Annotated in this window: 65 protein-coding genes and 1 tRNA gene (2 of these 66 only partly in view); 22 read left to right on the top strand and 44 right to left on the bottom strand. The window is 68.6% G+C overall.

Annotated features, from left to right (window positions below; translation table 11 throughout):
- The 4 genes from gyrA to K2F47_RS28495 form a co-directional block, all read left to right on the top strand.
- Nucleotides 1–1,202: the end of a DNA gyrase subunit A gene (gene gyrA / locus K2F47_RS28480; protein ID WP_308198472.1), read on the top strand. The gene continues 1,309 nt to the left of window position 1, outside the view; the window shows 1,202 of its 2,511 coding nt (coding positions 1,310–2,511); the start codon falls outside the window, past its left edge; the stop codon is at nt 1,200–1,202.
- A 42-nt stretch (nt 1,203–1,244) separates the two neighbouring features.
- Complete coding sequence (locus tag K2F47_RS41540; RefSeq protein WP_242908656.1) at nt 1,245–2,234, top strand: DUF3566 domain-containing protein; 990 nt, start codon at nt 1,245–1,247, stop codon at nt 2,232–2,234.
- A 200-nt stretch (nt 2,235–2,434) separates the two neighbouring features.
- Nucleotides 2,435–2,511 (top strand) — tRNA-Ile (locus K2F47_RS28490).
- A 714-nt stretch (nt 2,512–3,225) separates the two neighbouring features.
- A complete protein-coding gene (locus tag K2F47_RS28495; RefSeq protein WP_242908657.1) occupies nt 3,226–4,053 on the top strand; it encodes a Ca2+-dependent phosphoinositide-specific phospholipase C in 828 nt (275 codons plus the stop codon).
- A 254-nt stretch (nt 4,054–4,307) separates the two neighbouring features.
- On the opposite strand, the gene K2F47_RS28500 is transcribed toward K2F47_RS28495, so the two are convergent.
- On the bottom strand, nt 4,308–5,618 hold the full coding sequence (locus tag K2F47_RS28500) for an XRE family transcriptional regulator (protein WP_242908658.1): 1,311 nt from the start codon (nt 5,616–5,618) through the stop codon (nt 4,308–4,310).
- A 246-nt stretch (nt 5,619–5,864) separates the two neighbouring features.
- On the opposite strand from K2F47_RS28500, the gene K2F47_RS28505 reads away from it, so the two are divergent.
- The 4 genes from K2F47_RS28505 to K2F47_RS28520 all read left to right on the top strand — a co-directional run bounded on the left by K2F47_RS28505 (nt 5,865) and on the right by K2F47_RS28520 (nt 8,002).
- On the top strand, nt 5,865–6,140 hold the full coding sequence (locus K2F47_RS28505; RefSeq protein ID WP_242908659.1) for a hypothetical protein: 276 nt from the start codon (nt 5,865–5,867) through the stop codon (nt 6,138–6,140).
- On the top strand, nt 6,137–6,388 hold the full coding sequence (locus tag K2F47_RS28510; RefSeq protein ID WP_242908660.1) for a hypothetical protein: 252 nt from the start codon (nt 6,137–6,139) through the stop codon (nt 6,386–6,388). Before K2F47_RS28505 ends, K2F47_RS28510 begins: the two co-directional genes overlap by 4 nt.
- Before the next feature lie 914 nt (nt 6,389–7,302).
- Entirely contained in the window at nt 7,303–7,737 is a 435-nt protein-coding gene (locus tag K2F47_RS28515; protein WP_242908661.1) for a hypothetical protein, read from the top strand.
- Between the two features lie 61 nt (nt 7,738–7,798).
- Nucleotides 7,799–8,002: a hypothetical protein gene (locus tag K2F47_RS28520; RefSeq protein WP_242908662.1), complete on the top strand. Its 204-nt coding sequence runs from the start codon at nt 7,799–7,801 to the stop codon at nt 8,000–8,002.
- 371 nt (nt 8,003–8,373) lie between these two features.
- Here K2F47_RS28520 and K2F47_RS28525 read toward each other — a convergent pair whose 3' ends face one another.
- The 16 genes from K2F47_RS28525 to K2F47_RS28595 form a co-directional block, all read right to left on the bottom strand.
- Nucleotides 8,374–8,574 (bottom strand): hypothetical protein, encoded by a 201-nt coding sequence (locus tag K2F47_RS28525; RefSeq protein ID WP_242908663.1) that lies wholly within the window; start codon nt 8,572–8,574, stop codon nt 8,374–8,376.
- 21 nt (nt 8,575–8,595) lie between these two features.
- Nucleotides 8,596–9,282 carry a peptidoglycan-binding protein gene (locus K2F47_RS28530; RefSeq protein WP_242908664.1) on the bottom strand — a complete coding sequence of 229 codons (687 nt, stop codon included), beginning with the start codon at nt 9,280–9,282 and terminating at the stop codon, nt 8,596–8,598.
- A gap of 47 nt (nt 9,283–9,329) precedes the next feature.
- On the bottom strand, nt 9,330–9,455 hold the full coding sequence (locus K2F47_RS40965) for a hypothetical protein (RefSeq protein WP_272497528.1): 126 nt from the start codon (nt 9,453–9,455) through the stop codon (nt 9,330–9,332).
- A gap of 8 nt (nt 9,456–9,463) precedes the next feature.
- Entirely contained in the window at nt 9,464–9,808 is a 345-nt protein-coding gene (locus K2F47_RS28535; protein WP_242908665.1) for a hypothetical protein, read from the bottom strand.
- Nucleotides 9,808–10,257 carry a hypothetical protein gene (locus K2F47_RS28540; RefSeq protein WP_242908666.1) on the bottom strand — a complete coding sequence of 150 codons (450 nt, stop codon included), beginning with the start codon at nt 10,255–10,257 and terminating at the stop codon, nt 9,808–9,810. Before K2F47_RS28540 ends, K2F47_RS28535 begins: the two co-directional genes overlap by 1 nt.
- Nucleotides 10,258–10,268: 11 nt before the next feature.
- Nucleotides 10,269–11,543 (bottom strand): hypothetical protein, encoded by a 1,275-nt coding sequence (locus K2F47_RS28545; RefSeq protein WP_242908667.1) that lies wholly within the window; start codon nt 11,541–11,543, stop codon nt 10,269–10,271.
- Nucleotides 11,544–13,477: 1,934 nt separating this feature from the next.
- A complete protein-coding gene (locus K2F47_RS28550; RefSeq protein ID WP_242908668.1) occupies nt 13,478–16,054 on the bottom strand; it encodes a phage tail tape measure protein in 2,577 nt (858 codons plus the stop codon).
- A gap of 187 nt (nt 16,055–16,241) precedes the next feature.
- A complete protein-coding gene (locus K2F47_RS28555) occupies nt 16,242–16,766 on the bottom strand; it encodes a DUF7426 family protein (RefSeq protein ID WP_242908669.1) in 525 nt (174 codons plus the stop codon).
- Complete coding sequence (locus K2F47_RS28560; protein ID WP_242908670.1) at nt 16,766–17,482, bottom strand: phage tail tube protein; 717 nt, start codon at nt 17,480–17,482, stop codon at nt 16,766–16,768. Before K2F47_RS28560 ends, K2F47_RS28555 begins: the two co-directional genes overlap by 1 nt.
- 15 nt (nt 17,483–17,497) lie before the next feature.
- Nucleotides 17,498–17,950, bottom strand: a complete 453-nt coding sequence (locus tag K2F47_RS28565) for a minor capsid protein (protein WP_242908671.1) — start codon at nt 17,948–17,950, stop codon at nt 17,498–17,500.
- Entirely contained in the window at nt 17,950–18,297 is a 348-nt protein-coding gene (locus K2F47_RS28570; protein WP_242908672.1) for a minor capsid protein, read from the bottom strand. Before K2F47_RS28570 ends, K2F47_RS28565 begins: the two co-directional genes overlap by 1 nt.
- A complete protein-coding gene (locus tag K2F47_RS28575) occupies nt 18,294–18,614 on the bottom strand; it encodes a hypothetical protein (protein WP_242908673.1) in 321 nt (106 codons plus the stop codon). The genes K2F47_RS28570 and K2F47_RS28575 overlap by 4 nt, the downstream gene beginning before the upstream one ends.
- Entirely contained in the window at nt 18,611–19,042 is a 432-nt protein-coding gene (locus tag K2F47_RS28580; protein WP_242908674.1) for a hypothetical protein, read from the bottom strand. The genes K2F47_RS28575 and K2F47_RS28580 overlap by 4 nt, the downstream gene beginning before the upstream one ends.
- Before the next feature lie 2 nt (nt 19,043–19,044).
- A complete protein-coding gene (locus K2F47_RS28585; RefSeq protein ID WP_242908675.1) occupies nt 19,045–19,365 on the bottom strand; it encodes a hypothetical protein in 321 nt (106 codons plus the stop codon).
- On the bottom strand, nt 19,362–20,396 hold the full coding sequence (locus K2F47_RS28590; protein WP_242908676.1) for a major capsid protein: 1,035 nt from the start codon (nt 20,394–20,396) through the stop codon (nt 19,362–19,364). The genes K2F47_RS28585 and K2F47_RS28590 overlap by 4 nt, the downstream gene beginning before the upstream one ends.
- Nucleotides 20,397–20,406: 10 nt before the next feature.
- Complete coding sequence (locus K2F47_RS28595; protein WP_242908677.1) at nt 20,407–21,039, bottom strand: hypothetical protein; 633 nt, start codon at nt 21,037–21,039, stop codon at nt 20,407–20,409.
- A 175-nt stretch (nt 21,040–21,214) separates the two neighbouring features.
- On the opposite strand from K2F47_RS28595, the gene K2F47_RS28600 reads away from it, so the two are divergent.
- Genes K2F47_RS28600 through K2F47_RS28610 form a run of 3 tightly spaced genes read left to right on the top strand, consistent with a single transcriptional unit; the run spans nt 21,215 to nt 21,997 of the window.
- The gene (locus K2F47_RS28600; RefSeq protein WP_242908679.1) at nt 21,215–21,511 is read left to right on the top strand and encodes a hypothetical protein; all 297 of its coding nucleotides are present in this window, start codon (nt 21,215–21,217) and stop codon (nt 21,509–21,511) included.
- A complete protein-coding gene (locus tag K2F47_RS28605) occupies nt 21,511–21,768 on the top strand; it encodes a hypothetical protein (protein WP_242908681.1) in 258 nt (85 codons plus the stop codon). Before K2F47_RS28600 ends, K2F47_RS28605 begins: the two co-directional genes overlap by 1 nt.
- A gap of 1 nt (nt 21,769) precedes the next feature.
- Nucleotides 21,770–21,997, top strand: coding sequence for a hypothetical protein (locus K2F47_RS28610; RefSeq protein ID WP_242908683.1), 228 nt, complete (start codon nt 21,770–21,772; stop codon nt 21,995–21,997).
- 402 nt (nt 21,998–22,399) lie between these two features.
- Here the strand turns inward: K2F47_RS28610 and K2F47_RS28615 are convergent, their stop codons facing one another.
- From K2F47_RS28615 to K2F47_RS41820, 25 genes are all read right to left on the bottom strand, one after another.
- On the bottom strand, nt 22,400–22,600 hold the full coding sequence (locus K2F47_RS28615; RefSeq protein ID WP_242908685.1) for an Rmf/CrpP fold protein: 201 nt from the start codon (nt 22,598–22,600) through the stop codon (nt 22,400–22,402).
- On the bottom strand, nt 22,597–24,549 hold the full coding sequence (locus K2F47_RS28620) for a phage minor capsid protein (RefSeq protein WP_242908686.1): 1,953 nt from the start codon (nt 24,547–24,549) through the stop codon (nt 22,597–22,599). The genes K2F47_RS28615 and K2F47_RS28620 overlap by 4 nt, the downstream gene beginning before the upstream one ends.
- An 8-nt stretch (nt 24,550–24,557) precedes the next feature.
- Nucleotides 24,558–26,129: a hypothetical protein gene (locus K2F47_RS28625; protein WP_242908687.1), complete on the bottom strand. Its 1,572-nt coding sequence runs from the start codon at nt 26,127–26,129 to the stop codon at nt 24,558–24,560.
- Between the two features lie 84 nt (nt 26,130–26,213).
- Nucleotides 26,214–26,498, bottom strand: a complete 285-nt coding sequence (locus K2F47_RS28630; RefSeq protein ID WP_242908688.1) for a hypothetical protein — start codon at nt 26,496–26,498, stop codon at nt 26,214–26,216.
- An 11-nt stretch (nt 26,499–26,509) separates the two neighbouring features.
- The gene (locus tag K2F47_RS28635; RefSeq protein WP_242908689.1) at nt 26,510–27,715 is read right to left on the bottom strand and encodes a PBSX family phage terminase large subunit; all 1,206 of its coding nucleotides are present in this window, start codon (nt 27,713–27,715) and stop codon (nt 26,510–26,512) included.
- Between the two features lie 65 nt (nt 27,716–27,780).
- A complete protein-coding gene (locus K2F47_RS28640; RefSeq protein ID WP_242908690.1) occupies nt 27,781–28,302 on the bottom strand; it encodes a hypothetical protein in 522 nt (173 codons plus the stop codon).
- A gap of 134 nt (nt 28,303–28,436) precedes the next feature.
- The gene (locus K2F47_RS28645; RefSeq protein ID WP_242908691.1) at nt 28,437–28,997 is read right to left on the bottom strand and encodes a hypothetical protein; all 561 of its coding nucleotides are present in this window, start codon (nt 28,995–28,997) and stop codon (nt 28,437–28,439) included.
- Nucleotides 28,994–29,938 (bottom strand): hypothetical protein, encoded by a 945-nt coding sequence (locus K2F47_RS28650; protein WP_242908692.1) that lies wholly within the window; start codon nt 29,936–29,938, stop codon nt 28,994–28,996. Before K2F47_RS28650 ends, K2F47_RS28645 begins: the two co-directional genes overlap by 4 nt.
- Nucleotides 29,916–30,137, bottom strand: coding sequence for a hypothetical protein (locus K2F47_RS28655; RefSeq protein ID WP_242908693.1), 222 nt, complete (start codon nt 30,135–30,137; stop codon nt 29,916–29,918). The genes K2F47_RS28650 and K2F47_RS28655 overlap by 23 nt, the downstream gene beginning before the upstream one ends.
- 152 nt (nt 30,138–30,289) lie before the next feature.
- Nucleotides 30,290–32,707, bottom strand: coding sequence for a bifunctional DNA primase/polymerase (locus K2F47_RS28660; RefSeq protein WP_242908694.1), 2,418 nt, complete (start codon nt 32,705–32,707; stop codon nt 30,290–30,292).
- On the bottom strand, nt 32,704–33,819 hold the full coding sequence (locus K2F47_RS28665) for a DNA cytosine methyltransferase (RefSeq protein WP_242908695.1): 1,116 nt from the start codon (nt 33,817–33,819) through the stop codon (nt 32,704–32,706). Before K2F47_RS28665 ends, K2F47_RS28660 begins: the two co-directional genes overlap by 4 nt.
- 154 nt (nt 33,820–33,973) lie before the next feature.
- On the bottom strand, nt 33,974–34,588 hold the full coding sequence (locus K2F47_RS28670; protein ID WP_242908696.1) for a hypothetical protein: 615 nt from the start codon (nt 34,586–34,588) through the stop codon (nt 33,974–33,976).
- Nucleotides 34,589–34,658: 70 nt separating this feature from the next.
- Nucleotides 34,659–35,501: a PD-(D/E)XK nuclease family protein gene (locus K2F47_RS28675; RefSeq protein ID WP_242908697.1), complete on the bottom strand. Its 843-nt coding sequence runs from the start codon at nt 35,499–35,501 to the stop codon at nt 34,659–34,661.
- Nucleotides 35,498–36,001 carry a hypothetical protein gene (locus K2F47_RS28680; protein ID WP_242908698.1) on the bottom strand — a complete coding sequence of 168 codons (504 nt, stop codon included), beginning with the start codon at nt 35,999–36,001 and terminating at the stop codon, nt 35,498–35,500. Before K2F47_RS28680 ends, K2F47_RS28675 begins: the two co-directional genes overlap by 4 nt.
- Nucleotides 35,998–36,216: a hypothetical protein gene (locus K2F47_RS28685; protein WP_242908699.1), complete on the bottom strand. Its 219-nt coding sequence runs from the start codon at nt 36,214–36,216 to the stop codon at nt 35,998–36,000. The genes K2F47_RS28680 and K2F47_RS28685 overlap by 4 nt, the downstream gene beginning before the upstream one ends.
- Nucleotides 36,213–36,479 (bottom strand): hypothetical protein, encoded by a 267-nt coding sequence (locus tag K2F47_RS28690; RefSeq protein WP_242908700.1) that lies wholly within the window; start codon nt 36,477–36,479, stop codon nt 36,213–36,215. Before K2F47_RS28690 ends, K2F47_RS28685 begins: the two co-directional genes overlap by 4 nt.
- Nucleotides 36,476–37,330, bottom strand: coding sequence for a DUF2303 family protein (locus tag K2F47_RS28695; RefSeq protein ID WP_242908701.1), 855 nt, complete (start codon nt 37,328–37,330; stop codon nt 36,476–36,478). Before K2F47_RS28695 ends, K2F47_RS28690 begins: the two co-directional genes overlap by 4 nt.
- The gene (locus tag K2F47_RS28700; RefSeq protein ID WP_242908702.1) at nt 37,327–37,686 is read right to left on the bottom strand and encodes a YfdP family phage-associated protein; all 360 of its coding nucleotides are present in this window, start codon (nt 37,684–37,686) and stop codon (nt 37,327–37,329) included. The genes K2F47_RS28695 and K2F47_RS28700 overlap by 4 nt, the downstream gene beginning before the upstream one ends.
- 13 nt (nt 37,687–37,699) lie before the next feature.
- Complete coding sequence (locus K2F47_RS28705) at nt 37,700–38,131, bottom strand: Lsr2 family DNA-binding protein (RefSeq protein WP_242908703.1); 432 nt, start codon at nt 38,129–38,131, stop codon at nt 37,700–37,702.
- Entirely contained in the window at nt 38,125–38,598 is a 474-nt protein-coding gene (locus tag K2F47_RS28710; RefSeq protein ID WP_242908704.1) for a hypothetical protein, read from the bottom strand. The genes K2F47_RS28705 and K2F47_RS28710 overlap by 7 nt, the downstream gene beginning before the upstream one ends.
- Nucleotides 38,595–38,798 carry a hypothetical protein gene (locus K2F47_RS28715; protein ID WP_242908705.1) on the bottom strand — a complete coding sequence of 68 codons (204 nt, stop codon included), beginning with the start codon at nt 38,796–38,798 and terminating at the stop codon, nt 38,595–38,597. Before K2F47_RS28715 ends, K2F47_RS28710 begins: the two co-directional genes overlap by 4 nt.
- Nucleotides 38,795–39,367 (bottom strand): hypothetical protein, encoded by a 573-nt coding sequence (locus K2F47_RS28720; RefSeq protein ID WP_242908706.1) that lies wholly within the window; start codon nt 39,365–39,367, stop codon nt 38,795–38,797. The genes K2F47_RS28715 and K2F47_RS28720 overlap by 4 nt, the downstream gene beginning before the upstream one ends.
- Nucleotides 39,367–40,905: a UvrD-helicase domain-containing protein gene (locus tag K2F47_RS28725; RefSeq protein WP_242908707.1), complete on the bottom strand. Its 1,539-nt coding sequence runs from the start codon at nt 40,903–40,905 to the stop codon at nt 39,367–39,369. The genes K2F47_RS28720 and K2F47_RS28725 overlap by 1 nt, the downstream gene beginning before the upstream one ends.
- Before the next feature lie 21 nt (nt 40,906–40,926).
- Nucleotides 40,927–41,136, bottom strand: a complete 210-nt coding sequence (locus K2F47_RS28730; RefSeq protein ID WP_242908708.1) for a hypothetical protein — start codon at nt 41,134–41,136, stop codon at nt 40,927–40,929.
- The gene (locus tag K2F47_RS41820) at nt 41,129–41,596 is read right to left on the bottom strand and encodes a helix-turn-helix domain-containing protein (protein ID WP_372490928.1); all 468 of its coding nucleotides are present in this window, start codon (nt 41,594–41,596) and stop codon (nt 41,129–41,131) included. Before K2F47_RS41820 ends, K2F47_RS28730 begins: the two co-directional genes overlap by 8 nt.
- A 14-nt stretch (nt 41,597–41,610) precedes the next feature.
- On the opposite strand from K2F47_RS41820, the gene K2F47_RS28735 reads away from it, so the two are divergent.
- From K2F47_RS28735 to K2F47_RS28750, 4 genes are all read left to right on the top strand, one after another.
- Nucleotides 41,611–42,036 carry a helix-turn-helix domain-containing protein gene (locus K2F47_RS28735; protein WP_242908709.1) on the top strand — a complete coding sequence of 142 codons (426 nt, stop codon included), beginning with the start codon at nt 41,611–41,613 and terminating at the stop codon, nt 42,034–42,036.
- Nucleotides 42,037–42,205: 169 nt separating this feature from the next.
- On the top strand, nt 42,206–42,475 hold the full coding sequence (locus tag K2F47_RS28740; RefSeq protein WP_242908710.1) for a polysaccharide deacetylase family protein: 270 nt from the start codon (nt 42,206–42,208) through the stop codon (nt 42,473–42,475).
- 123 nt (nt 42,476–42,598) lie between these two features.
- Nucleotides 42,599–44,167 (top strand): recombinase family protein, encoded by a 1,569-nt coding sequence (locus K2F47_RS28745; protein ID WP_272497529.1) that lies wholly within the window; start codon nt 42,599–42,601, stop codon nt 44,165–44,167.
- Between the two features lie 50 nt (nt 44,168–44,217).
- Nucleotides 44,218–44,631: a Ca2+-dependent phosphoinositide-specific phospholipase C gene (locus K2F47_RS28750; protein ID WP_272497658.1), complete on the top strand. Its 414-nt coding sequence runs from the start codon at nt 44,218–44,220 to the stop codon at nt 44,629–44,631.
- A gap of 172 nt (nt 44,632–44,803) precedes the next feature.
- On the opposite strand, the gene K2F47_RS28755 is transcribed toward K2F47_RS28750, so the two are convergent.
- Nucleotides 44,804–45,619 (bottom strand): SAM-dependent methyltransferase, encoded by an 816-nt coding sequence (locus K2F47_RS28755; protein ID WP_242908712.1) that lies wholly within the window; start codon nt 45,617–45,619, stop codon nt 44,804–44,806.
- A gap of 560 nt (nt 45,620–46,179) precedes the next feature.
- On the opposite strand from K2F47_RS28755, the gene K2F47_RS28760 reads away from it, so the two are divergent.
- From K2F47_RS28760 to K2F47_RS28780, 5 genes are all read left to right on the top strand, one after another.
- Nucleotides 46,180–46,893, top strand: coding sequence for a bleomycin resistance protein (locus K2F47_RS28760; RefSeq protein WP_242908713.1), 714 nt, complete (start codon nt 46,180–46,182; stop codon nt 46,891–46,893).
- Between the two features lie 419 nt (nt 46,894–47,312).
- Nucleotides 47,313–47,855 carry a glutathione-regulated potassium-efflux system oxidoreductase KefF gene (gene kefF / locus K2F47_RS28765; protein ID WP_242908714.1) on the top strand — a complete coding sequence of 181 codons (543 nt, stop codon included), beginning with the start codon at nt 47,313–47,315 and terminating at the stop codon, nt 47,853–47,855.
- A gap of 17 nt (nt 47,856–47,872) precedes the next feature.
- Entirely contained in the window at nt 47,873–48,478 is a 606-nt protein-coding gene (locus K2F47_RS28770; protein ID WP_242908715.1) for a short chain dehydrogenase, read from the top strand.
- 1,269 nt (nt 48,479–49,747) lie between these two features.
- Nucleotides 49,748–50,320, top strand: coding sequence for a TetR/AcrR family transcriptional regulator (locus tag K2F47_RS28775; RefSeq protein WP_242908716.1), 573 nt, complete (start codon nt 49,748–49,750; stop codon nt 50,318–50,320).
- Nucleotides 50,321–51,045: 725 nt separating this feature from the next.
- Nucleotides 51,046–51,279 (top strand): hypothetical protein, encoded by a 234-nt coding sequence (locus K2F47_RS28780; protein WP_242908717.1) that lies wholly within the window; start codon nt 51,046–51,048, stop codon nt 51,277–51,279.
- Between the two features lie 308 nt (nt 51,280–51,587).
- Here K2F47_RS28780 and K2F47_RS28785 read toward each other — a convergent pair whose 3' ends face one another.
- Nucleotides 51,588–52,463, bottom strand: coding sequence for a hypothetical protein (locus K2F47_RS28785; protein WP_242908718.1), 876 nt, complete (start codon nt 52,461–52,463; stop codon nt 51,588–51,590).
- Nucleotides 52,464–52,634: 171 nt separating this feature from the next.
- Between K2F47_RS28785 and K2F47_RS28790 the strand changes: the two genes are divergently transcribed.
- Both K2F47_RS28790 and K2F47_RS28795 read left to right on the top strand, forming a co-directional pair.
- Entirely contained in the window at nt 52,635–53,453 is an 819-nt protein-coding gene (locus tag K2F47_RS28790) for a hypothetical protein (protein ID WP_242908719.1), read from the top strand.
- Between the two features lie 524 nt (nt 53,454–53,977).
- Nucleotides 53,978–54,087, top strand: the 5' end (the start) of a protein-coding gene (locus K2F47_RS28795; protein ID WP_242908720.1) for a helix-turn-helix domain-containing protein. Its footprint extends 751 nt past the window's final position; 110 of the gene's 861 nt are visible here — the first part of the coding sequence; the start codon lies at nt 53,978–53,980; the stop codon falls past the right edge of the window.

Here is a 54,087-nt window from a genome sequence, read left to right on the forward strand (position 1 = left end):
TGCAGCTGCGCAAGCTCGCCGCCCTCGAGCGCCAGCAGATCATGGACGAGTACGACAAGCTGATGGCGGAGATCGCCGACTACAACGACATCCTCGCCTCGCCCGAGCGGCAGCGCCGGATCGTCGGCGAGGAGCTCGCCCCGATCGTCGAGAAGTACGGCGATGAGCGGCGCACCGAGATCATCCCCTTCGACGGCGACGTGTCCTACGAGGACCTCATCGCCGAGGAGGACGTCGTCGTCACGATCACCCGCGGCGGCTACGCCAAGCGCACCAAGACCGACCTGTACCGGGCGCAGCGGCGCGGCGGGAAGGGCATCCGCGGCGCGCAGCTCAAGCAGGACGACATCGTCGACCAGTTCTTCGTCACGACGACGCACCACTGGATCCTGTTCTTCACCAACAAGGGCCGCGTCTACCGGGCGAAGGCGTACGAACTGCCCGACGCCGGACGCGACTCGCGCGGCCAGCACGTCGCGAACCTGCTGGCCTTCCAGCCGGACGAGCACATCGCCCAGGTCATGGACCTGCGCGACTACGAGGTCGCGCCCTACCTCGTGCTCGCCACCAAGCGCGGCCGGGTCAAGAAGACCGCGCTGCGCGACTTCGACTCGCCGCGCACCGGCGGGATCATCGCGATCAACCTGGTCGACGACGACGAGGTCATCGCGGCGCGGCTCGTCTCGTCCGAGGACGACCTGCTGATGGTCTCCACCGGCGCGCAGGCGATCCGCTTCCGCGCCGACGACGAGTCGCTCCGTCCGATGGGCCGGGCGACGTCCGGTGTGATCGGCATGCGGTTCGAGGAGGACCAGGAGGTCCTCAACATGCTCGTCGTGCAGGATTCGTCCCAGGATGTCCTGATCGCGACCGAGGGCGGCTACGCCAAGCGGACACCGGCGGACCAGTACCCCCGCCAGGGTCGTGGGGGTAAGGGGGTGCTCACCGCTAAGATCGTGCAAACGCGCGGACGGCTGGTCGGGGCGCTGATGGTCGGTCACGACGACGAGGTGTTCGCGATGACGTCCAACGGGGGCGTGATCCGCACCACCGCGGCGGAGATCAAGCAGTCCGGCAGGCAGACCATGGGCGTTCGCCTGATGAACCTCGCGGACGGGGACAGCGTGGTCGCCATCGCGAGGAACGTAGAGTCCATGGTGGACGCAGAGGACGCCGACGGCGAGGGGGGCGACGGTGAGTGATGCGCCCGGCCTCGTCACCGAGCCGCTAGGCCAGGAGGACACGTGAGCACGGAGCCCGGCAAGAGCAAGGGCGGATCCGGCGCGGACGCGGGTGAGGAAACCCCTGCCAAGCGCCCCGGCGGCAAGTCCGGCAAGACCGTCGCCGCCGCCTCCGCCAAGCCCGGCCGGGACGAGGCGACCGTCGACATCACGTCCGCGGACGAGACCAGGACCGACCTCGCCCATATCGAGGACGAGCCCGACAAGTCGGAAGCTCCCGAGGGCGACACGCCGGAGATCGCCCCGATCAAGGACACGACCGAGCCTCCGTCCGACGACCGTCCGGTGACGCTCTCGGACGAGAAGACGACGCGGCCGCCCTCGTCTTCGTCGTCGGGGTCGTCGGGGTCGTCGACGCCGAGGAGCTCGTCCGGCTGGGCGAAACCGGCCGAGCCCTCGGGTGGGTCGCCCCGCGAGCGCACCGAGAAGTCGAGGAAGCCGTTCGGACGTCGCGACACGCCGTCGTCCGGGTCCAATTCCTCGGGGCCCGGCGGGTCGTCCACCTCGTCGAAGCCGTCGGGCGGCGGTTTCGCCGGAACCGTCCTGAAGGACCGTCCCGCGCCTGCGGCTCCGGCGGTGAGCCCCTCCTCCAGCAAGCCCGCGGTGAACGCCAAGCCGGCGCGCAAGGCGCAGCTGCAACTGGCCCGGCTCGAGCCGTGGTCGGTGATGAAGTTCAGCTTCGTGATGTCGGTGGTCTGCTTCGTCGTCCTGCTGGTCGCCGTCACCGTCCTGTACGTGATCCTCGCCGGGCTCGGCGTGTTCGACGCGATCAGCGACACGATCAACAGCCTCACCAAGCAGCAGGGCGAGACCACCGGCGGCGTCGACGCCGGAAGCTGGTTCTCCTTCTTCCGCGTCTTCGGCTACACGGTCCTCGTCGGGGCGCTGAACGTCCTGCTCATCACCGCCCTCTCGACGGTCGGCTCCGTCATCTACAACCTCGCGGCCGATCTCGTGGGCGGCGTGGAGGTCACCCTCAAGGAGGCCGAGTAGGGGGCTCAACGAGCGCTGAGTAGCGCGCTCGGGGAAGATCGAGAGCGCGCCCGCACACCCCCTGCCCGCCGCCCCGCGAACGCCTGAGGACGCCCATGCTGACCAGTGGATCCGCGCGCCGCCGCGATCGCCTAATCGATTTCCGGTTGCCGCGCCGGATGGGGTAACCTCTCGTTGCGCCGCAAGGGCGGCGGCAGTACGGGCCTATAGCTCAGTCGGTTAGAGCGCATCCCTGATAAGGATGAGGCCGGTGGTTCAAGTCCACCTAGGCCCACCAGCTCAGAGCCCCCACCGGATCCCGGTGGGGGCTTTTGACTGTGCTGGTGACGTTCAGCTTTCCGGCGTCACCCCGGCGAGCCCCCGTTCGGGCGATCCGCGATATCGCGGTCGGGAAGTATCGCGATCCACGCCGTGAAGCCGGACGCGGCGAAGCTCGTTCTAATTCAGATCCGCGACCGCGCATTGCGACGTCCGATCGGCACGCCGTCCGCGCCGTCCACACCAAGCCGATCTTCGCCTTGCCCCACGCCCCTCGGGGCGATCTTCCTCAAGGACGTTCGCCCAGGTCGCGCCATCGCCGCCCCCGAGGGCCGGGTGTTTCTGGGAACCTTCACATGACTCCGCTTCCCTGTGGATGACGGTGGACGGAGCGGCAGGCCTGGGGACGGCCCTGCGGACGGCGTGGGGATATCGGTTTCCCCAGGGACTTCAACTCTCTTATCCACAGGCTGTGGATTATTGCGGACATACTTCCGGGCCCACCTCCTGACCAGCGTTGACAGGTGTTCCCCCTGGCGAACGCGATCCAGTCAAGCAGTGGACAACCGGTGGACGGTGCCGATCCACACCTGGGGACGAAAGTTATCCACAGGCTTTGGACGGCGGCTGTTCGGCAGCGGTTCATGAGCGGGGTCGCGCGCGGACAGCTGACGATCATGGAAGGCGATCACGCTCCAGGCGTCCCTGACATGCGTTTATCCAGGAGGAACAGGTGCGACGCCGCCTTCTCGCCCTCGCCACGCTCTCCACCGCCGCGACCGCGCTCGCCGGAACGCTCGCCGCCGCCTACCCCGCCCAGGCCTCGGGCCACGGCGACAAGGGACCGGTGCGGCTCAACCAGATACAGACGATCGCCACGCACAACAGCTACCACCACGAGCTCACCAGCGCGGAGAAGGCCGTCCAAGCCAAACGGGACTCGGGATGGTGGAACCTCGAGTACTCCCACGCGTCGCTGCCCGCGCAGTTCTCCGCGCAGCGGGTTCGCAGTATCGAGCTGGACATATTTCCCGATCCCGAGGGCGGCCTCTACACCAAGCCGATCGTCCGGAGGGAGGCCGGCCTGGGCGAGATCAACGACCCGGACATGAAGAAGCCCGGCTTCAAGGTCCTGCACTGGGCCGACCACGACTACGGGTCGTCCTGCGTCTCGCTGAGCAACTGCCTGAAGCAGGCCCGCACCTGGTCGGACGCGAACCGGGGGCACGTGCCGATCCCGATCCTGCTGGAGTTCAAGTCCACCGACCCCGCGATGGAGAAGCTCGGCGGTCCGCGCAGCCCGCGCTGGGACGGCCCGCTCATGGACAAGCTCGACGCGGAGATCCGCGCCGCGATCGGTGACGACAAGATCATCAAGCCGGACGATCTGCGGCGGCCCGGGCTCACGCTGGAGCAGTCCGTCCTGAAGTACGGGTGGCCTTCGGTGTCGAAGTCCCGTGGCAAGTTCCTGTTTCTGATGGATAACAAGGTTCCTAAACCGCATATCGCGGAGGGGAGCAGGCTTGACCTGGCCAAATCGGGAGAGGGGCGAACCGGTTGATCCTCTCGCCCGTCGCAGAGGCAGCACACAACCGCCCTCGACGCGACGGGACACCCGATGCGTAACCGGCCGCCGTTCCCGCCGCGGTTCCTCTTCTACTACGACCAGGACGCGTCCGTCCCGCCCGTCAGCCGGCCGCCCTCGCCACGGCGGCGCCTTCTCGTCCACGCGGCTTACGCCGCCGTAGGCCCGGCGCTTCTCGCTGCGCTAGTCGTCCTTTCGGGCTTGCTTGTCTAAGACACGCCCTCGCGCGCTTACGAGGTCAGGGCCCGCAGCTCCCGCGCGGCCGGCAGCGTACGAGCCTTGCCGGGGAGAGCTCCCAACATCTGGTCAACCAGTTGTCGCGTGGCCATCACGGGACGAGGACGGTCATGGAGTGATGTGGCAGCCAGGTCAAGGGCCTCGCCTACTTCCCCGCACTGAAGCAGGTTGATAGCGCGCATGAGATGCAGGTTAATAATCGGCGCTGTAGCAGTTGGAGGATAGCAAGCGTGAGAATTGTCCACCGCCGTCAAGGCGCCTTTATCGCCCAAAGTGATGCCGACATATGCCTCATTCCAATACAGTTGACTTACTTGAAAGTCCAGGACGGTCGGCATGTTGGAATTCTGGGGTAGTTGGTCAAACGTACGCTTGAGGCTTTCGATATTATCGCGCGCCGTCTCAGTGTCGCCGTTAAAGGCAGCCATGTAAGCGCCAGCAGCGTAGGCGCGTGCGAGCCCTGATGACGGGACACCATCGGCAATTTCGGCGGCGTCGCTCACCAGAGTCATGACGGTCTCGTGCGAGCCGCCTGCCCAACTCGCATTCTGGGCAGCTCTACCGCGGGCCCAAACCCGTACCCTACGGTCGCCGGACGCATCGGCGGCCCTGCGTGCTGTATACCAGCTTCGCCGTGCTGCGCGATCGTCGCCCATATTGCTGAATATTTCGGCCAGAACGCCGGAAAGTCCCGCGCTTACCCTTAGAAGCCCGGCCTGCTCGCCGGGGGGACGTCCCTTATCCAACAGTTCACCAACGGCGTAGATATCTGCGGCAACGGCGGGGAGAAGCGATTCAAAAGGCCGTCGGTAGATCTGGTGCCCGTAGTCGTAAACGACTTGCTCCCACTCTTCAACATCGGTGTTGAGATCGAGAACGTTGTCGATGTCGGAGAGCAGGGCCTCCAGCTCCCCGGGCGCCACGGCAGCGCCAGTGCTAAGCGCAGCGATAAGTCGGAGTAGTGCGCGGCGTTTCACGTCGTCCTCGGTGTCACCAACGATGCTCGTGTCCACGGTACCCGGCGCGTCGGTGGAAGCCTGCGGGTCAGGCGGAGGGTCGGGGAACAACACTCCACGCGGGATGCCGTACACGGCGGCGTAGGCCGGTGCCCACTGGGTGGGGAACACCTTGCCCCGCTCGTGCTCGGTGACCAGACGGGCGAGGCTCTTGACCTGTTTGGTCGGGTGACGGGTGATATTGGCCGCTTCGCGCAAGCGCCGCGCGGTCTCGAAGGGGCCCCACCCCTGCGCTTCGCGCTCGGCCTGGAGCCGGACCGCCCACGCCGGGCGCTGTTGCTCGCTCATGACCTGCCATCCTTCGCCGCTGGGATGGATCAAGGCATGGGGTGACCCCACACCTTGACCCATTGTCTGTATTCCGCGACGCAGCGCGCAGGGTTTCACTCTGTGTTGCGGGGCCACGCGCCAACCACTCATCCCGTGTGGTCCGACGAAACACTCGGTGCGTGGTCCCGCTCCCCTAGACGCAAGCGGTCCCGGACGCGGTGATCTGACCCACCGGCCGGGACCTCACCGGAAGGAGCTCCGGTTGTGAGTAAGGTACAGCCTCCTGTTGGGGTGCGCTGTTCGGCCACGATCCCGGTACCAGAGCAGACCGCACGGCTCGACGCAGGCCCGATTCAGCGGGCCGAGGCCACGCGGATCGAGTCCTACTTTCTCGGCGTGCTCGTCTGGTTCGGGCACCACACCCGGCGGTGGTGGGCGTACGTGCCCTGGCCAACGCCGGGCCTGGTCGAGGCGAGTACTCCCGATCTGCTGTCCGACGCCATCGCCGCAACGATGGGGTTGCGGAAGGGGACGCGATGACGATGACTTCGCCTTTCCTCGACCAGCAGCTCGCCGCGCTGCGTCGCGAGTTCAACGGCTGGACGATCGTCTACACCCGGCCGGACAGCGAGCCTCCCCGCTGGTGGGCGACACGCGGCGCGCTCGTCCGCGAGCGCCTGGACGAGCGCGGCACCCTCACCACCCGTTCCCCCGAGGAGCTCCGCCGGCAGCTCCGGCGTGTGGAGGCGCACCGGCCGTCGCCCGTCCGGGCAGCGCCGGCCGCATGACTGGGTGCGGCGGCCGCTCAAAGGCGCGGTAGCGGCCGCCGCACCCGCTCGAATGTGCGGGGACGTCTGGCGATGGGTCGCCGTCGACGTCGCCGCACTCTCGGCACGGACCCACCTGCCCGGGTCCGTGCCCGCCGCCCGCCCGGTGGCGCATCAGCGCCGGGCGGGCGGCCCTCCGACGCGCGGCGGCGCGGCTCCTCCCCACCGATTAGACGCGCCGCCGCGCCTATCAATGGGACTGACATGCAAGAGAAAGAGCTGACTGTCGATCCGTGGGGCCCTCTAGATGCGTTGTGCGTGGCGTTGCGGCGCCGAGCGCCGCTAATCACTGCGACGATCGATCTCCCGTATGGAGAAGAACCCCCGGTCGCGGGAGAATACGGTCTCGGCCTCCGACTTCACGTGTCGTACCGGGGAGGCGAAATACGCGGTATCACGTGGGACGGAGACGCCGAGATCTACCGATGGGTGGTTGGCCCCGACCGCGCCAGCAACCTATCCGCCGACGTGGAAGAGACCGTAACGCTGGTCGCCCGGGTGCTAGGCGCCCCGGTGAGTCCGGAACCCGGGAACTGAGACTGGCGCGGGCGGCGGGCCGCATATCGCCGCCCGTTGCGGTCTGGTACTGCTGCACCCGCCGAACCGGGCACATGGTGTGTTGGTGCCCCAAAGACTGCAAATGCGAATGCATTGCGTGTGTCTGTAGAAGTGAACCGGGATGGGCGATGGGACGTCACAGAAGCACGCAACCCCTCGGGAGTCTCCGGATGTACGAGCCGCCCCACCAGCCGCCCGGCCCCTACCAGCCGCCCCCGCCGCCGCCGTCCGGACCGATGCCAGGACCGCCCCTCCCCGGGCCCCACCACGGACGACAGGGCGGCAACCGGCGCGGTTGGATCATCGCCGGCGCGTGCGTGCTCATCCTGCTCGTCCTCGGCGGCATCGGTTCCGCCCTCTCCAACGGCGACGATGACCCGGCCGCCGCCTCGACGCCGCAATCGTCGGCGACGGCGCGCGCCAGCTCGACGCCGCGCGAGGCATGGGAAGTCATCCCCACCAGGCGCCGGGCCGCGTTCCTCTCGTATCTGCGCCGTCTCGACCCCGGCCTGACCCCCACCTCCGCCGGCGCGAAAGCCCGGCCGCTGCGCCGTGCCGTGGACGTCTGCTACGACGTTTACGCGGGCAAGCCGCTGCCCACCGTGCTTGCGAACACGGCGCGTCGGTTCGACGGTGGGCAGGCGTCCGTTCCGCAGGGCAGCGCGAAGGCCCGGCGGATCCTCGCCGCGGCGAAGCGCTGGATCTGCTCGTCTCGGGAGCTGCGCGCGCACTACAACAAGCTGCACCCGTAGCCCCGCCCCCTGAGGCAAGATGACTCGTCCATCAGTTAGGAGAGACGAGAGGGGAGCGCACATGCCGCAGTGGCACGAGCTCGACAAGAACCAGAAGGATGCCGCCCACAGCATCGTGGAGCAGTTGTGGAAGGCGGGCGTCACATCCGCCACCGTTTCGAGCGTCGGCAGGAACCTCGACGACGCCCTGGCATGGAGCGCCGGCGACATCACGTTGCGCGAGCTGTGCGCCCGCGCCCGCTGGGCCGCCCCCCAGCAGACCTGACCCCTTCCATCCCGCCGTGACTGCGGTTACGATGCTTCTTCATAGCTCCCGTGAGGGTTCGCAATATCAGGCGTGGGTGAAAATTCGCAGCTAAGACCTGATTGTTATCGCCCCTCATTAAGGGTTCGCAATATCAGGACGTTCGCGAAGCATTACCGCGAAAACCTGATCTTCATCGCCCCTTGTAGGGTTCGCAATAACCCGATGCGGGGCGGCATGTCGCCGAACACCCGGGTTCTCATCGCCCCGCGAGGGTTTGCAACACCAGCATGAACACGGCCCCGATCCCGAGCGCCTAGCACGAAATCGCCCCCGCCCCTCCGCAATGGAGAGGCAGGGGCGTGCGCCCGGGGACTCGTCGCGCGGTGAGCCTACCGGCGGTAGCCGGGAAGCGTGTCGGGTTCCGGCTTGTTGGGGACGCGCCAGACGCCGAGCGCGACCAGCAGCGCACCACCGATCGTGATCAGCTCGGAGGTGTCGAGCCTGCCGTCATCGGTGGCGGCCTGGACGGTCGCGAGGACCGGCGCCAGACCCGCGATGACGCCCTTCCAGTACGCGGAGATCTTCACCATGGGGGGTTCCTCCTCAGGGATCTAGTGGACGCGCAGGAGGACGGGCCAGGTCTTCGGTCCGACCTCGCCGTCCGCGGTGACGCCGCCCCACTTCTGGACGGCCCTTACGGCGCGTTCGGTCGCCGCGCCGAACGCGCCGTCGACCTTGATTTCCGGGTGACTCCGTGCGAGCAAGAGCCCCTGTACGGTCTCGACGTGCTCGCCGGTCGAGCCCTTGCGGACGAGCGGCAGTTCCTTCAAGAGTTCCTCCATCCATGAGCCGGCGGGCGACCCGGACGAGCCGCCGCCGGAGTAGGCCGGACGTCCGTAGCCGGCGATGACGCTCGACGCGCGCACGCGCCGCATGCACGCATTCGACGTGTTGGCCTCGATCGTCTGAACCCGCCCGCCACCAAGGACCTTCTCGACCACCCCAACGTGGTCGATGGCACCGACCGAGTTGGACGCGCCCCAGTCGAAGAACACGATGTCGCCGGGCCGCGCGCGGTCAACCTCGGCCGTCGTTCCGACATGCCAGCGCCCGACCTTCTGGAAGTCCTGCGCGTGCCACACGGTGTAGGCGCGATCCCCGCCCGGGAGAACGGCGGCCGCGTTGCCGCTGTGCCTGGCCCAGAACGTGACGGCCATGTCGCACCACGAGGCGCCGAGGAACTCGTCGCCGTGCCGGGACGCGTACTCCCGCGTGATCCTGTTCGGTCGCCCTGCCATGCCGAGACTTGCGCGGGCCTGTGCGAGCATCGCCGCGACGGTGCCCATCAGGCACCGTCCCCGGTGTAAACGCCCTCGACCGGCGGCGGCCCGTACAGTCCGGCGAGGACGGCCTCCTCGTCCGGCTCGGTCGCGTCCGCCCCATCGGGCGGCTCGGGAATGGTCTCGGACATGGAGCCTCCTAGCTGGTGATGATTCCGATGACGGCGATACCGCCACTGAGCAATGCCGCAACGGCGGCGATGATGAGCCCGGCGACCGTGAGGCGGCGCCGGGCCTGCTCGCCCATCTCCGCGCGGAGCCGGGCCTCGCGCTCGTCCATCTCTGCGCGGGTGACGGTGGTCCGCTCGACGAGGTCGAGCCGCTCGTCCAACCGGCGCACGTCGAGGGCGAGCTCGTCGACTCGTCGCGCCCCTTGCTGCTGCTCTTGGAGGACGAGCCGGACGTCCCCCTCGATCCTCGCGAGAGCGGTCATCAGCTCACCGCGCAGGAGCGCGAGCTCGGTGGACGGGGGAACCTCGGCCATCAGTCGATCTCGATGCATCCGCCGATGCACAGCTCATCATTGACTGCCCACGTGAACGGCGTTGACGAGGAAATGCCCAAGGCCCCCGCAGGATCCGCCAGAATCCGAATAAACGTCCCAGCCAAAAGGCCCGTAACGGGGTAGCGTTTGGTTACCGACGCGTCCTGAATCCAGCCTGAAACGGACCCCGGAGGATCATTTGACGGATTGAATGGCGGATAGAGTGCCCAGGCTCCGGAACCGAATGTCGTATCAGCGGCCGCCTTCATGTAGGCGCGGAAGAAGCACGTTCCACCGACTTGGACATAGCGTCCGGTGAGGATTCCAGAACCGATAGCGGGGTTCGTAGTCGACCCGGTCCATATCGGAACATAATCCTGCCACTCGGTAATGTCAGTGAACGCTAGCCGTGATGCTGTGAGGCGGTCTCCGGCTTTCCAGAAAGGCATGGACACATCCTCTATAGGGCGATAAAGGTAGGCTGCGCAAGTCGTACATCGGTTCCGGCCCCATGGGCTTTTACTACGCCGTTAATGCTGCGCTCGACAGTCATCGTTTGCGGCGAGGTTGAGTTCGCGGGGACAAGGCGAACGGCCCACGCGTACCAAACATTGGAGGCTGCCGGAGTGCTGCCGTGCCACGCCCACACGGTCGCCTGCGACGCAGAAGCGGGCGCGGTGAAATCAGCCTGGATATGCGTCCACGTTCCCGCGGGCAGTGCGTGTGAGGTGCCGACCGAGGACCCCAGGAAGGCGCCGCCGGCGTCGTGCCAGTTGACCAGGACGAGAATGTTCGACCAGCCGCCGGGCGAATACGCCCACATCATCGCGGTATAGATCGCGCCGGGCGTGATGGTGCCAACGCCGGTGAGATCGGATCCGCCGCCCCCGCCGGCGGACACGCCGTCCGGTGTGATCAGTATTGACCCGGCCGCGCCGAGTTCTGCGTGCACCACGGCGGTTGACCGTGCGACGGTTGCTTGAAAGCCATTCCAACCGGCGATGCTGCTGGAGATAAATGGATTAGCGGTCAGCACCTTGCCGACGGTCGTCACCCTGACCCGCTCCCCGCCGACCATAAGGTCAATTGGCGTCGCTTCGCCTCGGGACGTCCAGGTCGGCCCGGAAGTGGTGGCGACGGAGAGAATTGTGTCGCCGGCCCCCATGGCGGCCGCCAATTCAGACCCGCCGGTGTCGACACGGTCATGCGCGAGGTCATCGACGAGGCCCACACGCCACGGCGACTCTGGAACGGCATTAAGGTCCAGCCGCCAGCGCAATAGCTCGATCGTCTCCGTGTAACCCTCGACGAGTATATGCACATCATCGGGGGGAAGCCACGCCGGCAGACTGGACACGGAAACGTGGTCGCCGAGGTCTAGTTCCGTGACCGCGGGAATGAGGGCCGGAGCCTTGTGGAGTTTGATGCCGAGGCGGGGATAACGGGCCTCGTCCACGGTGCCGACGTGCGTCCGCCACGCGGCGATGTCGGAGAGTTGCTCGTCACGGGCCACATTGAGTGTGACCGATGCGTCATACACCCCGACGCCGTCCGGTGGATCCTGAACCGAAAGCGGGCCGTCCTCGACGACAGAGCGCGCCGAGGAGCCGCCCTCGCGCGTAATCGTCAAATCGTTGACGGTCTGCTGATCGTCATCGATTGGTTCAAAGGGCGCGGCCAACCCTGGTCGACCGTAGCTGAGTTCAACCGCCGTCGGTTGGTTGTAAAGCGACACGCGAGTGCGGTATGCGAGTCCGAGTGTCTCGCGCGGCTCGTAGAGGATTCCGCCGTCTGCGTCTGCGGCCTGTTGCAGCAGTTCTAGGACCGTAGCGATTCGCTGCGGTCCGACGGAAGTTGTTTCGCTTGCGGTGCCAACGAGTGTGAGGGGCACGCCAGTCTCGGCACAAAGCCGCGTGATTCGGGCCCCCGCGCTTTCACTAGCGAAAGCGACCAGAGCGGATCGAATAGGAACTATGAAAGGGTCGGAAATCTCGGAATGGACAGACACGTGACCGATTGTGGCGTCAGTGACCTTACCTCCTGGCGCAACGGCGATCTGAGTGACTCGGCCGACAGTTCGGTTTGTCAAAGTTCCCGGAACGGAGGCCCCGGTCACAAAGCGGTCATGGATCACTACCAGATTCCATTGATAGTTGACGCTACTTCCGGAGGTAGCGAGATCGAGGGCGATGTACATATTCAAACCGTTTAGTTCAGACAACGCCCCAGATGTTTGCAGTAGCGTGCCCTCAGAATTGTAAACACGCATTTCCAGGGTCCCAGACGTAGCCGTCGTGTAGACCAGTTCCCATCGCGACGCTGTTCCTGTACTGGTGACACGCGCGATTACCGCACCGTTGGTGAGGCCCCCCTCGGCAATAGAAAGTAGGAACCGAACCTGAGCTCGTCCGGTGTTTGTGTAGCTGGGGACAGAGCCGGTCCACGTCGACCCGTTCACCGTAGGCAGGGAATCGGATGCAGCGAAAGCGCTAGAAGAGGCCAGGTCGGGCGTGCCCTTGATACTCATGGCAGGAGTGCCAGGAAGGCCGGCGGCGAACCGAGTCGCTAGCGCCCCGTCCTCGCATGGCCAGTACGCGCGTGGTGCTGGGCTGACGGTCGTCATATAGCGGTATAGGACGCTGCGGAGTGGCTTGGCGCCCTGGCTGAGCCGTCGCTTAATTCCGGCTGCTACCAGGGGGACATAGACGTCCTGGCCGCTGACATCCCACTTTTGAGGCCATGAGGAAACCTCGCCGAGGAACCGCACGGACCCGTCCGCAGTGACTCGGATCGGAGTGTTCCGGCCGATCAACCCGAAATACGGGGATAGCGGGTTCCGAGGCGAGTAGACGCCAAGCCGATTGTTAATGGTGAGGGTCAACTTGCTCGGGGTTACCTGGCTACTCTCGTCCGCGCGTCCCCGTTCGATGGTGATGGGGTCGCGCGTACGGACTCCCGGAACGCGCGTCCATACCCCACCGATCCAAAGCTCGACGTCCACCTTGAGGGGAGCGTCGGGGAACTCGGCCGGTGTCTCCGGCTCGGGCGGGACAGGCCCGATCGGTGAGGCTGCGTTCGCGGCGGCGAGCTCGTCCCATCGGTGCGGCGGCCACGTCGGGGAGGCTTGAGGATTGGACCATCGGACCTCGTCCACGAGCGCACCGCCGACCGACCCGGTCAGCGTGACGAGGACCGGGGCGATGTTGTCGCCCACGTAAACGGTCGCGGTCGCTGTGGTGCCGGTGAGGACGAGCTCGACGCGGAGCTGGACGGCGGTTGGTAGCGGCGTTGACGCGGTCGTGACGACGCTGTTTGCGGCGTCCCGGAGTCGGAGGAGACCGGCGACCGTGACGTCTAGCCGCCATTGCAGCGCGCCAGACGCGTACGCCTGGAGGAGCGGTGCCCCGGCGGAGGGCCAGGCCGTCAGCTCCAGGTAACCGCGCAGGGCGTACCCGCCCGCGGGGAGCGTCAGCCCAGACCAGACGAGCTGCGCCGCGGTGCCGGCCCCCTGGACAACGCGAATCCTCGGTGGCCGACCCCCCGAAGCCTCGACCGTCGCCGCGCCGGACGACACCAAGGAAAACGGCGTGTCGCCGACGCCGCCCGTCCCGGCGGTGACGGGCGCCCCATCGGCGAGGCCCTGGCCGGACCAGGCAGCAACGATGGTCATCAGCGCCCCCCGAAAGCGACCTGAACATTTCCGCCGCCCTCGACGCGCACCATGCGCTGAATGCGTCGCCGGAGCTCCGCGTCTGCGCCGGTCAGGTCGATGATGACGCGCACCACGGGCACGGCGGCCGCGCCGCTCGTGGTGCTCCGGGTGGTCGCTGCCGAGCGGACGCTAAACCCACCGGTGGCGGTGGTGGCGACCGAGCGGACCCCGGCGACCGTGGTGAGACTCGTCATCGCGGCCGCAACCCGACCGCGCGAGCTCGTGATGCCGTCCGCGAGCATCAAGCCGATCTTCGCTCCGGAAACTCGCGGGTTGCCAGAGCCACTCAAGGGCCCGGTTTTCGCTGGTGAGAACGGCAAGTAACTGCGGATCTTCCCGGCGATGTCGCCCATCGCCGAGCCCACGTTGCCCGCGCGCGACCGGATACCGGAGATCAACCCGTCAATCACGCGCCGACCCGCGCCGACCAGCAGCCCGCCCATGTTGCCGAGCGCGGACAGCAGGCGCCGCGGTAGGCCCCGCATCCACGCGACCAGGCTGAGGCCCTTGGAGATCGCCGCGGAGGCGAGCCGGGCGAACCACCCGGCGACCCGGACGGGCAGCACAGCCAGCCAGCCGACCGCGCTGATCACCGCGCGGATGAAGAACCGGATCTGACCGACGAGCAAGTTCAACGCGCCCCGCGTGATCGCCTGAATTCCGCGCCAGAGCAAACCCCAGATAGCGCCGAGCAGCCCGACCGCACCGCGCAGGATGGACCCGATCATCTGGATATTGCCCGATACTATGCTCTTGATGCCGTTCCAGACGCGCCCCCAATCGCCAGTAAGGATACCGGCGAAAACATCGAAAATGCCCTTGATGATTTTGAAGCCGCCGGACCAATACCCGATCAAGGTCGTAAAGAAGATCGACGCTATCTGTAGCTGAGTAGGGCCAAAAATTCGGCCTAGCGCGTTGGCGATATCTAGCCCGCTGGAGACGATGTCCGTAACTGTTCCGACGGCGTCGCCGATTCCCTGCGACCATTGCTGGACGGTACCGCGGTTGTCGTCAAGCCATTTTTTGGCACCGCTTACTCCATCGCCTACAAAACGCTCAACCTTGGCCCAAATATCACGGGCCTTGTCCACCACATCTTGATTATCGCCAAGCCAGCGGGTAAGAGCCGCGTTCGCTTTCCCGCCGAATGCGGTCACACCCGGGACAACTTGGCCGCCGAGAAAGTCGACAAACTTGCCCTTCATCGTCCGCTGAAACTGCGTGAGCCGCTGTGACGCGGTGTCGTGCAAAGTCTTGCCGACCTTGTCCGCGGCGCCCCCCACCTGGCCCAAATCTTTTACGGCCTTGGAAGGGTCAAGGGAAAACAGGGCTTGGCCGAGGTCCTCCGCCTTTGTACCGAACAAAGCGACGGCGGCGGCCTCGCGCGCGACCGGGTCCTTCATAGCGCGGAGTTTGTCTAGGACGGTTTGGAGTCCCGCCGCAGCAGGCTTACCGCCCTGGGCAATCTGCGCCGTCATCTTCTCAGCATTCAGCCCAAGCGCCTGGAATCCTTCCGCGCTCGACTTGGAACCGTCGACGGCACGGATAGAGAATTCTTTGAGTGCATCGGCAACGGTGTCTGCGTCCCGTGCACCTGCGCGAAGGCCCTGAGAAAGGAGCCCCATGGCCGATTTTCCGTCCATGCCGAGCTTCCGAAATTGCGTCGAGTACTCGGTGAAAGTGTCGAGCAAATCCTCCGCTTTGTTGGCGCCAAGTTGAACGCCGCGTGTGAGGACGTCAAAAGCCTCTTGTGCGTTCTTGGCCATGCCGGTTCGCAGCATCGTGCCGACCGCTTGTGAGACGCCACCGACCTCTTCGCCCATGATGTTGGCGAGGTCCATAGCGGACGCGGAGACAGCTTCGATATCGGCCTTGGACGCGTCACGCATTCCCCCGATGTTTTGGATGACGGCGGCAATAGCGTCCGTGACTTCGCCCATGCCCTCGCCGTAGCCCTTACTGAACAGGGTTCCGGCGGCCTTGCCGAGCTCGGCGCCGCGCGGCCCGAACGCACCGACCTGCGCCTGAAGTTTCGCGGTGGCGTCCTGCTTTTCCATGGCGGACTGAAGACCCACCATGAAAACGCCGCCGACCGCCGTACCGGCGGCGAGCCACGGACCCGCCTTGCCCAGCAGCCCGGCGAGCTTCCCGCCGAGCCCGCCCACTTTGCGACGTGAGCCCGACTCGGCGCCCTCGCCCATGCTTTCGCCGGCGCCCTCGCCCGCTTCTCGGCCTGCGCGCCGCGCCGGCTCGTGCACACGGGAAAGGCCGCGCTCGATGCCGCGTGCGGCGTCGCGGCCCGCCTCCTGGCCGCCGCGCTCGGCCTCGTCGGCGACCTGGTCCATAGCGCGGGACATCTCCTGCACCGCGCCCTGCCCAGCCCGCTGGAACTCCTGCTCGACGCGCGTCATCGTTGACCGCGTGGTCGATTCGAGCCGGTTCATTCCGGCCTCCGCGGTCCGCATAGGTGCGGTAAATCCGCGGTCATCCAAGCTGATCCGGCCGACGAGCTCGCCGAGGTCTAGCGCCACGAGGCATCACCCCCTCGTGGTCACTGCTGCTGTTTGTCGTCCTCGTCGGGCGGCCGGAACCGCCGGTAAAGCCGGGTATCAGCGGTGAACAGGCCCTCGATACGGACCCGTAGCCACCGCCACGTGCGGGCACGCAGGATGCCGGATTCGACGTCTACCCCGTAGACGTCGTGTAGATCGGCCTCGATTAGCCGCCATTCTCGGAGGACGTCGCCCCAGGAGACGCCGACCTCTTTGCTGCTGAGGTCTTCGGCGCCCTCGTACCACTCGTAGAGACCTGTCTCTTCGTCGTACGTTCCGCAGCCGCGGACGCCCGGCGGGAGGCCCGATTCGGGGTCGACTCCGCCGAGCCGAGCGCTTCCGGGATATCACCGCCGGCCTTCCAATAGGACTCGGCGTCATCGTGGGTTGCCGTGGTCCACAGGAACATGGTCATGCCTGCGTGCGAAATGCGGTCCCACTTCACGCCGTCGGCGAGCATCTCCTCGAACACCGGGCCCAGCATGCGCTGATAGAGGAGTCGCTCGTCGCCGTCGTTGAGCTTGCCCGCGTCGACGTCGCCGCCGTTCTTGGCTTTCCGGATTTCCTCGACCACTCGCTGAGCCCAGAGCCCATCGAGCCCGGACACGGGCGGGATCCGGTACTTTTTGCCGTTGATCGGCAGCGTCAGCGACGAGTCGAATACCTCGTCGATGTCCTCGAACTCGGCCATCAGGCGGCCGGATTCACGATGTCGACGCGCTTCCCGCTTCCGCTCAACTTCGCCGTAACGATGTCGAGCGCCTTAGTGTCCCCGCCCTCGGGGTCCCAACTCACATTGGCGAATCCCTGGAAGGCTTCCGGCCCGCCGGTGCGGTCATACCACCGAACCTCAACGAGCCCGAGTTGGCCGAACTTCACCGCGGCCGCGCGCAGGATCTCCTGTCCCGGATCGTAGTTGCCGGTGTTGATCCCGATCTTGCGGATGAGCTTGGCCTCGATTCCCCACTTGAGTTGCGTCTTGGACTCAGACGCCCAACCCTCGCCGTCGTAGTCGCTGTCGTCCTCCAGATTGGGTTCGACGGGCGGCTTGAAATCGGCGACCGCGCGGACTCGCGTCCACGGGGTGTCGCCGGGGCGGCGGACCTCGAAAATGTACTTGCTCGCCTTGGTGGGGACGAGCTGCTCGTCCCCGGTCGGAAGTGCGTAGGTGTAGGCGGCGGCGAGGGTCACCGCGCCCGGGGACAGAACGACGTCCTTCGCGCCGACCGTGCCCGCCGGCGCGGTGACCTTTAGGAGCGTCGCCGATTGCGCCGCGAATAGCGGGGCCGCGGCACCTCCAATCGTGACGCCGGTGACGGTGTTCAGATCCGCCCCGGTGATGTAATGGATGGTGCCACCAGTGGTCGGCCCGGTAGCCGGAGTGATGCCGGAAATAGCGATCGCCATCGGGAGTTTCCTTTCTCAGTCGGGCCGGTGCGCAGTCGGGCGCGCGGCTGTCACGTAGTAGTTGTCCGTGCGCTCGTACCGGCCGCGGGCATCACGCCCGAGCGCGGCAGAGGATCGGCGTCGGATAAGAGTCGTAGCGACCACGTTCGGGCCGGTGCCGAGCCGGAGCATGGTTGCGCCGTGGAACTCGTCCCAGACCCGATCGGCGAGGTCGTCGACGGCGTCCGGGGCGGCCGCGCGGGTGCGGATCTGTACGGCCTGGATCACGTGTGAAAGGCCGGCGTCTTCGTTCTCGGGGTCGCCGTAGGCGGCGAGCGCGAGGGCGGCGTCCGGCGCGTCGCCGAGCGAACGGAGAAAAACCGGCGGGGGGCCATCCGGCGGGTAGGCGCCGGTTGGCTGCCACCGGGCAATCCCGCGCGCCGCTAGCTCCTCCGCCAGGCCGACGAGGAGATTGTTTGTCCAGCCCATTAGGTGCCGAGTGCGCGGCGGAGCTCGGCGGCGACGAGCTCGGCCATGACGTCGCTTTCCTCGGTCATGGCGTCTTCCAGGTATTTCGCCTTGCGGCCGTCGTCGTGCTGGAGGTCGAGGTCTTCGTGTTGGCGGACCGCGTAAGGGGTGTCGTAGCTGACCGCAGCCTCCAGCGTGCTCGGGTCGACGCTCGCGACGCCGGAGCGTTCGAGGGTGCCCTCCTCCAACGGGACGTACGTACGCGAGACCTGGAGGAGGTGCTCGGCGGCGAGCGCCAGGCCGCGGACGGCGCCCGCGCGTTCCTGTGCGGCGAACTGGCCGAAGTTGATCGTGTTCCGGACGCTCACGTGCACGTCACCTCCAGATGATCGGGGGTGGGGAGGCCGGGCGCGCGGTGGTCTGCCGTCTGCATGGCGATGGCTGTCCGGCCGCCGGGCAGCGTGAGGCGGGACCGTGGAGGGCACGCCGTACCGGGCATGAAATAGACCGTCGTCGAGGACGTCGTCCGGTTGCCATCAGCGTCCCGAAGGTACTGCGTCCTCGCCTCGACGAGCGCCCGCACGCCGTTGACGGGTGGCCCATAGACGGGCCCGGTCGCGCCTTCCCCGGCGTACGGCTCGATCGTGACGCGGTGGACGAGCGCCCATTGGGGGATGGCGCTCACCAGTACTCGACTCCGTCCTCGTACTCGAACGGGTTGCTTCGCGGAGCGTGGCCGGTCAACCCCGCGAGCCGCAGCACTTCGGCGGCCTGCTCGCCGAGCCGACCGACCGTCCCGGATCCGGCGGTGCCGGGAGCGGGGCGGGTGACGTTGACGGAGCCGATCGCCGCCGACCCGGCCGGCGCTGAGATCCCGTCGGCCTCGCCGTTGGCGACCCTCCAGGCCGCCTGTTCGAGGGTCGCCTCCTTGATCGCGGCGGCGGTCTTCGGGTCGGTGGCGACGCCGGTCGTGTCGTCGACGGCGTAACGGGTGCACAGCAGCGCCCCGTCGACGTCACGCGATGCCCGCGCGAGCAGGCGCGCGGCGCCGGGCGGCGCCGGGTCGGGTGCGAGGAACTCGGCGAGTTCGTCGGGCGTCGCGTACACCGCCACAGCTATCCGCCCTCGCGGGCGTCGTGGTACCGGGCGGCGAGCTCGTCGCGGGTCGCGGCGTCGGCGTCCTGCTCGGTCATGCCGTGGGCGATGGCGTAAACGCGCCAATCAGCCTTAGACGCCGAGCGGGCCGGGACCTTGTCGGCGTCCTGGTCGTCGCCCGGGTCCTCGTCGACCTGCTCGACGCCGTATCCGTGCCGGCGGAAGTACGCCAGCGCGCCTGGGGACGGGTCGACCTCGGCTACACCGCCGGCGAAGTCGACGCCGGCGACGTTGCCGGAGAATCCGGGGACGGGCGTGGTGATCCGGTGCATGGCGCTCACTGGACCTTGATGTTCCGCAGGACGGCGGCCGCCTTGGTGGCCATGAGGGCGACACCGACCGGGCCGAGTTCGACCTCGCCGGTCTTGACGGCGCCGGAGGTGCTGAAGTCGGGCAGCCACGTCTGGACCATCTGTCCGCCGACGGTCGCCAGACCCTTGAACCCGTCGAGCCCGACGCGGACGGCGTAGAGGTCGGTAAGGCCGGTGATGTTGCCGCCGGATCCGGCGCCGTCGGTGTCGCGGGTCTCGACCGGAATGATCGGGTTGTTCGTGCCCGCCTTGTTGCCGGGGTCGGCGAAGATCACGCCGCCGTAGGTCTCGCGGACGATCGGTCGGCCGTTCGCGCCGATCAGCCCGTCGACGGGGTCGCGGGTGTACTGGCCGGCGCGGCGCGCCAGCGCGCGGACTCGGGAGAGCGCCTTGGCGTTGCCGAGGACGATCGTCGGCGTCCCGTCGAGAAGCTGGAGCCACTCGTCGAGCAGGTCCAGCGCCTTGAACGCCGCGCGCTGATCGGTGTCGAAGTCCGTCCAGTTCACATAGCCGGTCGCGACGCCGTTGTTCAGCGGAAGGTATTCGGTGGTCGAGCCGGTGAGGGCCTTGTCGAGGCCGTCGAACCCGTTGGCGTCGGTCGCGGTGTCCCCGTTGATTACCTCGTCTTGAAACTTCGTCCGGGTGGCCTTGATCTTCTGTGCGAGGTTCAGTGACACGGCGCTAGAGGCGTTCGGGCCGATCTTCGCGACGACACGGTCGACCTGGAACGATCCACCCATGACCGCAAGGTCGGTCGTATACCGCTGCGTGGAGACGTTGCTCGGGGTGTACTCGGCGTTGATCGCGCGGGTGGCAGCGGTCGGCTGCGTGACGAGCCGCCGGTAGCCGTAGGTCAGGGTGGCGCCGCCACCGGCGGGGTTCACGACGTCGTCGAACGTGAGGGCGTCCAGAATCGCCGATTCCTTGCGGAACTCGTCGATCACCATCACGTCGACGTCGTCGGTCGCGTTGTTCTTGGCCTCGGCCAGGGTGACGGGCACGGGGCACCTCCTACTTGTAGCGGGCCGCGACGGCGGCCGAGAGGGTCTTGGGCTTCTTGTCGGGCGGGGTTCCGCCCATCGGTGCGCCGGAGGCGGGCGGGGCCGTCGTGGCGCGGTATCCGGGGTTGTCCTCGACGGCCTTCTTGATCAGCTCGCCGAGCTTCTTGGAGTCGCCGGGGTCGACACCCTTGAGCTTCTCGGCGAACGCGCGGGAGTCGAGCAGCTTCTCGGCGTTCGCGCCGTGCTTTCCGGCGGCCTTGAACACGGCCAGTTCGATCCGGGCCTCGTTGCCGTCGGTCTGCGCGGCGGCGAGCTGCTCGGCGAGCTTGTCAGGGTCGGCGGGCTGGTCGTTGTCTTTGATGCCGAGCGCCTTGGCGATCGCGTCCAGCGCGCCCTGGTGCTTGGTCTCGGCGTCCTTGGCCTTGGTGCGGTGGCCTGCGGCCTCGCTGCGGGTGTCGCGGATGAGCTTCTGTGCCCATGCGGGCAGGGACGAGACGTCGCCGTCGTCGCCCTGGCCGTCGTTCCGGGTGCCGCTGTCCGGCGGGGTCTCCTGCTCACGCTGGCCGTTGTCCTGGTTGTCGTTCTGGTTGGGGGCGGGGGCGCCGTCGTTGCCGGTGCCGCCGTCGTTGTCGTTGTCCGCCATGCGGGACCCTCCCGGGGTTCGCGGTGTGGGGTGTCCGGGCGCCTGGCCCGGGGGGTGGTGCTGCCTCGCGCGCCGGGCGTGAGGACGTCCAAAGAAAGTGTTGTCCAGATACTAGACAACACTTAGAGAGAGGCCTTAGTGTTGTCCTCATCCGGGACAACACTTAGGAGGGGCAATGACCGAAGTCATCCAGACCATCACCCTTAACTGCGGCCACGTCTTCGCCTACGCGCTGCCGGTGGGTCAGCTCTCACTGCCCATCATCGGCTGCGACTTCGCAACCTGCGTCGACTGCTTCAACCGTCACAGCTACGAGGGGTTCCGGACCGTGGTGTCCGTCGTCAACAGCGACGAGCGGCCCAAGCCGGTCGCGGCCGAGTTCGCCGAGCGTGCCGACGGCGCGCTGTTCGGCCTCGCGGCCAGCAACGCGCCCGCCACCGACGGCGGCCTGTTCTCGGTGGTGGCGGCCTGATGGGCACCTACGAGGAGGACCTCGCCGAGAAGGTGCGCGAGCTCCGTACCCGGACCGGCAAGAAGCGCGCGGCCCAAGACCTACTCATGCACGGAATCGGCGTCGTGCTCGGCTACTGGACCGAGAACGAGGACATGACCGTCGCGGCGCTCGGCGGCGAGGACAGCCAAGACGTCGACGAATTCGCCGAAATCCTCAAACGGGAGGCGGACCGAATCGCCCACCTGTTCGGCTTCGACGAGGCATGGAGCAACTGACGTGGACGAATACGGCATCTGGACCGAGAGCGACGGCGGATTCGTCGAGCGAGGGCTCTACAGCCCCGAGAAAGCCGCCGCGCGCCTTGCGGAGATCATCCGGGACAGCGACTACCCCGACGACGACCGCGCGGACCTACGAGTCCGGGAGATGTGCCCGAAACACGCCGACGAGGAACAGCCTCGGAACGGCTGCGAGGGGTGCAACCAGGACGAGCCCGTGAGCTGATCTGACGTCCCGTCTGGGGCCGGTCTCGTACCGGTCCCGGGCAGGGCGCCAGAACAGACCGAGCAGAGGACAAGCGTTGATCGAGGTTGCGACCGGGCCGCGTGCCGGATTGAGTGTGCCCGTGGGACACGACTACACCGACGGGCCGCCGTCGCCGTCCGGGACCGTAAGCTACCTCGATCGAGCCGCCGTCGGCGCCCTGTTCGGCGTGTCTGCGGTGGCGGTGGCGAAGTGGCAGGGCCGCGACCCTACGTTCCCCGCGCCGGACATCGTTCTCGGCGAGCGCGAGCTCCCAGGCTGGTCGCCGCGCCGAGCTGAGGAGATCAGAGCGTGGTATGCGGCCCGCCCGGGGCAGGGTGCGCCGGGGCGGCCGAAGCCGGGTTCGGGCAGGTGGGGGAAGCGTCAGCCGGAGTAGTCGACCGGCGGCGCGCTGCTCTGTGCGTAGCCACGTAGCCACATGCGCGCACGGGCACGGGCCTGCGCGTCGCTCGACTCCGGATCGTCCGGGCATGCGGTGACGGGGTCGTCGGCCTTTCCGGCGGCTCTCCCGGCGGCGAGGGCGCGCAGCATCGGCAGAGCCGCCGCGGCGTTCTCGATGCTCACGTAAGGAAGTCTCCCCCACCGGACTCGCGGAGTCTACGGAGTGCGCCGGAATCGCCGAGAAGCTGCTCTTTCCACTCCGCGAATGTCGTGCGCCCGTGGGCGTCCCACCAGGCTTTTAGCTCGTCACTCGCCCACCGGCGCGCGGCTGCTTCCGGGCCGCTGAACAGCCGGACGGGGTCGATACCACGGGCGCGGCCCTCCGGGGTGACCAACTGGCCGCGGGTCGCGTTCTCCGCGGCGAGCCACTGCCGGTGCACGAGATCGCGGTAGGAGGCGCGGGCGAGGTCCTCGAACCCCGCGCCGCTGTACCCCTGGTCACGTAGATCGTCGATTGCGCGGCGCCGGCGCTGCCGCTCGATTGAAATCCCGTACACCTCGGCGACGGCGTCCTCTTCGGGCACGCCGGCGTCGAGGAGTTCCTCCATCCGTTGCGCCTGCTCGTCGCGCTTGGCCTCGCGGCGGCGGTTGGCGGCCTCGCGGTTGGCGGCGCGGCGGGCCTCGACGGCGCGGCGCTCGGCGTCCCGCCGGTCGACCTCGGCGGCCAGGCGCTCGAACTCGTCCAGCCGCGCGGGGTCCTGGACGGCTTCCATCATCTGGCGTTCGAGATCGTCGTCGGTCAGGCGGCGCGGGTCGCGCGGCGTCGGCTCTAGCTCGGGCTGGTTCGGCGCCGGACGCCGGTCGTCGACGGGCGGCCGGTCGCGCTCGTCGACACGGCGCGTACGCGCGGGCGGGCGGGGCGCCGGTCCGCCGTCGAGCGTCGGCTCGGTCGGCGGGCCGAGGTCGCCGGCGGGGCCGCCCGGGGCGCCGCCGCGCGGCGGGGTGTTGCCCGCGCCGGGCTGCTCCCGGTACCGCAACCTTTTCAGCTTGGGATTGGCGGCGAGGTGGTCGCGTAGATCGGCCTGAGCGCGCCGCACGCGGCCGTTAGCGATCTTCCGAGCCTCGGGGGTGAGGGCGGCCTCGGCGCGCTCTTTCTGGCGGCGTATGCGCCGTTCTAGCTCGCGCTGACGTACGCGCGCCTTGTGGCCCTCGGGGTCGGCGGTCGGCCGGTCAGGCAGCTTGGAGATGCCCGGGAGGAAGACCGAGATCGAGTGTCGGCAGTTCGGATGAAACAGCCCATCACCGCGTGCGGCGTCGAGGGTGGCCAGGACATGCACGGTCGTCATGACGCCGTCGCGTGTCGGGTGCTGGACGCTGACCTCCAGCGGCCCGGGGTCGGTGCGCAAGATCTTGCCCTCGAATGGGCGGCAGCGCGGGCACTCCTGCGGCGCGTTGCTCACCAAGACGAGATTTGCGCCGATGGAGTCGAGCCGGTCGACCTGGCCCGTCGTCGCGGCGCGCTGCGCGTTCGTCCTTGTGGCCATCTCTACGTAACTGCTGAGCCTCCAGCGGCGGCCGGCGCGGTCCGTGAAGCTCATCAGCCCGCGGTCGACCAGGCGTTGCCATGCGGCCTGAGCGGCTTGTCGGCGGGTCTCGGCGCCGGTGAGGATGCGTGCCGCGGCGGCAGCCTGGACGGATCGGTAAGCGTCCTCGACGTTCCGGAGCACGTTCCGCGTGACCCTGCCGAAATCGCCGTGAAGCGCGGCGGCGAGGGCCTCGACGAAGCCCGTCCCGGACCGCTCGCGCGCGGCGGCGCGGGCGGCCTGCCCGATCCCCGACCGGGGGAAATACCGCTCGGGAAGACCGGCGGTCGCGTTGCTCCAGCCGTGCCGGTACGAGCGCGCGAGACCGTCCCGGATCGCCGGGCCCGAATCAGCCTCCAAGGTCGCGATGACGCTCCGAGCGCCGGCGCGTAGCGCGCGGATCGTGCCGAGGCGCTGCTCGACCGCCGGCGAGTCGAGGTCCTGGTCGAGATGGCGCGCGACGAGCCGGACGAGCGCGGTCTCGGCCTCGCGGTAGATGTCGGCTACGGATGCGGCGATGGCGTCGACGCGGTCCGGGTCAACGGCCACCGGGCGCCCTACTCCTCGCCGTCCGGGTCGCCGTCGGCGTCGTCCTGGCCGTCGTCGACGGGCAGCGCGCCGGCCTGCTGAGCAAGGCCGGTCATGCGCTCGATCGGATCGGTCATCCCTCCGCGCTCGGCGGCGAGCCGGTCGACCTCCGCGGAGACCTGGGTTGCGTCCCAATCGGGGTGAAGCATCCGGACGAGCGTCTCGTCGGATGCTGCCTCGGCACGCCGCATGAGTTCGGCGGTGGTGGCGAGGGCCTGAATGTCCGGCGCGACGGAATCCCCGAAATTCACCTGGGGACGCTCGGGCACGACATCGGAGCTGAACAGGGGGCCGGCCCGAAGCTGGAGAATCATCTCGATTCCCTCCTCTAGCTCCGGGGTCGAATAGAGCGCTTTCCTTGACTTCGTGATGAGGGAGCGGCGTTCCTTCGCGGTGACCTCGGTCGCAGTTACGGCGACCTCTCCCGACAGGCCGAAACTTTGCGCGCTATAGCCGGTCGCGCGGAGGATCACGGCGAGCTGCTCGGCGCAGGTGTCGCGGTGCTCGGCGACCCTGATAGCCATCTGTTGCGGGGAGATGTCGAGGCGCTCGGCGTCACCGCCGAGCATGTTCACGCCCTCGTACAGCTCGCGGTCGAGATCGAACGTCGCGCCTTGACCGGGGCCCTGCGACTGGAGGTAGGCCGACGGCACGATGAGACGGGCCTTGCCGAGCCGGACGTCCCGCATCCATGCCGCCCACGTCTCATCGAGCGCGTCCATGAAGCCGAGGACAGGCCCGGCGAAGTCGGAGCGGCCGAGGTGCTGCCCGATCGCTGAGGTACGCCAATCGCGGTTTGGGAGCATGTTGGGCACGTACACGGCGGTCACGCGAGTGAGCCCGGTTGCGACGGCCGGTTCTAGATGCGCGGTCTCGGGGTGCGCTGTGAGTGGCATGGCCTCGCCGAGCGTGCCGGGGGTGCCGAGGTACAAGCCGTTGAAGATCCATCCCGGCTCGTGCCGTTCTAGGTGCAAGAGGCATTTGCCGTCGGAGGTGTCCTCGATGGTGCGCCAGAACGTGACCGCCCACAGTTTCCCCCAGCGGAATTCAGGGACGGCGGCGTCGGCGTCGACTCTGTCCAGCCACGGGAGAGGCGCGATGGCGCTATCCCAGACGGCGCGGAGGAAATAGCCACCGAGCGCGGCGCCGATCTCGGACGCCCCGAGCAGGGTGGCCTGTAGCCCGGGGATCATGTCGTCAATCGCCGCCTGCGTCTCCGGGTTGGTGACGTTGATCGAGGGCGGCTCGGAGAACAGAAGATCGCTCGACATCGTCGCGATGTCCGAGGCGATGGGGACGTGAAGCCGGCGGCGCTGCTGCCCGACGGGAGTCGGCTCTCCCCAGAAGAACCGACTGATCTTGCCGAGGAGTCCGCCGCGCCGTTGCGAGGGACGGGTCCGCGGGGTCTGGTCGGGCTGGGCGGAGTAGAGCGTCGACAGCCGGTCGGGGTCGCCCTGATACCAGGTGTCGAGCAGGCGATACTGCTCGAAGATCGGCGCGTACGGCGCGGGGGGCCAGGTCCCGCCGGCGGGAAGCGGCATCGGGTCACCTCCCGTTCGGTTGTGCCGGGGTGTGGCCGGTGCGGGACCTCGGGGGCCGTCCCGCACCGGGGCATGGGGAAGGGGTCAGACGCGCGGCGGCCAGCACCACGAACCGGGCGGGATGTCGTCGCCCTGGCCGTGCGGCACGTTGTACTCGGTGAAGCCCCCCGCCTCGCCGGGGGTGAAGACCCACAGGTGAACGTGCATGTCGTCCGTCAGCGCCGGGATGAGACCGGCCTCGACGCCGCGCGGGTCGAGGGAATGGACGTCCGCGGTGACGATGGCGGCGCGCATCGCGTTGAGGCCCTCCTTGCCGCGGTAGTGCACGATGCGGCCAAGGGTGGGCGGGGGGATCTCGCGCGAGGTCATGGGAGCTCCGTTCAGGCTGCGAGGTCGAGGCGGTCGGTCAGCGGCCGCCATATGTGCTCGGTCGTGGTGAGGACGTACCGGCCGCCGTCGAGGCTGTGATCGGCCACCTTGAGCGGCCGGTCCTCCCCCTTCAAGGTGGCGTCGGGGTCCCATGCGTAGCCGGGGGCCTCGGCGATGAAACCGACGCACCGGTCGGAGACGAGGAGTTTCCGCTCGGCAAGCAGCGTCGCGACGAGGCTGATCCCGCGGGCGACGTCGTTGTTTGCCTTGTGGACCGAGAGGCCGTCGCGGGTGAGCTGCAAGCGGAAGCTCGCGGCGGACGGGTCGGCGACGACCCACTCGACGGGGAGCCGCGCGCCGTCCGGGAGATGTGAACGGCGAAGCCAGGCGCGCAGGCTTTCGGAGAGCTGCCCGTCGGTGAGCTTTGCGGCGTCGTGCTTTGGGTTGTGGCGCCATTCGTCGACGAGGTAGAGGCGGCCGTCCTCGCCGGCGCCGAGCAGCAAGCCCGCGGTTGGGTTCGTCGTGCCGTAGTCGATCCCGATCCCGACAAGGCGCGTGATCGTGGGGAGGGTCTCCCACGGGATGACGTGGACGGACGGGTCCCACATGTCGAATACGGCGCCCTCGGCGGCGACCCACTCGCCGAGGACGAACCGGCGGCGCCATAGGCCGGTGTACTGCCGGTGGTATCGGGCCTTGACCTCTGCGGGCAGGCCGGGGTTGTCATCGAGGACGAACTTCCAGGTCCGCCAGTCGGGGAGGTCGCCGAGCCGGTCAAGGAACCGCGCTTTGACCCAATGGGCAGGCGAGTCCGGATTCGTCGTCGCGAAGATCTGCGCGCCCTCGACGCTGCATCGGCCGAGAAGCTGCTGAAAGAAGTCTTCCGAGACGACGGTGAGTTCGTCGACGTAGGCGCCTGCGCAGGTGAGGCCGCGGAGGACCTTCTCGGCTTTGGCGTCGGAGGCGCCGAGGACGTGCACGGTGCGGCCGAGGATGACGGCGGTTGCCGCGCCGTTGGTGTAGCTCGTCAGCGCGGCGAGCGGCCCGAATAGCGCGGGGTCTTGGAGGGGGCCGAAGACGTTCCGGTTCAGGCTGTCGCGCGTCCGGCCGACGACGACCAGTTCGCCGCCGCGGGGTGCGGTGGCGACGTACATGAGCCAGCGCAGCAGGGACGAGATCGTTTTGCCGGACCGGATCGAGCCCTCGGACAGATTCACGAACGCCGTCGAGTTGACGACATAGTCAACCTGGCGGCGAGACAGCGGTAGGGCGTCGAGCAGGTTCACGCGTCGCTGGCGGGCGCGTCGTCCTGGCCGTCGCGCCACGCCTGGCCGAGAGCCTCGGCAAGGTTCGTGAGCATCGCGCGGCCGTCGTTGACGCCGTTGTCGGCGTCGAGCTCGACGAGGCGGGCGTGCCGTTCGGCGGCAAGGCCGGCGGCCTGGACAATCCGGAGCTGATCGTCGAACAGGGGGCGTTCGAGGGGTTCGCGGGTGGCGACGTTGTCCTTCCCGCCGATCTTCACCAAGTCGCACGGCTCCCAGAGCTGCACGCGTAGCCGGTGTGCGTCCTCCAGGAGCAGCGCGGCCAACTCAGCGCGCCGAGCCTTGGCGTCGATCACCTTCGCGCGGGTCGCCTCGGCGGTCCGGCGCCGGTCGAACGTCAGGCCAAGCTCACGGGCGATCTTGGACACGGTCGACTGCGCGCGGCCGATCTCGCGGGCGATGGCGTTGCGGTTCAGCCCTCGCGCGTGCAGCTCGGCGACGCTGCGGCGGTCTCGGGTGGTGATGGGGCGGCGGGCGGCCATGCCGGATCACCTCCCGGACATGACAAAGGCCCCGTAGGCAGGGCGTGTACTCCTGCGCCGTCCGGACACTGCATCGGCGTCTACGGGGCCTTTGGCCGCTCGTCGTGTTCAGGGCATGCCGAACACGACTCCGATCATGAGTTATCCACAGGCCCGGTGTCAAGCTGGGGACGAGCGCGTAGAGCGCGAATCGTGGCGGCCAGGGACGGCCAGTCGGGCGCGCCGGCGGCGTCGCGCGCGTCGTTCAGGTACCGCATGTGGCGGGCGTCCTGCTCCTCGCTGGATTCGGCGCGGCGGCGTTCGGTATCGCGCTCACGCTCGTACCGCTGGGCGGTGGTGCGCCAGTCGGCGGCCTCGGCTTCGGCGCGCTGGGCCCGGGCCCGGAGCTCGGCGACGCGGCGGCGTAGCGAGGGCGGGTCGGCTGGTTGGTCTTCGGCTGGTCGCCGGAGTCGGGATGCGTGGATTGCGAGTGCGGAGCCGGCGCCCTCGATGGCGTAGAGCTGGGCGTCGCCAAGGCCGGTGAGGTGTTGGCGGGCGCGGTCGTCGTCCTGGTCGAGGCACGCGGCGAGGGCTGCGTGCGTTGCCGATCGGAGCCGCATGGCGGCGAGCTGCTCGCCGATACGCGCGGTGGCGCGGCGGATGGCTTCGGAGTCGACGCCGATCGTGATGAACGGTTCGGGCTTCTGGTTGGTCATGCTGCGGTCCCTTCGGTCGGGTCGGGGGTGACGTCCTGGTCGAGGCGACCGGCGAGCAGCTCGGCGGCAGCCTGGTCGGGGGTGGGGGTTCCGGCGCGGCCGGTTGTGCTGCGGTCCCGCTTGTAAGGCGGCGCGGCCGCGGTGGTGGTGCGGCGCTCGTCCAGGTGGGCGATGCGGCGGGCGAGCCAGGGCCAGTCAGGGAAGCGCCAGACAGGGCAGCCTTTCCACCAGGTCGTCACGTCCCGGGACGGCGGCTGGCACACGCCGGATTCGCACACGATCGCGGGCTCGTCGACCAGCACGCGGACACGCCAGGAGTAGCCGCCGGCGAGACCTCCGCGGCACCACGGGCAGACGGCTTTGACGGTGTGCCCGTCGACGTTCAGGGCCAGGGCGGCGGCGAGGTCGGCGAGGATCACCGCGGCAGTGTCGGCGGCGTAGTGGGCGATTTCGGCGCCGTTGGACCAGCCGAGGACGGCGGCCGGTACGCATTCGGCGGCGCGGCGCAGATAGGGGCGCGGGTCGCCGTCGGCCGGCGCGGGCGGGAGCGGGTCGGTACGGGCCGCGTGTGCCAGGTGCCAGGCGAGGTCTTCGGCGCGCCACAGGACGCCGGACAGGACGTCGAGGACGTCCGGGCGGGCGGCGTCCTTGTGTTCGCCGGGGGCCTCGTCGGTGCGGTCGGCGAGCTCGGCGCGGGCTTCGTCGTCGGCGACGGCGCGCGCGAACGCGTCGAGGTGCGTCTCCCGCCACGGGCGACGCACAGTCGGGTCGCGTAGCAGCGCGACGAACGTCACGAGGTCGGCGGCCTCGGCGAGGTCTGCGACGGCGCGGTCGACGGCGGGAAGGTGGCGGCGGTCCTCGCGCGCGCCGCGAGCGACCGAGCGCGCCGTCTGGTCGCTGCCGGTGCCGCCGCTGGGGTTAGAAGGGCGGGGTGTCGTCATCGGCGGCGGCCTTTCTGGTTTGTGGTGGGGGTGCGGCGAATGGCGTCATTGGGGAATGGCATTTGTGGGTGGCGAGGATGGGGTCACGGTTTTCGCCGCGGATGTTCCATTCGTAGCGGTGCCAGAGTTCTTTTCGGCCTTGGCGGGTGCTGAAGTCGTAGGTGTTGCGGCCGTCGCAGAGTGCGAATGCTTCGCCCAAGGGGGTTATTGGGGTGGGGTCGCATGTGACGTTGCGTGCGGCGCGGTCGTCGTCCAGGCCGACGATGACGGGTGCTTTGCAGCGGGGGCAGAGGCGCAATGTGGCGGCTCGTTGGCCCTCGTGTTCGCGTCTTTGCTGGAGCCACCGGGGGATCACGTGGTTGTCCCGGAGGGGGTGAAGGCGGGGCCGAGGTCTTCGCCGGTTCTGGTGTCGATGCGGCGGCCGTCGACGAGATCGACCGTATCGCGGCTCGGTGGTTCCGGGAGTGCCCGGCCGGAGTGGTTCCCGGAGGAGACCCCCCTTCGGGGGGTGTCTCCGCTGCCGGAACCACTCGACCGGGGTCCGGCCCCGTGGTTCCGGGAGTGGTTCCCGGGTGGTTCCGGGGTGGTTCCGGGTGGTTCCGAGTGGTTCCGGTCCTGGTCGGAGGGTTCGGGGGTGGTGAGGTCGTCGGCGACGAAATAGCGGCGCGCGAGAGTGTGAGCAAAGCCACGCCCGCGGGCGGTGCCTTCCCGGTCGACATAACCGCGGCCGACGAGCTCGTCGAGGGCGGCGGCGACGTCTTCCTTGCGGCGGGACAGGGCCAGGGCGATGCCGGACACGCTCGTCTTGGGCGGGTTCTCGAATAGGTGGTCGCTGATGGCTTCCATGAGCATGAGGCGTTCACCGGCGGCCTTGTCGGGCCCCGGGATGGCGAGGTCGGGCCCGTGGATGGCGACGGTGACGGCGCCGGTTTCGGCGTCGGAGGCGAGGACGGCCATGCCGACGTATCGGGCGTCTTTGGAGACGGCGCGGACGTGCCCGGGCCGGTCTTTGTCGACGGTGATACGGAGTCGGCCGGTCATTCCGCGGCCGAAAGGTTCGACCACTTCGACGGATAGGGCGCAGCCGTCCATCATGGCGCGTTTTGCTTGTGCGCCGATTCCGCCTTTGCCGCGGCCTTCTTTGTGTTTGGGGACGTGGTCGACCATGACGACGGCGCCGCCCGCGCGGGCGAGAGGCTTTAGGAGGAGTTGCGCGAACGCGGTTGCGTCTTTGTTTTTCTCCAGGTCCAACCCCAACAACGTCATTGCGGCGTTGACGCCGTCAAGGCCGATGAGGTCGGCCTCGACGGCGTCGAGGTGTTCGCGTAGGTCGTCGCTGGCGGTGGCGTGGAGGGTCTCGTCGGGTCCGATGTAGTGGAGTCGGGTTAGGTCGGTGTCGGGGACGCCGAGCGCGCGCAACCGGCCGATGATGCCGGCTGCGGTGTCCTCGAAGTCCAGGTAGGTGACGGTGCGACCGGCCGCGAGGGTCTGGGCGACGGCCAGGAGGAGAACCCACGTTTTGCCGGACTCGGACTCGCCGAGGATGGCGTTTACCTTCCCGGTGTAGAAGAGGCGCGCGCCGTCGGCGCGGGCGAGTACGGCGGGCGGGGGTTCGTCCTCCTGGCCGGCGATGACGCCGGCGAGGTTGCGGGGCCACCAGGACGTTCGGGATCGGGTCTGGTCGGGTTCTGGTGACGTTTGGGGGGTCGGGTCGGGGGGTGGTCGGGTCGGGTCGGGTTGGGGTGGTGTGAGCGCCGTTGCGCCTACCGTGATCGGGTGGGCGCCGGAGACGATAAGGCCGGTGAGCTGTCCCGCGCAGTCGCAGGAGGTCTGACCGGTGGGGTTGGCCGAGACGAGGTTGACGGCCGAAGTGACGAGCGCGGCCCATTCCCGCGCGGCCTCGCTGGGGAACCGGACGGCGCCGGCGCGGTCCGGGCGGGTGGCGTTGGCGACGAACGCGCCGTGCGCGACGGTGAGCGCCTGGAGGAGTCCGGCGTGTCCCTCGTCGGCGAGGCGGACGGCGCGGAGGGCGGCGTCGCGGGCGGCGTTGTGCGCGGACCCGGGGCCGGTGAGGTCGTGCCGGGCCTGGTCGATGGCGCGTGCCATGCGCGCGCACGGCTCGGTGGTGGCGCCGGGGCGGGTGAGGATCCAGGCGCGGGCGGTGTCGTCGGCGAGCGCGTTCCGCGGCATGGCCTCGGCGGTCTGGCCGTGGGTGAGGCCCTCGACCCACGCGTCGGGGAGCGGCGGGAACTGGTCGGGGTCGGGAACCGCCGTCGACGTCAACCCGGACGGGCTTATCCACCGGTAGGTGCGGCCCTCGGGGTGCACGGACGGCCAGACAACGGCGTAGCGGTATCCGGCGTGGATCAGCTCGACGTCCGCGCCGAGCTCGCCGGGCCACGCGAGACCTTCCGGCACGCGGTAGAGGCGGATGCCGGACACGCCGTCATCGCGGCTCGTCGTCCGCCACGTCGCCGGGAGTACACCCCATCGGGCTTCGGCGTCGGCGAGGGTGGCGGCGCCGGCCTTGGCGTCGTAGTTGTCGACGTCGACACCGATCACGCCGGGCGGCAACCTCAGGGCGATGTTGCCGGCGCCTTCCGGACCGTCAGCCCATGCGGCGCAGTCGGCGAAGCTCGGCCAGGCTCCGCCGGAGCCGGTCCAGCCGCGCGGGACGGGCTTTTTCCGATGCGCGGGCAGGGGTAGAACGCCGGTCCAGCCAGCGCGGCGGTAAGGGTCGTACGCTTGGGCGTACGGGCCCGCGGTCACGCGGGGACCCCGATCCGGTCGAGAAGGTGCGCCGTGGCGAAAGCGCCCTGTCGGGGAACGACGCCGTTGCCCAGCGCCTTGAGCATCTGGTTTCGGGTCAGGCCGGGGACGGCGGTGACGTGGCCCTCTTGTAGGCCCATGAGCCACTCGACGAAGACGGGGTTCAGGCGGGGCCGGCCGCTTCTTCCGGGCTCAGTGGGATGGGGAGCTGGCCGGCCGAGGATGCGGGCCCACCGGTCGATGGCGGGGCGATAGGCGCCCCATTCGGTGCCATTTGCCGTGCCGCATCGGTGAGGGTGGTCCCGTGTCCCCATGCGGGGTTCTGGCCGCTGGAGGACTTCGAATCCGTTGAGGTCGGCGTCGGCAGCAGCATCACGGCCGAGGGAAGCATCAGATCGCCCGAGCTGCCCCTTTGATTGGGGCCGCCTTTCGTGCCATCCGTCGCCCGCGGTGTCGGCAGTAGCGTCTCGCGCAATGATCGGCCGCCCTGCCGCTCGGGGCCGGGCTGGGAGCCGGTCGCTTCCGAGGTGGTCGGTGTCGGCAGCAGCTCCGCGACCACTGGAAGACCGTCCGGGAAGCCGCGCCCCTTGGAGTCGCGGGCGCGGGGCGTCGGCAGGCCAGGCGAGGAGGAACCACCGTTCACGCTGATGGGGAGCGCCGATGTCGGATGCTCGGATACACGTCCACTCAGCATCGAACCTGAGCGCGGCAAGGGCGGCGAGGACAACGTCGAGCCCCGGTCGTCGACCAACGATGGCGCGCACGTTCTCCAGCACGACGAGGCGAGGTCGTAGTACACCGATGGCGGCGGCGATGACGAACCAGAGCCCACTACGGGTTCCTTCCTTGATCCCGGCGCCGAGGCCGGCGTATGAGAGGTCTTGGCAGGGGAAGCCGGCGGCGAGGACGTCCACGGGCGGGACGGTTGTCCAGTTGACGACGGTGATATCGCCGAGGTTGGGCACGTCGGGGTGGTGGTGGGCGAGGATCGCGGCGGCGCCGGGGTCTGGGTCGGCGACCCACACCGGGCGAACGTCGAGCACTTGGGCGATGGCGAGGTCGAGTCCGCCGTAGCCGGTGCACACGGATCCGAGGTGGAGCGGTTCGTTCACGTGCCCCCGATCGGGTCTGAGCCGTGCCAGCCGGAATCGCTGGAGTCAGGGGCGGCGGGTGTGGAGGAGGTAGGCGGCCAGCAGGCCGACGAGAAACGCGACGGGGGTGATGTAGGCGCACCACGTCGGCACTACTGGCCTCCTCACCGGGTGACTACTGGCCGAAGCCCATGGCGGCGCGAGCCTCCGCCGGCAAGGCCGCGATGGCGGCCTGCTGCTCGGGGGTGAGCTGCGGCGCCCCGGGCGGCGCCTGCGGAACCGGCGCCGCGGGGGGCGCGGGGGGCGCGTACTGCTGCGCCGGAACCGGGGGCGCCGCGGGGGCGGGCGCCGGGGCCGCAGGCGGCGCGTACTGCTGGACGGGCGGCGCCACCGGTGCCGGGGCGGCGGGAGGCTGTCCGGCGAAGCCCTGCCCGATCGTCTGCGGCTGGACGGACGCCGCCGGGGCGCCGTTGCCGCGGATGACGACCACATGGAAGTGCTTGAGCGACTTTCCGCCGGCGCGCTGCTCGATCTGCGTCAGCGTGATCTGGATGTGGTCCCCGGCCTCCGGGCGCTGCTCGGCGAGGGCGACCTTCAGCCGGACCTGTCCGGCGGTGACGGTCTTCTCTTCGCCCTGGTCGGTGACCATGAGGATCTGCGGCGCGACGCCGCCGTCGTCGAAACGGTGGGCACGGACGACCTGAATGGTGCCGCTGATAGCGTCGCCGGGCTTGTCGAACTTGACGAAGTCGCCGCCGACCTTGAGTTCGGGAGTGTCCCAGATGGACATGGTGGGCCTTTCGTGTTGGGCCTGACCGGGTTGGTTCGGGCCGGGCCGGGTTGGGTTTCCTGCCGTCCGCTCAGCGGCGGACGTAGGTCGAGGTGCCGGGGTGTCCCGGGCACGCCTCCTCGACCTCGGTAGAGGCGGGGAGGAAATGAGGGCAAAACGAGCAGTAGTCATCCGCCGTCGGGAGGATCGGCAGCGCACCAACGCCGAGCGCGCGAACCATCGACGTGATGCCCTCGGCACGCTGGAGCGCCGATAGGGCGACCTGCTCGTCGTAGGGCTCGGACCACATGAACGCCTCCCGCAACAGGCGGTCGCGGGGGAGGAACATCACGGCGACGAAGTTCACCGGCATGCCGCGCCGCTGCCAGCCGCGCCCGTACAGGTGGGCCTGAATGCGGTACTGGTCACCGGGCCCGTTCTCCCTGTACTTCTTGAGCTGCCGCTCCCCGACGATCTTCCAATCGACTACGCCGCCGGTCGCGCGGTCGTACACGTCGCACTGCCCGGTGATGTCCTCACCGCAGATCGTCCCGACGTTGACGCGGTGTTCGAGGAGGAACCGCGGGCCGCCGTCGACGAGCGTCCCGAGGTGGCCGTTCAGCCACTTCAAGACGTCTTCCAGCCACGAATGGACCGCGGTTCCGATCGTCGGATACCAGGCGGTGTCACCGGGGTTGACGGGCTCGACACCGGCGAGCTTGTAGCCGAGCCGCCGTTGACAGGGCTTGCCGATTTCCGACGGGCCTAGGCGACGCTGGAGGCTACGGGGGGCGTAGTCGATACGGTTCTCGATCGCCCACAGCAGTTCACCCTGAAGGGCTTTTGCGGGGTCGGTGGCGTCGATCTCGCCGCGGGACGGCCATCCGACGCGGTCGGGCTCGATGTCCCCGGGCGCGCGGGACGGAACGCTCATCGCGTGTCGTCCTTGGGGTCGACGAGCTCGAACCGGCGTCCGGGCGTTCCGACCGTGGTGTACTTCGCGACGATGTCCGGGTGATCCTTGGCCAGGGCCTTCTTGTCGAACTTCCGCGGCGCGGCGGTGTGCAGCCAGCGGACGACGGGACGGCCGTTCAAGGTGCCGTCGACGTTGTCGCCGAGCGCTTCCTTGAGCTTGTCCATCGCCTGTTCCTCGGCGGCGGCGAGGGCGGCCTTCTGCTCGCGCAGCTTCCGCAGGATGAAGTACCAGCCGTCGACACCGGCGGCGGCGAGGTCGACCTCCGCGGGCGCGGTGGGGGTCGGGTTGGGTTCGGTCACGTCGGGTTCTTCCTGGTCGTGTCGGTCGGTGAGGATGCGTCGGAACTCTGTGATCAGGGCTCGTTCGGCGTCGGTGATCGGGTGGGCGGTGTGGACGTAGGCGAGGACACGGCCGTCCTCGATCAACGGCACGCACCGGGGGCGGCGCCAGCGGGTCACCGTGCGCCGTCCATGGCGGCGAGGCGGTGCTCGTACCGGCTCGTGGTGCGGTAGGAGATACGGAGCCGGCGGGCGGCCTCGCGGCGGGACTGGTTCAGGTCGCGGGTCAGCTCGGCATAGTCGGCGAGCCGGGCGGCGATGACCGCGCGGGACTTCGGCACGCTGCGGCCCCCTCGACCGGTGCCGGTCGGGGCGTCGTAACGCGGGGAGGTCATGAGGCCCCCTCGCGGGCGTCCCAGGCGTGCGGGTAGCACAGCAGCTCGTCGCCGTCGGGGATGCGGTGCCGCCACCGGGCCAGGGACGGCAGGGGAGCGTGCCCGCGGGCCGCGGCGAGCTCACGGGTACACACGTCGCACTTCCGTGCGCTGTTCACCCGGGCCCACTCGTCCGCAGCCGGACGAACAGGCCCCGCGTCGTCGGCCGCCGTGGCGGCGGGGAACAGGGTGTCGCCGGGCCCCGCGGGCACGCTCGCGGTCATGCCGGCCAACCCACCATCACATCGGCGGCGATGCGGGCGGCGAGCTGCTCGACCACGGCGGCGAACGACGCGGCGAGGACCTCTTCGGGCCGGTCCAGGACGACACCGAGCCGGAGGTGTCCGTCGCTGATGCGATACCGGAACCGCGCGGTGACCGGGACGGGCTCGGCGCCCTCGTAGGGGGCCAGCATCAGCACGAGTCGCTTGGGGATGGCGATCTTCTTGCCGCCGCGGCCGCCGGACGCCTCGACGCTCTCGCTGTAGACCAGTTCGCGGGATCCGTTGGCGAGCAGCGCACCGGACTTGAACGCCACCTCGGTGTTCGCGGTGAACGTCTGCGCCAGCTCCAGCAGCTCGGCGCCGTCCGGCTCGGCGATGTCGCCGAGCCGATCCTCCAGGAGTTCCGCAAACGCCGTCTGCCCCATCAGGTCCCCGGAGCAACTCGTCCAGGTGCGCCACGCGACGGTGCGGTTCAGCGTGAACACCAGGCGGTGATCACACCATCCGGGGACGGTGGAGCCGTGCGCGTCCAGGACGGCGACGACCTTGTCGTCGCCCGGGTCGGCGTACACCTCGGCGTAATTGGTGTCGGCGTGCTTGTCCCAGTACGCCCCGAACGACTCGACGTCTCGGACGTGGAAGGTGCCGATCTTGCGGCGCGGGCGGTCGCGGTACTGGTCGCCGGTCAAATCGACCAGGTGGACGCGCCCGGTCGGGGACATCCAGCCGTAGACCTTCCCCGGCTCCAGGAGGTTCGGCTCGGTCGCCATCGTGGCGACCTCGATAAGCGCGTCGTTCTCCGTCCGCGGAACCGGCGGGACGGTCTCGGTGCGGGTGGTGGAATAGGTCATTGCGCTGCGGTCCTTTCGGGGGTGTCGACGCCGCGGAGGCCCGGCAGTTCGGGCTGGTTGGGGTCGCGGCGGGAGAGGTTGCCGGAGCCGTCGACGAAGAACGTCGACGTTGCGGGCGCGGCGGGGGGCCTGCTGGTGACCTTGGCGGCGACCTTCAAAACGGAGGTGTCGCCCTTGGCGATCGGCGCGACTTCCAACGTCAGGGTGAGGGTGCCTTTCGCGCCGTGCTCGGTGACGGAGTCCACGAGCGCGTGGAGCTGCGCGGACGCGTCGTTGTGCACCTGGCCGCGGTTGAGCTCCTGGAGGACGGCGGCAAAGGGCCGCACCTCCGGCTCGTCGCTGCTGGTATCAGACAACGGGTGTTCCTTCCTAGTTGTGGGCGGTGGCGTACGCCTCGGCGACGTGCGCCGGGACTCGTCCTGTGCGCGGGCATTGCATGCCGACTTCAGCGGCCCACTTCCGGATCTGCCGCGGCGAGGGCCCCGCGGTACTCGGCGGCGCCGGGGCGGCCCCCACGGTCGTGAGGGACTCATAGAGGGCGGTGCACGCTGCGCAGGTGCACGTGACGACCGCCGTAGGCGCCCCACCTGGCAGGTCCGCGCCGAGCTGTGTACCGGGCGCGAGGACGCGTTCCACGCGCGCGCCGGTCACGTCGAACGTCGGCAGTTGGACGGGTTCGCTGAGGTGGGACGGCTCGCAGTTGTGGCCGCACGCGCACGCCCCCCGGCCGTCGCCGGCGTTGGTCTGGCGGCGCCAGTAGTCGGGGTGCTGGCACGTCTGGCACCGGTGAGCGATCAGCACGACGCGCCCCCCGCCCCGTTCGGGGTGCCGTAGCCGGCGCCGTGCAGGAGCTCGACCGTGTTTACGAGCAGCATCCGTACCGGCCACCCGAGCGCGCCGCGCCGGACGAGAAACTCGCTTTCTTGGTAGGCGGCGAGCGCGGCAACGTCCGCCACCGACAGGTAGGCCCACCAGCGGCCCGCGTTCGCCGGTCCGACCCCGGGTCGGCGAACCACCAGGACGCCCCACTCGGCGCCAGCGTTGGCGCGCTCGACCTCCGTCTCGACCAGCCACGCGAGGACCTGCTCATCCGACGGCGGCCTCTTGCGTGCCTTCACCTCCCAGGCGATGCCGGGCGTGCCGGTGATGTCGCCCTGGTCCAAGGCGCCGGTGAGCGCGCGCCGCTCGGCGCCCGGCCACCCTGCGGTGCGCAGGTACCGGACGACGGCGGTTTCCGCGCGGGTACCGATGTCTTTCGCCTGGCTCATTTGATTCTCCGGAGGGTCGTCCGCGATCCCGGGCGGGAGATCAGCCCGACGGCCAGCGGCCCGAACTCGGCCGCCGTCTCTTCCATGTCGGCTTCGTCCCGCGCCAGGGCACGCCGCCGTTCGATGCGCTGCCCCCGCGCCATCCCCGCCAAGTAGGCGAGGACGGCGACGGAGACGGCGGCCGCGATGACCGTGATCACCTGCGCTTCCCCCGGTGTTTGTGGTGGACGGTGGGCAGCGACTCGGCCGCGGGCGGGGCCTCGATCGGGGCGGCGGTCTCGTGGTGGATCGGGCACGCCAAGCGGCGGGCGTCGGAGTCCGGGGCCCCGGGCAGCGCGCACGAGCACGCGGGCGCCAGCGGGGGGAGGAGTTGCGCGCGGGCGGTGACCTCGTCGCAGTACGCGGCATCCGCGATGAGCTGTTCCGCGGCGGCGTGGTGCCGCTCGGCCCGGTCCCGGTGCTCGTCGGCCCGCTGGAGGGTCTCGTCGATCTCGGCGCGCGCCGCCTCGATCCGCTTTCCGAGCGCGTCCATTTCGGCCATGAGCGCCTGAAAACGGGCCCGCGCCTCCTCGGCCTCGACCTCCGCCGCCTGCCGGGCCTCGGCCGCGGACGACGCCGTGACGCGGTGGTCGGCGGCCTGCATCCGCAGCTTCTCAGCCTCGGCCGCGAACCTGTCGAGCAGGCCCTTGGACGGGCCCACGGGCGGCGTGCTCGGGAGCGGGACGGGGGTGGGGCTGCTGCTGGGGGGCAGCGGGTTAGACTCCGACATCAGGACAATGCCTCCAAGGTGTTGGCCGACGCGGCGGTCCCGGAGCTCTGCCAGGAGGAAGGGGCCGCCGTCGGCGTTTCAGGTCGAGCCCAAGACAGGCCCGACGGGTCCAGGCGCATTTGCGCGCGGGTCACGGCGACGTAGGCCAACATGCGGGCCTCGTCGGTCATCTCCGGCTCGACGAGCTCGCCGGTTTCGGGGTGACGACGCGGGTTCGGCTTGAAGTCCTCGGCGATCTGGACGGACGTCCACTCGCGGCCCTTGGCCTTGTGCCCGGTGGACAGGACGACGTCGGCAGCGTCCTCGGTCGGCGCGAGCGTCCCAATGATGCGGAGGATCTCCGCGGCCCCGTACGTCGTGATCAGGTTGACGAGCGTCGCGAGGTTCTCGCCGGCGGCCTCCGTCGCCGCGTAGTCGACAACCTCGTCCCACGAGTTGAACGCGGCGAGTTCGGGGTGCCAGGTGCGGCCCTCGCGGCGTAGCTCGTCCGCGGCCTCGGCCAGACGCGCCAACTTTAGGGCGCCACCGACAACCGCGGGCTTCAACCCGCGATCCTCCGCGCGGACGGCTTCGCGGATCGTTCCAGCGTTCGTCCGGCACAGCACGGCCGAGACGTCGTCGAGAGACAGCGGCCCGACGGTCGAGGGGATCGGATCGTGCCCGACGACGCGCAGGTTCGAGCCGAGCGCGGCAAGCCACACATTGGCCTCGTCCGCAATGGCGTCCCCGAACCGGAACGACTTCGTCAGCGCGAGCCGCCGACCATCAAAACCCGTCATCGCGTCCTGCGCGCCACGCCACCCGTAAAGCTGCTGGTGACGGTCACCAACCAGAATCAACTGGGCGTGCTGCTGCGCCTGGACGATGTCGGAGATGACAGGGTTCGCGTCCTGCGCCTCGTCGAGGTAGATCACGTCCGAGGCGATGACGGGCCTCGTGAGGTGCCAGAACTTCAGATAGTGGTCGTGCTGCAACTTCAGCGCGCCGGACGGGCCGCACAGGTCCGACCAGGCAGCCGCCGCGTACCCGACAACGACGTCGGCGACCTCGGCCTGACCATCGCGCCCGAGGCCGGTCACGTGCGGGACGTGACGGTTCGAGATCGAGTAATCGGCGGAGTGGCAGAACCGGCCGACCGTGTCCGTAACGAGCCGCGCAAGCTGCGGAACGTCGACGGCGGCAGGGTGGCCGAGCGCGTTGACCGTGATCACACGCCGCTTGATGCCGAGGATCCGCGCGACGTCCCGGGCGCGCTGCCGCGGCCGGCGCAGCTTCTCGGCCAACGTGTACCCAACCGCGTTGAACGCGAGCGAATGCGCCGTCCGACACAGCGTGTTCGCCGGGAACGACCGGTCGGCCTCGACCTGAATCGCCTTGTTATAGGCGACGTACGTACCGCCTCGGCCCGGCGACCTCTCCGCACAGGCCCGGAGAGTGCGGGTCTTCCCGGAGCCGGCGAGTGCGTCAACGACGAGCCGTTCCCCGGCCTGGTAGCCGTCGACCACCGCGGTTTGCTCGTCGGTGAGCTGGAATGCCATAGGGGTACCTCCTTTCAGGGGTTAGGCCGCGGACGCGCGAGAGGTGCGGCGGGTCTGAGCCCGGAGCGCTCGGACCTTCTCGGCGAGGTCCTCGCGGGACGGACCGCCGGGGACGTAGGCGGCGTCCGCGATCTGCTCGGGTGTCATGACCGCCATTTGGGCGCGGGTCTCGGCGAGGATCTGGCCTGCCGCGCGCATGGCGTCGGCACGGGGGGTGATTTCGCTACTCATTGGCGCGACTCGCTGCGGGTGCCGACACGGCCGGTACCGCAGATCGGGCACGGGATCGGGTCGCCGCCGCGGTCGGACGGGTTGGGGACGGTGCCACGTCCGTTGCACTGTCCGCACTTGGGCACGGGGCGCCCTTCGGGGTGGTGTCGGGGTAGGGGAACAGGTCCTCGACGCGCTGACCGACTTCGGTCGCGACACGGATTCGATGGGCGTCACCGAGGCCGGCCTCGCCCTGCTCGAACCGGGCGAGATGGCTGGGGTGGACACCAGAACTCCGAGCTAGAGCACGTATCGAGAGCCCAAGTTCCGCTCTGACCTGAGCGAGACGGCGGCCCCACCCGATGTGGAGATCGTCTTTCGGCATGGACGGAGCGTCGCATGCCGCACGGCGTGCGTCAAGCGGCGCACGGCGTGCGCCATAGGAAGAAGGAGGGATTCCATGGCGCGCGACGCACGCCATGCGACACTTGACGTATGACCGGTGACAAGCAAGCTGCTGGCACCCGTGCCGGGCGATGGCTACGCGACGAGCGCGAGCGACGGGGCATCACTTCTCAGGCCGAACTAGCCCGCATGCTTGGCTGGGACAAGAGCGCAGTGCACAACTACGAGACGCGCGGAGTGACGGTCCCCAACGAGCGAGCCCAGGAACTCGCGGACGCGTGGGGCTTGGACATCATCACCGTCCGACGCAACCTCGGCCTATGGGTTCCCGACGACCAGGGCAAGCCGATGGATCAGGCCGAGGCCATGCTCGACGAGAACGAGCGGATAGCCGCGCGCCTACGCTCCCTGGCTGACGACCGAGACCGCGCCGCCGTCATAGCCGCCATGGAAGCGGTTATCGACGCGTTGACGAATGCCGAAAAGTCTGACGAAGCAGGCAAAAAACCCCGCTGACCACGTGGTTTACCGGAAACTTGGCCGCTTACGGACACTGACAGGGGTGGTATGCGTTGGCCCCAAATGTGACAGTGGCAAATCAACTGATCACTAGTGACAGCTCCCGGGGCCGTCTGGCGCGCGAGAGGACCCCGGAGCCGTCTGGATCCGTGGGGAGTCCAAGCGAATGCCCAGTACTGTCCGTCTCATCCTCGGCGCCGCCGTCGTCGCCGTCTTCTCGACCTGCTCAACGCTGCTCGTCGTCGCTGCCGAACATGACCTCGCGCGCAGCCTCGCGATCATCGGCATCATGGTCGGGCTGCTCGGCAGCTTCTATGAGCTCCTCGACCGCCGACTCATCCGCATGGAGCACGCGACAGCCCGAATTGTCGCGGTCGAGCGCGACGTCCTTCACGCGGTGCAGCACGACGCGCGCGATCGTAGCCGTCTCAACTAGGCCCCACCCTTCCGGCTGTGCTTCCCCCGGCCGGACCCCATCGCCGTCCGGATCCCGCTCCCGGACGGCGTTTCCATGTCTCCATGCCTGCCCGAAGTCCCAACCTTCAAGAAAGGAGCTGCGATGCCACCACAAAGACGAGGGCGCAAGGACGGCCCCCTCTGCCTAATCGGTTACATTCGCGTGTCATTGGCGCGCGAGGAAATGATCTCACCGGAGATTCAAAAAACTACCATTCTCGCGTGGGCGAAACGGCTCGGCCGCAAAATCGTCGACTGGGTAATCGATCTCGACAAGAGCGGCCGCAACCTCAAGCGCAAGATCATGAAAGCGGTCAAGCGTGTAGAGGACGGCGAAGCCGACGGTATCGCTGTAATGCGGTATGACAGATGGGGGCGAAACGCGACTAACTCTCTCGCCAACATCCGTCGTATCGAACTGGTCGGCGGGGTTGTGGAGTCCGCAACGGAACCGTTCGACCCGGAAACAGCCATGGGCCGGTATTCGCGAACCAACGCGCTCGCGCTCGCGGAGATGCAGTCCGACCTCATCGGCGAAAACTGGGTAGGCGCGCACGAGTACCGCCTTTCTCGCGGGCTTCCCGCGCAGGGGCGCCCCCGGTTCGGGTACGTCCTGCGCGGACGTATCCCGCACCCCACCGAACCCGGCAAGACCATCAAAGACCCTAACGACCCTAAGGGCGAGCGGTACGAACCGGATAGCGAGGGGGGGACGGAAGCGGTAATAGCGGACATGTACCGCCGTTATATCGCCGGGTCAGGTCGGCGAGACATAGCGAAATGGCTAAATCGAGCCGGATATCAAAATGTTTACGGTCGTGAGTGGCGCGAACGGGCAGTAGCGACCACCCTGGACTCTGGTTTCGCGGCCGGTCTCCTGCGTATCCATAACCCCGAATGTGGGTGCGATGCGCCGTCAGAGTGCCCAGATCATGTTTACATTCAGGGTGCCCACCAGCCAATCATCGACTTGGAACTGTGGGACCAGTACCAGGACCGACGTAAACGAGTAGCAGGCGATGCCCCACGCACCCGAAGCGGCACCTACGCCCTGACGGGCCTACCTCAATGCGGCCACTGTTACAGCTCCGCATCCCACGGGTTCCTCTATGAACCCGGCCGCGTGCTGCGTTGCGGGACGTATGACTCGAACGGCAACTGCAAACCCCTGACCGTGCCGCGCCTTGCCGCAGAGCAAGCCGTCCGGGAGCAACTCCAAGGGTGGGCAGCAGAGATCAACCAGGAGGCACAGAAGCACCAACCACACATCCCTGCACAAGCGGCGCCAGCCGCGCATGACACACTCTCGGCTGACTTGGCGAAGATCGACCGAGCGCTCGTCCGGCTCACCAAGCAACGTGCGATGGACGAAGAGATGCCGGACGAGATCTACGAGACCACCCGCGCTGGACTCCTCCAGGCACGCGCGGAGCTGCTGCCACTTATCAAGGCAGCATCGAACCCGGCGCCGACGGCGTCGAACTTCGCTCCGATCATCGCCGGCGTCCTCGCCGAGTGGGAGATCCTGCCCACCACCGCGAAAAACGCTCTGCTACGCCAGGTGATCCGTCATGTAACCCTTCGGCGGCCCGTGCCGCGGAAGGCTTTCGAGATCACCGTTACGGCCATCTGGGAGCCCTGCGGGAACCCCTGCTGCACGCCGTCTAGCTAAGTATTCGCAGGTCAACGGGCCTGCCTCATGCGATATGCGGTTTAGGAACCCTGTTAGACAACAAGGGCGCCGACGTCCAGGCGCCCTATCTCGCAGGCCACCCCAACCTGGAGGGGCGCGTCATCTTCACCGACGCGGCTCCGGGATGTCCCGACGCCGCCTTCGTCGAGCAGAACGAGCCGGAGGGTGCGGGGCAGGCGCAGATCCGCGACCTCGTCCGGCGCGGATACCTCGTGCGGACCCGTGCGGACGTACCGTTCGACCAGGCCCGGACGGGGAGCACCGCTCGGCTCCAGGCGGCACTCGACAGCGGCGCGCAGATCGTCAGCACCGACTTCCCGGTGGTCGGCCTGGCCGCCCGGTATGGCAGCGACTACGTCGCCCAACTGCCGGGGACGGAACCGGCACGCTGCAACCCGGTGAACGCGCCGCGCTCCTGCCGCAAGACCCACCTGGAGCGCTAGCAGGCTCCTACCACGAGCCCTCGACCCGAATCGCCAAGACGCTCCACCCAACGAGCCCTCGCCCTGAAGCACTAGGACGCTCCGGCCACAAACCCCCACCCGGAGCGCCAAGACACTCTGGCCGCAAAGCCCCGCCCAGGGCGCTAGGACGCTCCGGCGCACCGTCCTGGGGCTAGGAGGCTCCGAGCCGACCCACGGCCCCGAACAGGGACGTCGTCTCCGGAGATCCGTCATCGGACGGATGCCACCGCCAGGGGCGGACCAGCCCAGGCTCCACGAGGTCGTAGCCGCCGAAGAGGGCGCGGATCTCACGTTCGTCACGGAAGACGAGCGGTGAGGTCGCGCCCTCGAAGGCCGCCTCCCAGGCGCGTTGCTGTTCCGGCGGAGTTCCATCACTGGTCAGATGGGAGATTGTCACGTAGGAGCCCGGTGCGGAGCGCGCGCGGAACGCCGAGACGATGCGGGCCGGGTCCTCCTCGCGGGTGATGAAGTGGAAGACCGCCACGAACAGCACGGCGACGGGCTCGTCGAAATCGATCAGGCTGCGCGTGTCCTCGTGGTCGAGGATCGAGTCGGGCTCGCGCATGTCGGCGGTCACGATCCGCGTCTGCTTGTTGGCCAGCAGGGCCCGTCCGTGAACGGCGACGATCGGGTCGTAATCGACGTAGATCACCCGCGCATCCGGATTGGCCTCCTGCGCAATCTGGTGCGTATTGCGCATGGTGGGCAAGCCAGAACCGATATCGAGGAACTGGCGGATACCGCATTCCGCGGCCAGGTATCGGACGGCTCGTCCGAGAAAGCAGCGGTTCTCCAGTGCGGTACTGCGCACGGACTGCTCGCCGATGCCCTCGTACAGAACGGCGTTGGCGCGGCGGTCCACCTCGTAATGGTCCTTGCCATGCAGCGCCTCGTCGTACATACGCGCCGGTGTGGGCACGCCCAGGGGTATCCCTGGGGGCTGCCCGTCGGCGCCGTCCGTCTTCACGTCATGCTCCTCGGGGAAGAGCCCACCCGCATGGGTGGGTGCCCGCAAAGGCGGGCGGGAGTGAACGAACCGCCCGGAAGGGATCCTAGATCGTTTCCGCGCCGGGTGGCGATAAGAACAGATGATCTTGACTGGACGGCGCCGAGCCGATGGACGGCGGTCGTCCGGTGAGCGATTTTGAGGTTTTCCACAGTCTGTGGATGGGGTGCGTACCTGCGGTAAACCCCACCATGAATGTGCGGTCTACCGCGATGCCCCGCGAGGCACTGAAGTGGTGGGATCGGACGCATGGAATTCCTTACGTGCGGCTTGGGAGCGGCGGAGATCGTCTTAACGGCGCTTGCCGTGGCGGCCGGGATGACGTGTGTCCCATCGTCCCGTCCGGCGGCGTCTCCGTGGCTGAACGACGCGACCTCTCCGGCGATCCCGCGACCGCCCCGGGCACCGCGTTACCGGACCGCCGCCGCCTCGTGGAGCGTCCGCACACCTCGGCAGACGAAGGGCGGGCGATTATCTAATCAAACTTGACCAGCCCAGACCGGTGAGCCTACCTTCACCCCATGGGCGAGACGACGATCCCGATCTTTCCGTGCCGGTCCATCGGCCTGACCTGGGAGTTCTATCGAGCACTCGGATTCGAGCAGGTGGTCTGGCAGACCCGGCCCAACCACTTTCTCGCGGTTCGCCGGGGTGAGCTCGAGTTGCAGTTCTATGGCTGGAAGCGGCACGACCCGGCTGCGTCCATGCACATGTGCTACGTCCTGACGACCGACGTCGAGCCGCTCTACGAGTCGTTCCGCGGCGGCCTGAAGGAAGCCCTGGGACGGGTGCCGACCCGGGGGCTCCCCAGGCTGGGCGCCCTGAAGAACATGTCGTACGGGGTCCGCCAGTTCCTCCTCACCGACCCTGACGGCATCCAGCTCCGCATCGGCCAGCCGATCTCGGACGAAACGAAGCCCATCCCCAAGGAGCCGGTCGCGAGAACCCTCCACATGGCCGCACTCCTGGGCGACTCCAAGGAGGACCATCGGGCGGCCGCCAGAATCCTCGACCACCTGCTCGCCTCGGACGATCCGATCACCCAGTCCGAACGAGTGAAGGCCCTGATCCTCCGCGCCGATATGGCCCTTCACCTCGAAGAATGGACGCGAGCCCGCGACCTTGCAGGCGAAGCCCGCTCCTGCCGACTCCCGGCTTCCGACCGCACCGCCCTTGAGGACGAGTTCCACCGCCTAGCCGACCTGGAGGCCGCCCTCCCACCCCAACATCCCTAAACCCAAACGCCACGAGGCCGCACAACCCCCAAAAGCCCAGCCACACGAAGGCCACACGATTTCCCCGGCCCAGCGGCCTGGAGCCCCGCACGAAATCCCAAAGCCCTAACGGCATGGAGGCCCCCAGCCCCGCGCCCACACCCCCGCGCCTCGGCCCCGCGCCCACAGCCCCGCGCCTTGGCTCCGCGCCTCGGCCCGCGTCCTCGGCCCGCGTTCTCGGCAGGGTCTCCCCGGTGCCGCATCCCCGGTGCCGCATCCCCGGTGCGGTGTCCCCAGGGCGTGGTCCCCGATTTGGCGTCCCGGTGTCCGGCAAAGAAGTCGTCCGGCATCGGCGCTTGACTAGACAGAGCTGTCTGTCTAGTCTCATGGCCATCGGAAGTAGACAGACCTGTCTGTCTCCTCTCTAAGGAGCCTTGGCCATGACGCGCACGCTCGTCCTTCTCGCCCACCCCGACCTCGGTACCTCGCGGGTCAACACCGCTCTGGCGGCCGGTATCCGCGACCTGCCGGACGTGACCGTCCACGACCTTTACGCCACCTACCCGGACCTGAACATCGACGTGGCCCGCGAACAGCACCTCCTCCAGGAACACGACCGTGTCGTCCTCCAGTTCCCGTTCTACTGGTACTCGGCGCCGCCGCTGCTGAAGAAGTGGCTGGACGAGGTCTTCGAGCACGGCTGGGCCTACGGCTCGAAGGGCACCGCCCTCCACGGCAAGAGCATGCGAGTCGCGACGACGGTCGGCGGCCATGAGGCGCTCTACCGTCCCGGCGGCCTCAACCGGTTCCCGGTGACCGACCTGCTGCGGCCGTTCGACGCCACGGCGAACCTCACCGGCATGGACTACGAGGAGCCGTTCATCGTCCACGGCGCCTCGTCCCTCGGCGACGAGGAACTCGCCGACCACGTGCGAAGCTACCGCGAGCTGCTGCTCGACCGCGTCCTCCAGCCCGCGGCCTGACCAGGAGGGGAACAGAGATGAAGATCCTTGTGATTGGCGCGACCGGCACCCTCGGCTCCGCAGTCACCGCCGCGCTGGAGAAGAACGGCCACGAGATCGTCCGCGCGTCCCGACGCGGCCCGCTCCGCATCGACATGGAAGATCACGCCTCCATCGACGCGCTCTTCGAAACCGTCCACGACCTGGACGCCGTGGTGTGCTGCGCGGCGAGCGGCGCCCTCACCCGCCTCGACTCCGACGACGACATCACCGCAGGTCTCCAGGGCAAACTCCTCGGACAGATCCACCTGCTGCGGCGGGCCATGCGCCACCTGCGGGACGGCGGCTCGGTGACCCTCACCGGCGGCAGGTTCGACCGCCTGATCCCGGGCGCCTCCTTCACCGCGACGGTCAACACCGGCCTGGAGGCGTTCGTCGAGGCGGCGGCGATCGAAATGCCCCGCGGGCTGCGGGTGAACATCGTCAGCCCCGGCTGGATCGCCGAGACCCTCGTGAGCATGGGCCCCGAGGTCCGGAAGAGCCTCGACCTGGAAGACACCCAGGGCACCCCGGCCGCCGACGTCGCACGCGCCTACGTCGAGGCCGTCGAAGGCAACGCCCAGGGCCAGACCTTTCACTCCTAACTCCCACAAACCGCGACGACGCCCGCCCGAAGCGCCTCCACAAACGCGAGGCCACTCCGCGACCGATGCTCTCCTAAAGCGAGGCGCCCTCCCGCAGTACTCGCCCCAGGCGAGCAGCTCCAGCCGGGCGGACGGCAGTTGCCCCTGACGACGCCAAGCTCCGGTGCGTCCGAGTCCCCAGCCGAGCAGCTCCAGCCAGGTGGACAGCGACCGCCCCTGGCAATGCTGGGCTGCGGGGCCGTGACCCCAGCCGAGCAGCTCCGGCCGGGCGTACAGGGACCGTCCCTGGCGGAGCAGAGCTGGGGGTGTAAGCGACCTCAATCCAACAGCTCCGGCCAGCCGGACGGCGACTGCCCTTGACGGCGCCGAGCTTCAGGGTGTCTGTGACCACAGCCAAGCAGCTCCGGCCGGGGGGCGTACTGGAACCGAGCTTTGCGCGCAGCTGTGCACTAAGGGCAGGAGGCCCACCCAAGTCTGGGAGGCCCACCAAGTCCGGGAGGCGCGCGACGGTCAAGCCGCCTACGAAGGCCAGGAGCTTGCGAGGGCATGCCGTTCATGAAGGCCAGGCTGTGTGTGCGAGTTGCGCCGCCCCGGCGAGGGGCTGGCCGCCCGTGTGCGGCGGAACCTCCATGGGGCGCGGGCGGCCGCGAGGTCCGGATGCCCGCGCAGGGCTCTGGCTGTCCACGTGCGACGGGCCGTCCATGAGGTGCGGGCGCCTGCGAGGGCTGACCGGACGTGTGCAGCGGACCGTCCGCGAGGGATGGGCGCCCGTGAGGGGCGGTGGACGCTCAGGAGGGCGGCCGTCCTACGAAGGCCGGAGTTGGGCGTGAGGGGGCCGTCCGTGAGCGGCGGGCTCAAGCCGATCAGTGAGCCGCCGTTGATGAGGGAACTCGCTGCCCCAGTTGGCCCGCAGTCGCAGGCGCTTGTGACATCCGCCTGCGAACGGCGGCCCGTCTGTGAGCGGCGGCCCGTCCGTGAGCGGCGGAGCAGCCCCTCACGGACGGGCGGAGCCGCCCCTGGGGGCGGACCATCTATGGGGGCGGGCCGTCTGGGAGTGGCGGGGGTCTGTGAGGGCGGGCGTTCGCGAGATGTAGTGCACGCGCGAACCCATGTGTGTTGGGGCGCTTCGGGGCGTCTGGCCCCTGGCTGTGCCGCTGAGGTCAGCGCGCGGCTCTAGCCTCCCCAAGATGCAGGTGTGTGGCCAGGGGCAGGGTGACTGTACGGACCGGTCTGTCTGTAACATGGGGCCTAGCTGGGAGGAGTCGTCCAATGACCACGTCGACGCGCGAGCCCGCTCGGGACCGGATCCTGCGCACCGCCACCGATCTCTTCTACGTCTACGGCATCCGCGGTGTCGGTGTTGATCGCATCATCGCCGAGTCGGGTGTGGCCAAAGCGACCCTCTATGCGCACTTCAAGTCCAAGGACGACCTGGTCCTCACGTTCCTGCGCTACTCGGACGAGAAGTGGCGGCAGATGCTGCGCGAGGCGGCGGAGAGCGCGGGCGACCATCCGCGTGAGCAGCTCGTCGGCATGTTCGGGGCGATAGAGGCCGCCGCGCAGGGCGGTGGTCAGTTCCGCGGATGCGTGTTCATCAACAGCGCGACCGAGTCGTTGCCGGGCACGCCCGTCCACGAGGCGACCGTCGCGCACAAGCGAGCCGTCCGCGCGTGGGTGGCCGAGCTCGCGGCCGCCGCGGGAGCCGCTGATCCGGAGCTGTTGGCGCGCGAGCTGACCATCCTCCTGGACGGCGCGATGGCCGGAGCGGCCCTGGAGTCGATCGCCGCGACGGTCCCCGCCACACGGCAGGCCGCGCGGGCCATCGTGGACCGCCACCTCTGACCCCATCCCGGGTTGTGGATCTCGGTCACTGAACCGCCGACGTGGCGCTCTGCCTGGGGATCCAGATGGGGATTAGCGGTGGGTGACGTAATCCACCGTCCCGAGCGCGCTGTGGAGGGTCGCCGCCCACAGGGTGTGGACGGCGTGTGCGCGATCCCCGGACGGGTACGTCGTTCTACCTGGTCACAGGCTTTTCCACGGCGTGGATAAGTCAGCTCCCTGGTTGGGGGCCGCCTGGGGAAGAATGGTGGACCACGACACTCGGCGCCGTACCCAGGCTGTGCGCCGAAGTTATCCACAGGTTGTGGATGCCGTATCCGACCGCTTGGGCTTGTGGAAGCCTGGGGGCATGAGGTTCCGATCGGGCGCGAAGCCCCACCTCCTGGGGATTTCCTTGTGGATCCGCCGCGCTGAACGCCTGGTTCTCAGGCGGTGAGGATGTGGGCAAGGTTGCGCCCAGGCTGTGGACAACTTCGGCGTGGTGAGGGTGGGACGACAAGACGGATGCCGACTGCATGAGGGGCTGGTTCGCTGACGGGTGGACCGTCGGTGTGGGATTTGGCGTCCTGCGGCACGCCGAATCTTCGTGCGGGTGTCGCCGCGCCGCGCCCGGCGGATGGGGAGTTCGAACACGCCCTGGGCTCGATCCGTGCACGTCCGGACGGGGGTCGAGGGCCCTCCGACCTGCGAACATCAGTTCGAACACGTGCTAGCATCGCGGACCTATGGCGCACCTTCTCAACGAACCGATCCTGGCCGAGCACGACCCGGCCGGGCGACTGACCGCATACGAGTGGAGGGGTGCGCGGTATGCCGTCGACGAGGTTCTGAAGACCTATGGCTCGTCCCAGGACGGCCGGGTCTACCGTGTCCGCGTGACCGGAGCGGAGGGCGTGGCCGTCGCGGAGCTGGGTCGTGAACACGACCGCTGGCGCCTCCGGCACATCTTCTCCGCTTGAGCGTCCGCTCCCTCCGGACGGGCAAGGACGACTAGCAATCCTGTAGACGAGCCACTCCCAGGCTCGCGCGGCTGCTCGCCGCAACAAGCGGACCCACTGGACGGCGTACCCGAAACCCTCGGCTGACCTGGCCGAATTCCAACCTTGTGCCTGGTCGCACCAGTCTTACCAACACCCGAAGGCGTCTCGCTCGTCTTGGCGGTCAGCCGCCGACCGCGCACGCCGGTCAAAACCGTCCCGCCGCGAGTCGCGACCCGGATCGCGCGCTGCCGCAGACTTGATCGCAGGCACGGGCGACGGCTGCGAGGCTAGGCGCAGGTGGGGGTGAGCTTCCTCTGCATGACGTAGCCGGCGACTCCGCGGTTCTTGAGAAGGCCGTAGTAGCGGTATCGCTTCGGCGGGTGAGTGTTGGACATGTCGCGGATGAAGATGTCCCCAGGGACAACACGATCGATTCGATCGCCTTGCTCGTTGAGGACGTCACCCGCTTCGTCGACCCGGTAATGGGTGCGCGCGCATGTTGACGGCGGGGCAGGCGCCGTGACGGGGGCCTGTGCGGGAGGGCGGGCTGGAGACTGCGCCAGGGTGGGGGACTGTGGCCGAGGCGCGGAGGAGTTGGGCGCGGGCGTTGTCGGCTTGGCGGAGGGTGCGTTACTCGACAGAGTCGGCGGCCTGGTGACCGAACTGGACCGAGTTGGGCTGACCGCGCTGGATGTGTCGTGAGCGTCGTCGGAGAGCAGCTTGAATCCGAGGCCCCCCGCACACGCGCCTAGAACCGCGACGATGCCGACCACCAGCGCGGCCCGCGTTTTTCCATCGCGCCGCGGTGACGAGGTCGCCGCCACCCCCTGCTGTGTATCCGAGGTCGAGTCCGAGATGGAGCTGGGGGTACTCGCAGTCCGAGAGGACTCGTTCTCTAACTCGGTCAGCAGACGCTCGGCACGCTCGATCACCTCTCGTGGGGCTGAGCCGGCGAGGTTGATCAAAACGCGCAGGGCATCCGGTTGGACGCGTCGGTCACCGGTCTTCCACGCTGACCAGGATTGCTGAGAGTAGACAACCGAGTAGTCGGCCGCGGCTCGTGCGGTCAGTTCTTTGCCGGTCAGATCGATGTGCTGTCGGAGCTCGGAAACCACCTTGCCGGATTCGGCGCAGGACGGTCCCTTGCTGTCGGCTTGTGCCACGTCCCTCCTCCACATCCCGGGATCCACAGGCGGAAGACGACGGGAAACCGCAGGTCAGCAACTGTGGATCCCGGGATGTGCCGCAACCCTGGAAAGCCGCCGCCAGGCCCCGCCATCCTCGCTGAGTGCGGGCAACCGCCCGATTGCGATTCATTCAGAAAGAGGAACCACATGCCCGGCATACGCCTCGGTAACCTCAAGCCGCGCGTCTCGTCTCCCCGGCCGAGGAAGGAGCCCGGAACGCTCAAGCAGGCGGTCCGTGTCATGGCCTGCGGGGCGCTGACGGTCTCGGCAATGTCAACTCTGGCCCCCGCCACCGCTCAGGCCGACACCACCCGCCTCCGTGTCGCCAGCGTCCACGACGCCACCGTACGCAACGGTCCCCCGGCCCGCGGCGTCGGCTACGTCATCGGCAACGCCCTCACCGCCCGGCCCGGCCACAAGGGCGTCGCGATCGACCTCGTCGGCCCCGGCCGCCGCGGCTTCCGTTATGGCCAGATCCACGGTCAGCTCAACTTCTGCGCCTGGATCAGCGTCAAGGCCAAGACGACCAAGGCCGGCCGGGTCTCCACCCCCCATTGCCCGGGAGGAACCGCAGGGCGCGTTCTGCCCGCCAGCAAGTTCATGTATCGCCAGTCCAACGGCAAGTTGCTTCGCAACTGCGAGCCGGGTAAGTGCGGCGACGGTTCGAGCGCGGCGGTCCGCCCGGCACGCTGCGCCGCGCAGTATCACGGCAGCGTGCCCGTCTACGGCAACGTCCTGCCCTGGCTCCGCAAGAGTTCCCCTCACGACCGCTACGCCACCATCCGCGCCCGCTCCTACAAGGTCCTCTGGCGCTACGTCAGCCGGGACGGTGACTGGGTCATGGTCCGCGACACTCACGCCGACAACAGCGCGGCCCGCCGAAACGCCGGCTTCAACACCCACGCGTCCAACTGGTTCTTCGTCCCCCGCGTCTGCGTCCAGGACGCCGCCGGCAAACTCCACTGACCAGCCGACCGACGCGATCCTCGCTCCCGTCTCGGCATCCAGCCCGAGGCGGGAGCGAGAAGCTTTCGAAACACCATGCGTCAGGGCCGGCATCGAGTTTGCGGCCGTCCCGCCTGCCGTGCCGTCCCCCAGGCTCCGGGCTGGCGCGGAAGCCGACATCGCCGCCGTACACGGGCTGCTGGACGATGCCGCGGGTTACCGTGGGCGGTTCGAACACCGCTCCCCGGCCGCACGGGCAGTCGAACAGCGCGACACGACACGGCGGACGGTGATCCCCCTGCCGATCAGTTCGGGTAGCACTTCTCCGGCGTTGTGCGCGGTGGGCCCTGCCGGCGGGATCTTCTCGGCGAACTGCTTCCGCGCCGGTGTACGGCGATCGTCAGAGCTTCCGGATTTCATGGTCGAGGGTGCTCGGCGGGCTTGGGGTCGATGGGCTTGGGCTCGCATCGAGGCGTTCGGGTACGGGGTTGGGCTGTGCGCGGTGTTCCGGGGGCTGTCACTATGTCGGAATAGCGCGGGAGGTGGTGAAGCAGGTGGTCACGCGGGGGGATCGGGCCGACTGGACGCGGGTGGACGGAATTCAGGGCGCCTCGCTCGATCTGCTGCGTGCCCGGTTCGGACAGCAGCACTACGC

It is taken from the genome of Actinomadura terrae (assembly GCF_022751215.1).
GTDB lineage: Bacteria > Actinomycetota > Actinomycetes > Streptosporangiales > Streptosporangiaceae > Spirillospora > Spirillospora terrae.

What these genes read in the sequence shown, in the direction of transcription:
- K2F47_RS28650 (WP_242908692.1), bottom strand. Translation starts at nt 29,938, where the DNA reads ATGACGACACCCCGCCCTTCTAACCCCAGCGGCGGCACCGGCAGCGAC.
- K2F47_RS28510 (WP_242908660.1), top strand. Translation starts at nt 6,137, where the DNA reads ATGACGATGACTTCGCCTTTCCTCGACCAGCAGCTCGCCGCGCTGCGT.
- K2F47_RS28735 (WP_242908709.1), top strand. Translation starts at nt 41,611, where the DNA reads ATGACCGGTGACAAGCAAGCTGCTGGCACCCGTGCCGGGCGATGGCTA.
- K2F47_RS28675 (WP_242908697.1), bottom strand. Translation starts at nt 35,501, where the DNA reads ATGAGCGTTCCGTCCCGCGCGCCCGGGGACATCGAGCCCGACCGCGTC.
- K2F47_RS28775 (WP_242908716.1), top strand. Translation starts at nt 49,748, where the DNA reads ATGACCACGTCGACGCGCGAGCCCGCTCGGGACCGGATCCTGCGCACC.
- K2F47_RS28695 (WP_242908701.1), bottom strand. Translation starts at nt 37,330, where the DNA reads ATGACCTATTCCACCACCCGCACCGAGACCGTCCCGCCGGTTCCGCGG.
- K2F47_RS28740 (WP_242908710.1), top strand. Translation starts at nt 42,206, where the DNA reads ATGCCCAGTACTGTCCGTCTCATCCTCGGCGCCGCCGTCGTCGCCGTC.
- K2F47_RS28500 (WP_242908658.1), bottom strand. Translation starts at nt 5,618, where the DNA reads ATGAGCGAGCAACAGCGCCCGGCGTGGGCGGTCCGGCTCCAGGCCGAG.
- K2F47_RS28645 (WP_242908691.1), bottom strand. Translation starts at nt 28,997, where the DNA reads ATGACCAACCAGAAGCCCGAACCGTTCATCACGATCGGCGTCGACTCC.
- K2F47_RS28600 (WP_242908679.1), top strand. Translation starts at nt 21,215, where the DNA reads ATGACCGAAGTCATCCAGACCATCACCCTTAACTGCGGCCACGTCTTC.
- K2F47_RS28560 (WP_242908670.1), bottom strand. Translation starts at nt 17,482, where the DNA reads ATGGCGATCGCTATTTCCGGCATCACTCCGGCTACCGGGCCGACCACT.
- K2F47_RS28520 (WP_242908662.1), top strand. Translation starts at nt 7,799, where the DNA reads ATGCCGCAGTGGCACGAGCTCGACAAGAACCAGAAGGATGCCGCCCAC.
- K2F47_RS28595 (WP_242908677.1), bottom strand. Translation starts at nt 21,039, where the DNA reads ATGGCGGACAACGACAACGACGGCGGCACCGGCAACGACGGCGCCCCC.
- K2F47_RS28685 (WP_242908699.1), bottom strand. Translation starts at nt 36,216, where the DNA reads ATGACCTCCCCGCGTTACGACGCCCCGACCGGCACCGGTCGAGGGGGC.
- K2F47_RS28780 (WP_242908717.1), top strand. Translation starts at nt 51,046, where the DNA reads ATGGCGCACCTTCTCAACGAACCGATCCTGGCCGAGCACGACCCGGCC.
- K2F47_RS28710 (WP_242908704.1), bottom strand. Translation starts at nt 38,598, where the DNA reads ATGAGCCAGGCGAAAGACATCGGTACCCGCGCGGAAACCGCCGTCGTC.
- K2F47_RS28525 (WP_242908663.1), bottom strand. Translation starts at nt 8,574, where the DNA reads ATGGTGAAGATCTCCGCGTACTGGAAGGGCGTCATCGCGGGTCTGGCG.
- K2F47_RS28720 (WP_242908706.1), bottom strand. Translation starts at nt 39,367, where the DNA reads ATGTCGGAGTCTAACCCGCTGCCCCCCAGCAGCAGCCCCACCCCCGTC.
- K2F47_RS28730 (WP_242908708.1), bottom strand. Translation starts at nt 41,136, where the DNA reads ATGAGTAGCGAAATCACCCCCCGTGCCGACGCCATGCGCGCGGCAGGC.
- K2F47_RS28540 (WP_242908666.1), bottom strand. Translation starts at nt 10,257, where the DNA reads ATGCCTTTCTGGAAAGCCGGAGACCGCCTCACAGCATCACGGCTAGCG.
- K2F47_RS28535 (WP_242908665.1), bottom strand. Translation starts at nt 9,808, where the DNA reads ATGGCCGAGGTTCCCCCGTCCACCGAGCTCGCGCTCCTGCGCGGTGAG.
- K2F47_RS28530 (WP_242908664.1), bottom strand. Translation starts at nt 9,282, where the DNA reads ATGGCAGGGCGACCGAACAGGATCACGCGGGAGTACGCGTCCCGGCAC.
- K2F47_RS28630 (WP_242908688.1), bottom strand. Translation starts at nt 26,498, where the DNA reads ATGACCTCGCGCGAGATCCCCCCGCCCACCCTTGGCCGCATCGTGCAC.
- K2F47_RS28670 (WP_242908696.1), bottom strand. Translation starts at nt 34,588, where the DNA reads ATGTCCATCTGGGACACTCCCGAACTCAAGGTCGGCGGCGACTTCGTC.
- K2F47_RS28725 (WP_242908707.1), bottom strand. Translation starts at nt 40,905, where the DNA reads ATGGCATTCCAGCTCACCGACGAGCAAACCGCGGTGGTCGACGGCTAC.
- K2F47_RS41820 (WP_372490928.1), bottom strand. Translation starts at nt 41,596, where the DNA reads ATGGCGTGCGTCGCGCGCCATGGAATCCCTCCTTCTTCCTATGGCGCA.
- K2F47_RS28760 (WP_242908713.1), top strand. Translation starts at nt 46,180, where the DNA reads ATGGGCGAGACGACGATCCCGATCTTTCCGTGCCGGTCCATCGGCCTG.
- K2F47_RS40965 (WP_272497528.1), bottom strand. Translation starts at nt 9,455, where the DNA reads ATGTCCGAGACCATTCCCGAGCCGCCCGATGGGGCGGACGCGACCGAG.
- K2F47_RS28605 (WP_242908681.1), top strand. Translation starts at nt 21,511, where the DNA reads ATGGGCACCTACGAGGAGGACCTCGCCGAGAAGGTGCGCGAGCTCCGT.
- K2F47_RS28690 (WP_242908700.1), bottom strand. Translation starts at nt 36,479, where the DNA reads ATGACCGCGAGCGTGCCCGCGGGGCCCGGCGACACCCTGTTCCCCGCC.
- K2F47_RS28770 (WP_242908715.1), top strand. Translation starts at nt 47,873, where the DNA reads ATGAAGATCCTTGTGATTGGCGCGACCGGCACCCTCGGCTCCGCAGTC.
- K2F47_RS28790 (WP_242908719.1), top strand. Translation starts at nt 52,635, where the DNA reads ATGCCCGGCATACGCCTCGGTAACCTCAAGCCGCGCGTCTCGTCTCCC.
- K2F47_RS28745 (WP_272497529.1), top strand. Translation starts at nt 42,599, where the DNA reads ATGCCACCACAAAGACGAGGGCGCAAGGACGGCCCCCTCTGCCTAATC.
- kefF (WP_242908714.1), top strand. Translation starts at nt 47,313, where the DNA reads ATGACGCGCACGCTCGTCCTTCTCGCCCACCCCGACCTCGGTACCTCG.
- K2F47_RS28640 (WP_242908690.1), bottom strand. Translation starts at nt 28,302, where the DNA reads ATGGCCGCCCGCCGCCCCATCACCACCCGAGACCGCCGCAGCGTCGCC.
- K2F47_RS28625 (WP_242908687.1), bottom strand. Translation starts at nt 26,129, where the DNA reads ATGCCGCTTCCCGCCGGCGGGACCTGGCCCCCCGCGCCGTACGCGCCG.
- K2F47_RS28555 (WP_242908669.1), bottom strand. Translation starts at nt 16,766, where the DNA reads ATGGCCGAGTTCGAGGACATCGACGAGGTATTCGACTCGTCGCTGACG.
- K2F47_RS28565 (WP_242908671.1), bottom strand. Translation starts at nt 17,950, where the DNA reads ATGGGCTGGACAAACAATCTCCTCGTCGGCCTGGCGGAGGAGCTAGCG.